The following is a 57,671-nucleotide window of genomic DNA, read 5'->3' as shown; positions in this document are numbered from 1 at the left end:
AAGGAAATCGCTACCAATGAATAGAGGCCAGTCATGCCCGGAAGAAAAATTGCTCCTGCGGTGAATATTATCGCAAGCACGGAAAAGATGGTGAGCAGCTTAGTAGGGGCGATGTAACGAAGCAAAAAGGTGCAAATCCATCTGCCTATCAAAAAGATGACAAGCGCAGCATACCCATAATTGACAGCGTCAGCATTCGAAATGCCAAGTACTTCTGCGTATTGATAGATGTACGTCCACACCATTATTTGAGCTCCTACATAGAACATCTGAGCAAGTGTACCTTCTACAAAGTTTCTGTTTTTCAGCAAGCGGCCCATGGTCGCTCTGAATTCCACCTTTCCAGTTTCTTTGCTTTCTGGCATTTTCATCATGGCGATGACTACCAGAATTGCGATCACGACAAGCCCAAGTATCACATAAGGATTTCGAATGATCAACAGGTCGGCGGTTCGGATTACAGCTTTGGCCGCGTCATCTAAACTGGTGAAAATGATAGTGCCATCCGCATCAGTTGCATTTGATTGAAGTGAGTTTAGGATAAATTGCTTGGCAACAAAAAGTCCAGCCAAAGCTCCCATTGGGTTAAAAGCTTGTGCTAAATTCAGTCGCTGCGTGGCGGTAGCTTCTGGTCCCATGGACAAAATGTAGGGATTTGCAGTGGTCTCCAAAAAAGCCAATCCGAACGTCAAAATATAAAGCGAGGCAAGGAAAAATCCGTAACTCTCCCATGCGGCGGCTGGATAAAATAGCAAGGCACCGAATCCATATAAGCCAAGTCCTAGCAAGATTCCAGTTTTATAAGAATACTTTTTGATGAAAAAAGCGGCAGGCAAAGCCATCGTGAAATAGCCTCCGTAAAAAGCCATTTGTACCCAGGATGCCTGAGTATTATTCAGTTCGAGGACTCGCTTAAACGCCGCCACCATAGGATTGGTGATGTCATTTGCGAAGCCCCAGAGTGCAAAAAGGGAAGTGATAAGGATAAAGGGAACGATTAATTCCTTGGGTACTAATGCAGGTTTTTGGGTCATGGGATTGGTTATAAAGATCGGTCAAGATGGGTGTATCCTCCGTCCACAAATAAGTGTTGTCCGGTGATATGTGAGGCTTTATTTGAAAGTAGGAAAATGGCCATGGAAGCAATTTCTTCAGGCGTGGTCATGCGTTTTCCTAATGGGATTTTGGCTGTGATGGATTCCAGTTTAGCCTTTGGATCGTCAAAGGTGTTGATCCAATTTTCATAAAGTGGGGTATAAACTTCCGCTGGAATGACTGCATTGACAGTGATCTCGTAGGGCAGAAGTTCTACTGCCCACTCACGTGTGAGTGCAAGTTGAGCGCCTTTTGCAGCGGTGTATCCTGAAGTTCCTCCCTGGCCTGTTACGGCTGTTTTACTACTGATATTGACTATGCTTCCTTTTGCTTTTTTCAAATGAGGTAGCGCAAAATGAGCCAAGTGATAATAGTGATTCAGGTTTTTGGCAACGGATTTCTCAAATGCTTCCGGGCTTCCTTTTTCCAATCCTACACTATCATTTGCCCCTGCATTATTCACTAAGCCGTCAATTCTCCCATATTTTTCAAGCGTGAGTTTGACTACTTTTTCAGAGTCAGCAGCTTCAAAAAGTCGGATAGGAATCTGAAATGCTTCGCCCAAAGCGAGGATTTCTGCACCTTCTTTTTCGGAAGGATCAATCATCACAGGAATTGCACCTTCGGCAATCAATCCTCTGGAGATTGCTCCACCGATTCCTTTGGCTCCGCCAGATATCAGGATGACTTTATTGGTTAGGTTTAGGTTCATTTTATAATAATTTCTTGTGTTCTATTCTTGCTTTGGCTTCTATTAATACTTGATGCAATTTTGCTTCTAGTTCACTTTTTGGCGGTAACTCTGTCCAGTATTCGGCTACCATTATTCCGTCTTTTCCCATTTCTAGCAATTCTATTTGCTCATTACTTTTTTCGGCGCATAATATCAATCCTATCGGAGGGTTTTCACCTTCTTGTTTTTCATATTTATTGAGCCATTTTAAATAGAGCTCCATTTGTCCTTTGTAGGCGGGCTTAAATTTGTTCAGTTTTAACTCTACAGCGACAAGACGCTTTAATTTTCTGTGGAAAAACAACAAATCAATATAAAAATCCACACCATCGAGTATGATTCGTTTTTGTCTTTCTACAAAAGCAAAGCCTTTACCCAATTCTAAAATAAAATGTTCTAATTCTTTGAGAATTGCACCCTCTAAATCATTCTCCAAATAGCCTTCTTTTAACCCCAGAAAATCTAAAAAGTAAGGGTCTTTGAAACTAGTTTGTATTTCTAAGTCAGTTTTTGATAATTGGATTTGCGCGATTTCTTTGCGCTCAAAGGCTTTTCTATCTATTTGATTTCTTAATTCTCTTTTGCTCCAACTAGATTCGACTGATAGTAACGCATAGAACATTCGAGCATCATGGTTTTTGATAGGAATAAGGATTGTGAAATGAGACCAACTTAATTGTCGCGCCAGTGGTGCGACAATCTGAAAATCCGGAAAGACTTCCGCGAATTGCATCATTCTGCGCAGGTTTTTTTCCTGAAAAGAATTTCCGTATACATTTGCTAATTGAGCAGATACTTTAGTGATAATTTCTTTTCCATATTCTGCTCGCTGATTTTCAAGAATATTGGTATTGATTTTAAACCCAACTTGCCAGTAAACAAGGGTAAGCGTGCTGTTGACTTGAGCAGTAATTTCCCTTTTACCATTTTCTATGATGCTTGCCAAATCCTGCAACAGCAGATCGGAATCTTTTGCTTTCATAAGGATACTAATTAAGGCTTTTGATCATTGTCTTGGCGTTTCAGTTCTGGCAATCTCTCAACTATCTGTTGATATTCCGTAAAATCCAGCAGCCGTATTTCCCATGATTGCTTCTTTCTCCGTCTTGGAAAGTCTATCTGTAAAGCGCTCGATTACTTCCAAAACCTGCTCGTATTCTCCCGCGATCTTGCACACTGGCCAGTCGCTGCCAAACATCAAGCGCTTTGGCCCAAAGAGTTCTAGTGCTACATCGAGATAGATTTCAAGGTCTTTGGCTTTCCACTTCTTCCAATCCGCTTCGGTGATCATTCCTGATACTTTACAGAAGATGTAATCACGCTCGGCAAGTGGAGCCATTTCCTTTTTCCACTCTCTCCAAATACCCAATTTGATATTTGGCTTGGCAATATGGTCGATCACAAAGGGTTGCTCGGGAGCTTTTTTCACAAAATGCAAAGCTGCTTCTAGTTGCGTATGAAAAATCAGAATGTCATAGGTATAGCCTCGCTTTCCTATTTTCTTGATGCCACGGATAAACTCCTTTCGCAGCATGTAATCCACAGGTTTTGACTGCAGAATTTCCCGATAGCCTTTCAGCTTTTTTTGCGAAGCAAATTGATCCAACTCCTTATCCAGCGCATCAGACCCCAAATCTGCCCAGCCTACCACGGCTTTGATCTGCTCGTATTCTTCGGCTAAATCACAGAGAAAAGCAGTTTCTCGAAAGCTTTCATCAGACTGCACGGCCACACAGCCATCGATCTGATGTTCCTTCAAAATTGGAATCAGGTCATCAGGAAGAAAATCTCCCTGGATCACCTTCATTTCTTCTGTGATCCAGGAGTGTTTTTCAGAGTTGTATTTCCAAAAGTGCTGGTGGGAATCCAGTCTCATGCTTCTGGATCGTTGATTGCTACTTGCTTAGATGCGCCAAGTCCATCGATGCCAAGTTCGACTACATCACCTACTTTCAGGTAAGTAGGAGGAGTCAAGCCGAGGCCAACACCAGCTGGAGTTCCAGTAGAAATCACGTCTCCAGGAAGCAAAGTCATGTACTGACTTAGGTGCTCAATCAGTGTAGGGATATCAAAAACCAAGTCAGAAGTGTTGCTGTCCTGAAGCATTTTGCCATTTAGTTTCAGCCAAAGTCTCAGGTTATGCGGATCTTCAATCTCAGTTTTGGTGACCAACACTGGCCCAAGCGGAGCGAAGTTATCTGCACTCTTTCCTTTCACCCACTGACCGCCATGATGCAATTGGAAGTCACGCTCGGAGACATCATTGTGAACGCAGTATCCAGCCACATAATCCATCGCGTTTTCCTTGCTTACATATTTTGCTCTTTTGCCGATAACGACAGCCAATTCCACTTCCCAGTCAGTTTTCACAGAGTTCTTAGGAATCAAAATATTGTCAAAAGGTCCGCAAAGCGAAGAAGTAGCTTTCATGAAAATGATAGGAACTTCTGGTACAGCCATTCCAGATTCTAGAGCATGTTTACGGTAGTTAAGGCCAATGCACACGATTTTGGAAGGTCTGGCGATAGGAGAACCCAATCTGGATCCGGCAGGGATTTCATTCAAATTTTCCTGATTGGCGCCAAGCCACTCTTCCAGTCTTGCAAGTCCGTTGTTGGTGAAAAAATCTTCGTTCCAATCTTCGTTGAATCCTGAGCAGTCTAGGTATTTACCGCTTGCGTCCTGAATTCCTGGTTGTTCTTTACCGGCTGCGCCGAATCGTATTAATTTCATATTAGTATCAAGTAGTTAGTATTAAGTATTAAGACTTTAGAATCAAGACACAAGATATTAGAGTTAAGCGTCTATTGTCAAGGATTTGGTGGTGTGAATCCTCAAGAATTTAAATAAGAGCGATTACCTCGTAAATCCCAAATCGTAAATCTAAAATCCACTTACATTTTCAATCCCAAGAATCCCCCGTCAATCGGGATATTGGTTCCTGTCATAAAGCTTCCAGTGTCTGCACTCACAAAGTAGGCGAGTTCAGCAACTTCTGAAGGAGAAGCCATTCTGCCAATCGGCTGCGTTGCGGCAAGTTTATCAAACATTTCCTTTTCCTGACCAGGGTAGTTTTTGGCCAAAAATCCATCTACAAAAGGTGTATGGACACGTCCCGGAGACAAGCAATTGCAACGAATGCCGTCTGCAACATAATCTCTAGCTACGCTCAGGGTCATGGAAAGAGCTGCGCCCTTGGTCATGCTGTAAGCGAATCGATCAGGAATGCCTATCGTAGCAGCTACAGAGGCCATATTCAGAATGGATCCCCCGCCATTTTCTTTAAGCTTTGGAAGTGCTGCTTTGATGCAGTTGAACATGCCTTTTACATTCACTTGGAACACTCGGTCAAAGTCTTCAGCGGAAGTAGTTTCCACTTTTCCCACATGCGAGACACCAGCGTTGTTGATTAGGGTATCGATTTTCTCTGGAATAGAATGAATCAATGCTTCAGATTCTGCTGAATCAGCTACACTACCGCAAAGAAATGTGACATCAAAGCCCTTAGCTCGCTCGTCCTGAACAACTTTTTCTCCAACTTCAGGATTGATGTCTATGAAGTAAACTTTGGTTTTTTTAGCTGCGAAAACCTGAACCATTGCGAGTCCGATTCCCGATGCTCCACCTGTAATTAGTACTGTTTTGTTTTCCATAATTAAAGTAAAACGGAAATTAGGGTGTTTGACCTATATTCCCAAAATAATTTCCATAGATTATAATTTAACTGTTTCCCCGGTTTTTACCGATTCATCACAGGCAAAAGCGATTTTCAGACTATTTAGCGCATCAAGCAAATGATCATCCAAATTGGTGTTTTCTTGGATGGCCTTTAGGAAATATTGCTGCTCACGATTGCAGAGCTCCTGATGATCTGGCTCGTCTTTCAGATCTATCCATTCGTCGGCTTTGGTAAACTTATTTTCCGAATCAATAGCGGCATGATGAACTCGGATGGATTCAGTTTTGGTATGTGAATCTACATTATCCGATTTTCCACTGGCTCCGGCATCCTTGGCTGTGATGGAAACAGACCCTTTTGGGCCAAAAACATCTTTCACGAAAAATGCAGTCTCGCTCACCATCGGTCCCCAGCCCGCTTCGTACCAGCCTACAGAACCATCTTCGAAACGAATCTGAAGTTGTCCGTAATTGTAATTGTCTTCAGAAATATCTTCTGTCAGCCGAGCTCCAATTGCAGATACTGAAACGGGTTTTGATCTAGTCATCTGGCACATCACGTCGATGTAATGCACGCCACAATCCACAATCGGGCTAAGGCTTTTCATTAGATTTCTGTGCACATCCCACATATAGCCCTGACTTTGCTGATTGAGATTCATGCGCATCACGAGCGGTTTGCCTAGCTTTTCTGCTTCCTCAATAAATCTTATCCAAGAAGGATGATGCCTCAAAATATAGCCTACCACCACCTTTTTATCCACCTCTTTCGCTTTCGCTATAATGCGCTCGCAGCCTACAATCGTATCTGCAAGAGGCTTTTCTATGAAAATATGGCAACCTGCTTCAAGCGCTTTCAGAACAAAGTCTTCATGAGTGTCTGGGTAAGTTGAGATACAGACTGCATCTGGCTTCGACTCCGCCAAGGCTTCGTTGAAATCTGAAAATAGCGGGTAATTGCCTTGAAGTTGCTTGTTGAGTTTGCTATTGGAATCACCGCGTGAAACTAGCCCGCAGATTTCGAATTCAGGGAAATTGTGGTAGGCAGTAGCATGTGCTATTCCCATATTTCCACAGCCAACGACTAAGATTTTGATTGAATTTATTGTACTCATTTCGTAATGTGTTTTTTCGGATTTGTCAGGAGCTTAATTTTTTTGACCAGTCAACTCACTTAAATCTGATTCACTAACTTGTATTACTTGCACCTTCAATGTAATAGGCTTTATTGGTTCATCTGTGCTGTTGCGTTTGACTCTCACGATTTGCTCTATGACACTCATACCTTTGATCACATGACCAAAAACCGTATAATCCCCATCTAGCCTATGAAGTCCCGCGGGGTTTTGAACAATATAGAATTGACATCTCGCAGATAATTTTCCTGGATTATCATCCCGGCCAGCACCCACCGCTCCATAAACATGAGTCAATTCAGGGTGAAATTCAGGTTCGAGTAAATATTCTGGGTCAGTGAATCCTTCCTCTGTATCCGGACATCCGCCTTGTGCGACAAAGTTTGGAATGACTCGGTTGAAAGTCAGGGAATCCCAATAGCCTGAATTGGCTAATTGGATAAAGCTTTCCTTATGATTTGGAGTTTTATCATCGAGCGCGATGAGGATGTCTCCGTAAGGCGTAATTATTTGACCTACAGGCACGGTGATGTTTTGCGCCCAGGTTTTAAATGTATGAAATAGTGATAAATTGATGACTAGTAAGCTTACTGTCAGCATACGCTCAAATGAGCTACGATTTGCTATTTGGATATTAGACGGAATAGAAATTTTCATTTTATTTGGGTAGTGGCTAGAAATAGGTATTGTTAGCAACAGTAGAATTAAAAGTAGTAAAATGAATCAAATATCCTCTTCTCAAGAGAATGAATTAGACAGGCTCTTGGCGCTCAGTAACCTAGGGATAGACTACTATGAGCCAAAGCAAGGTCTGAATTACCTTACAGAGCTAGCCGCTAAGATTTGTGGCACCGAAATCTCCCTAGTCAATCTCATCGATTCTTTTACCCAGTGGAGTGTTTCCTCCTATGGTATCGATATCAATCAAATGCCCAGAGAAGATTCCGTTTGTCAATATACCATTCATACCTCTTCTAAGACAGGACTGGAAGTAAAAGACCTCCGTGATGATGTTCGTTTTAAAGACATGTTTTACGTCAAAGACACGCCAAATCTTCGGTATTACATGGGAGTTCCATTGACCTCGCCAGAAGGGTATAATCTAGGTGCATTGTGTGTGATGGACAGTAAATTGATGCATCTTTCCGAGGATATCAAGGAAGTTTTGAGGTTGATTGCCCGACAGATTGTAGATAGGTTAAGGCTCAATAACCTAGTGGCTGATCTGAAGAATAAACTTAAAGAGTCTGAATTGAATCAAAAGAAATTGGCTCATGATATTCGCGGACCAATAGGGGGCATACTTGGATTGTCGGATTTAATTCTCGAAGAAGATGAGCTTACAAGTCCTCAGGAAATCCTGGAATACTCAGAAATGATCAAGCAGAGTAGTTTGTCTTTGCTGGATTTGTCAAAAGATATTCTCTCAAAGGGATTTGATGGCAATTCTAATAGAAGTCAAGAATTGAAGGAAGGGGATACAAACTTGGTTAACCTCAAAGAAACGATATTGAGACTTTTGGCTCCTCAGATAAAAGTGAAAAACATCGCTTTCAACGTACAGCTGAATCCAGAGAATCAACTTGAGTCTTTTTCTAAATTATATGTGTTGCAGATTTTGGGGAATTTACTTTCCAACTCAATCAAATTCACTAATTCAGGAGGTGAGATTTCATTATCAATGAATCTGAAACGTAAAGAACTTGATTTAATCTTAGAGCTATCGGTAGAAGATAATGGGATAGGAATGACAAGTTCTAAAATCCATGAAATCTTAGAAGCTGGGACGTCAACTCATGAAGGAACTCGCGGTGAACTAGGGTTCGGTTTAGGCTTGAATTTGGTACGACAACTAGTGAAACAACAGGAAGGAACTATGGATATCATCTCCACCGTAGGAGAGGGTACTAAGTTTACAATTGAGATGCCGGTGAATTAATACTTAAGGCATTTTTTTGATTATTCACAGGATTGGCATACATCGCCAAAAAGCTCTTGATCAAAAATTCGTTTTTGGTATTCACCTTTTCATTCATTCTTTTTTCGAATGATTTTTTCTCATCCTGGGTGTAAAACGATTCATATTCATTGTCTCCATAGAGCAAATCGTGGGCAATGTAATTGCTCGGCCAAAGTTTATAGCCTGTCCAGATTTTTTGGTCTATGCACTCAGCTAGCTTACTGAGTTTGTCAGGTTGGCTAAGTTCCATTTTGGAGATTTCTGCAATTTCCTTATCCAGAACTCCGTTTACCTGTAAATGAATTCTTTTTTTGGTTCCGATGATACCACGTAGAAGATTAAGGAAATCTTCATTTTCACCTTTCACATATTTTTCATCCCTCGACTTAGCTAGCCATTCTGGCATCTTCAATACGTCTGTAGGGTCATATTCGTAGGAAATAGAGATGGGTACTACTTTGATTTTCTCAAAATAACCAAAGCCATTGGCTCCTTCTTCCGATAACGTAAGCATTTTCAGCACTCCACGATGTGTAGCGTCATTTCCATCTTTGGTTCTGCCCTCACGTTGCGCTGTCCATACCGAACGGTTTTCTGAAAGCAGTGACTTTTTGATATAGGCAGATGCCATTTGCGAACTTTCCAGCAAAGCTCTTCCCTGAAGACCACGCTTGATAGCAAAGTTTCGATTGAGCTTGGAAAGGGTGTGGAGGAAGGGTTTTTGGATCAAATTATCCCCAATAGCTGACGTTGTCAGTACTAAGCCATTTTCATACAGGCATGAATTCAACAAGGATGTATCAAGGATAATATCTCGGTGATTAGAGATAAAAAGGTAAGCGGTGTTTGATTTCAGTTGCTCAAAACCACCTGTACTTAATCCTTCGGAACTTTTCTCCAGCACTTTCTGCACGCCTGGATATATAAAGTTGACTTGGAAGTCTCTCAACGAGTGGGTATGAACCATCAGATCTTTCCAATGTTCTCTAGTATCTGTAGGAAATGTGAAACTCATCATTGCCTCCAGCATAGGATCATCTACAATCTTGCGGATTGCAGCATTGGCTTCTGCGTCATAAAAAGGCCTGATCGAATCAAATTGCGACATAATTATCTTGTGGGTGGTCTGCAAAAAGCAAATTTTAGCTTAGAATTCTAAGCTTATTTACATCTATCAAAGGTAATAATTTTTAAAACTATCTAATAAGGTGCTTATTTATAAAGAGTAAGTGAAAAGGTAGAGCGTTTGTCCAGTACTCCCAAGTGTGTGCTCCTGGTCGCTCAGTGTAGTCGTGTGGGGTGCCATTCTCCAAAAGCATTTGATGCATTTGTCTGTTGGTTTCCAGTAAGAAATCGTCTACACCGCAATCCAAAAGCAAGGCAATTCCATTCTCTTTCATTTTATCTACTAAGCCCACTGCAGTATAGGTACTGAAAGGTGCGTCATACTCCAAATCCATACCCAGCATTTCTTGTTGTTGACCTTGACGAAGTTTGCTGAATTCTGCTGGAACTTTCCATAGGCGGGTATCGATGTTCATCACACCACTCATGCTAGTAGCTGCAATAAATAAATCAGGATGCTTGGCGCTGAGCATAATTGCTCCATGACCGCCCATCGATAAGCCTGTAATTGCTCTGGATTCTTTCTTAGCCAAAGTTTTGTAAGCTTGGTCTACACGAGGAATAAGTTCGGCTGTTATATACGTTTCATATTGCACCGAATCCATCACTGGACTATCGAAATAATAGCTAGACGGACCCACACCTGGAGTGACGATAATTAAGTTGTATTGCTCAGCCATGCGCTCGACTAATCCAGGGTCCGTTACTTTTTGGTGCCAATCACTAAAAGCCCCGCTTCCGCCATGAAGGAGATATAGCGTAGCAAATTGCTTGCTTCCATCGTAGGAGGAAGGCGTCGTCACTGCAGCCTTCAGCGTTTTATTCATGGCTTGGCTGAATACTTCTATGGTGTCGACTTTCGCTTGGGCAAAAACTAAAGAGGGAAGAAGTATTAAAAGGATTAATAACTTTTTCATGAGAAAGGGTGATTGGGTGTGTTCAAGCTACAAAATAGGGATTATAGCAAGGAGTTTGCCAAGGGCTAAAAATAAAAAAGACCTCCCGATGATTCGGGAGGTCTTAGTGCGGATAGAGGGACTCGAACCCCCATGCCTCACGGCGCTAGATCCTAAGTCTAGTGCGTCTACCAATTTCGCCACATCCGCAGCTATTTTCTATTGGGATGCAATGTTAGTGATTCTTAGATTAAATAACTGCTTCTTATTTGAGAAAATGGATGGGATTCGTGGAACTGATTCATTTTCAAGTGATTTAATTTTCTGGCTAATGTAGTTATACAGCCATTATTAAAATTTCTAAATAATTTCCTGCGTAGCTGGAACTTTTGGGATAGCATTGTGATTGAACGTTCATTCAGTCGATAAATCCATGGATAATTTAGTAGATAAAAAGAAGTGTATTATCAAAAGCGCGCTCTGTTTGATTCAGGAGCACGGGTTTCATGGTTGCCCAGTAAGTATGGTTGCCAAGAATGCAGGAGTAGCTGCAGGTACGATCTATACTTATTTTGAGAATAAGGACGATTTGATCTTAGGCATCTATGAATATGTGGTAGAGGAAATTAAAAATTATGTGACCGAGCGGGACGATATCTCTCTGTCATTTAAGGATAGATTTTATAATTATTGGAAAAATTTAACCGATTTTTATGAGCTAAACCCTTCTATTCATGGATTTTATGATCAGTTTTTGAATTCTCCTTTCAACTCAGAAGAGACACAGAATAAACCCAACGCCTGGCATGAGTACGCTTACTCTTTTTTCAATGAAGGGATTAAGAGGGGAGAGATTAAGGAGTTAAACCCAATAGTACTTTCCATCCTTGTGAACACGAACGTGAATTCTATTGTGCGGATCAAGAAGAATTTCAAAAATAAACTTGCCAAAAATAACATGGTGCTGGATGAGATATCCCACTTGATATGGGATGGCATCAAAGCTAAATAACCCAAAGACCTTTTTTCAAACTCAAACCAATTAATTATTACACACATGTTCAAAAAACGTTTACTGTTGGTGGGACTGAGTATTATGTTCTTGTCAAAAGCCGCCTACAGTCAGGAAGAAAGTGCTGTGCCCCAAGGTGTTTTGACCTTGGATCAGGTGGTTGAATTTGCACTTGTGCAAAGTCCGATCATCAGGCAGGCTCAGATTGACGAGGAGATAGGAGACCGTAACATCAAATCTAATTTGGCAGATTGGTATCCTCAGATCACTGCCTCAGCGGCGGGAGCATATAATATCAAACTTCAGCAGCAGATCATCGGCGATCAGTTGATCACTTTTGGTCAGCCTTATAACTCTAATGTTTTGTTTCAGGCGGATCAGACCTTGTTCAACAGAGATCAGCTGTTTGCGTCGAAGACTTCAAAATATTACCGTCAGCAACTGCAGCAGGTCATTGAGAATGCGAAGATTAAAACCGTCGTGGATGTGAGTAAAGCTTTTTACTCTATCCTCTTATCAGAAGAGCAGCTGAATATCCTCGATCAAAACTTAGGTCGTCTGGAGAAGCAATACAAAGATGCTTATAGCAGATTCGATGCGGGATTGGTAGATAAGACGGATTATCAACGTGCGTCCATTGCTTTGACTAATGTGAAGAGTGATAGAAATAGAGTCGCGAATTCCTTCGAAGCTAAGTATGATTACCTAAAGCAATTGATGGGTTATCCTGAGGATTTTGATTTTACTATAGAATTTGATACTCAGAGGGCAGAAGGTAAAATAGCTGAAGATGCTGCGGATCCACTGATGCTAGAGAATCGTGTGGAGTATAAACTTTTGCAAACTCAGCAAACACTGAATGAAATTCAGACAGGCTATGCAAAATGGAATTACCTCCCTCAGCTCTCTGCTTATTACAGATATAATTTGAATTATTTCAATGCGAATTTCTCAGAGCTGTACCAAACTGCCTACCCAATTTCAGCAGTAGGGCTGAATCTGTCCATTCCTATTTTTCAAGGAGGAAAGCGAATCCACCAGGTGAAAGCTGCCGAACTGCAAGTAGATCGAGGGAACATAGAAATTGAGAATCTAAGCAAGCAGATTAGAACAGAATATTCCACTGCATTGGCAGCATACAATTCCAGTGTTTACGAATGGCAATTGATCAGAGAAAATATGGAGATGGCTGAAGAAGTCTATAACATCATCAAGCTCCAGTATGACGAAGGAATCAAAGCTTACGTGGAGCTTGTCGTAGCAGAGACAGATCTACAAACAGCCCAAATCAACCATATCAATGCATTTTATCAGGTGTTGGAAGACAAGCTTGACTTAGAAAAAGCATTAGGTACTATCAACTAATTAGAATCCCCTTTAAATTTTAATTTATATGAATTTATCATACAAACTTGTAGCTTTTTCGGCCTTGCTAATAGCGGGTTTTTCCTGTGGGCCAAAGCAGCAGGCGGGACAGCAAGCTCCTCCAGCAGTAGCTGTGACCACTTACACGGTAATCAGTAAATCCGTTACGGGTATTGACGAATACCCATCCACCCTTGTGCCACTGAATGAAGTTGAAATCAGGCCTCAGATCGGTGGTTATATCACGAATATTTATGTTCAGGATGGACAGGAAGTAAAAAAGGGGCAGAAGCTCTATGAAATCGACCGAAGCAAATACGCCGCTTCACAGCAGCAAGCACAAGCCTTGGTAGAAAGTGCCAAAGCTAATCTTGCGAAAGTGAGCAAGGATTACGATCGATATAAGAGACTGGATGAGCAAGATGCGATTGCAAAGCAGCAATTGGATTATGCAGAAAGTGCTGTACTGGATGCGAAAGCTCAATTGAGCTCAGCACAAGCACAGCTTGCATCCTCAAGCACAGATTATAGTTATTCTGTACTTACAGCTCCTTTTGATGGCACTGTGGGAATTTCTCAGGTAAGAATGGGCGCGCAGGTTTCACCTGGACAGCCGCTGCTAAACACTCTTTCCTCTAATGATCCTATGGCTTTGAACTTTGTGGTCAATGAGCGTGAGATTCCAAGATTCAATAAGATGCTAAGAGCTGAGGATAACCCTGATTCTCTTTTCAGAATTCGTTTTAGCGATAACAGTATCTATCCTTTCAATGGGACATTTACGACCATTGATCGTGCCGTTGGCAGACAATCCGGTACAATCGCTCTTCGAGTGCAATTCCCTAATCCAAACAGAGAGCTTATTGCCGGAATGACTGTAAATCTTCAAGTCCTAAACCAGGATCTTGGTGAGCAACTGATCATTCCTTACAAGGCCGTAACGGAGCAAATGGGAGAGTACTTTGTCTATGTAGTAGGCGAGGATCAGACTGTTCAGCAGCAAGTGGTGAGACTTGGAACTGAAATAGGGGCTGATATAGTCGTACGTGAAGGCCTCAAGGCAGGACAAGAAATTGTAGTCAGTGGTATTCAAAAGCTTCGTCAAGGAGCCCAAATAACTACCGCGGCTCCAGGCCAACAATAAATTTTTCCATTGCCTAGATAATAAGATAACATGATATCAGATGTATTTATAAAACGGCCCGTCACCGCAATGGTCATATCCATTGTGATCGTGCTCGTGGGTGTGCTGGCGATCCTCAATTTGCCAGTAACCCAGTATCCGGACATTACTCCGCCGGTAGTTTCTGTATCGGCCAATTATACCGGCGCAGATGCCACTACGGTGGAGCAGACTGTAGCCACGCCAATAGAAACTCAGATTAACGGTACACCGGGGATGGCTTACATTTCCTCCAACAATACCAATACGGGTCAGATGCAGATGAACGTCACCTTCGAAGTAGGGACAGACATCAACATGGCAACTTTGGATGTACAAAACAGGGTAAGTATTGCTGAGCCAGGATTACCTGAAGCTGTAAGAAGACTTGGTGTCACGGTAAGAAAGAGAAATCCAAGTATTATGATGGTGATCAGTTTATCATCACCAAATAGAACTCACGATCCAAAATTCCTTTCCAACTATACGAACATCTTTATCAAAGATGCTTTGCTAAGGGTAGAAGGAGTGGGGGATATTACAGCGATTGGTCAGGATTTCAGTATGCGCGTATGGTTGAAGCCGGATAAATTGGCTCAATACAAGATTTCAGCCCGTGATGTGACTGCTGCTATTCAGGAGCAAAACCTTCAGGTAGCAGCCGGAACTGTAGGTGGTATGCCGCAGTTTGATACGCAGACGTTCGAATACCCGATCACCGTAAATGGACGTTTGGAAAGAGCGGAAGACTTTGAGGACATCATTCTTAGAACCAATCCTGAAGATGGTTCCTTGGTTTACCTGAAAGATGTAGCCCGAATCGAACTGGGACAGTTTGACTACGGCAGATATTCCATGCTGAATGGAGAGGATAATGCCATTCTCTTGGTATATCAAGCACCAGGAAGTAATGCCTTGGCGACTGCCGAAGGAGTATATGCTGCCATGGATGACTTGAAGGCTTCTTTCCCTCCAGATATGGAGTACATCGTTTCTTTTGAATCGGTGTCCGTGGTGGAAGTGTCTATCAATGAGGTGCTAAAAACCTTTGCGGAGGCTTTGCTTCTGGTGATCATAGTTGTATTCCTGTTCTTACAGAGTTGGAGAGCTACGTTGGTTCCGGTTTTGGCCATTCCGGTTTCTATTATCGGTACGTTCATTTTCTTCCCGCTTCTAGGGTTTACTATCAATACGCTGACGCTTTTCGGTTTTGTGTTAGCGATAGGTATTGTGGTGGATGATGCGATTGTGGTAGTGGAGGCTGTGCAGCATTACATCGATAGCAAGAAGATTTCTGCGAAAGAAGCTACACGACTTGCGATGAAGGATATCACTGCACCAGTAATTGCAATCGCATTGATTTTGGCCGCGGTATTTATTCCTGTAGGATTTATTCCTGGAATCGTAGGTAGAATGTATCAGCAGTTTGCGATTACCATTGCGATCTCGGTATTGATTTCTGCTTTCGTAGCCTTGAGTTTGACTCCGGCCTTGTGTGTGCTTTTGCTGAAACCATCTGAGGTAAATGAGAATGGAAAAGGCTTAAACAAGTTCTTCTACAAATTCAATATTTGGTTTGCGAAAACCACCAACTCGTACTCACGGGGCGTACAAAACAGTATAAAGAGAGCTCCACTTGTGATGATACTTTTGATCTGTATTTTCGCCGCTACTTTTGGTCTATTCCAGACCAAGCCAACTGGATTCTTGCCTACAGAAGATGAGGGAAGACTTTATATCTCTATGGAGCTACCGGAAGGATCATCCAGCACCAGAACTAGAGCAGTGATGGAGGAGATAAACGAAATCTTGTTGGATACTGATGGGATTAATAATGTGACGGGAATCGGTGGACTGAATGTGATTAACTTCTCTTTCAAGTCTAACTCGGCCACGTTCTTTATTCAGATGACTCCATGGGATCAGAGAAAAGAACCTTCTCAGCAGCTTTATGGTATCATGGCGCAGTTGAATCAGAAGTTTGCCAGTATCACTGATGCCCGGATTGTGGTGGTGCCACCACCGGCGATTCCAGGTTTGGGTTCTACGGGAGGTTTCAGTTTTATGCTTGAGAATCGTGGAGGCAATACAGATATCAAGGAATTTGAGGGAGTACTTGGGCAGTTTCTCGCTGCCGCAAATCAGCGTCCCGAAATCGCCATGGCTTATAGCTTCTTTACTGCCAAAACACCAGGATATCATGTGACTGTTGATCGTGAGAAAGCCAAGAAACTTGGTGTCCCATTGACTGAAATATTCTCAACCATGTCTGGTTTTATGGGTAGTTCCTATGTCAATGATTTCACTAGATACGGCCGTAATTTCCGGGTAGTTGCTCAGGCAGATACATCTTATCGTACTGAGATAGAAGATTTGAGACAGTATTATGTGATGGGAAGCAGTGGTCAATCCGTTCCGCTTAGCGCTGTGGTAAGTTATGAAGTGGTAGAAAATGCTCCGGTTATTTCTCACTACAACTTGTTCAGATCAGCAGAAGTGAACGGAAATGCAGCTCCGGGTTATAGTTCTGGACAAGCGCTGGCAGCTTTGGAAGAAGTGGCGGCAGAAGTGCTTCCAGGAGGTTATGGATATGATTTCTCTGGTTTGAGTAGGGAGGAATTGTCTTCCGGAAATGCCACCATCCTGATATTTGCACTGGCGATAGTGCTGGTTTCCTTGCTTCTGGCATCGCTTTACGAAAGCTGGTCAGTTCCGTTCTCGGTATTGCTTGCCTTGCCATTGGGAGCTTTTGGGGCGATAGTAGCCTTGCACTTCCTACCAAAATTGGATAATAACATCTACGCTCAGATCGGTCTGATTACGCTGATCGGTCTAGCTGCGAAAAATGCGATTTTGATTGTGGAATTTGCCAAAGAGCGAGTGGATAGAGGAGTGCCACTAGTCGATGCGACTATCGATGCGGTGCAACTTCGACTAAGACCGATTATTATGACTTCCCTGGCATTTATACTAGGCGTATTGCCACTGGCAATCTCCAACGGTGCAGGAGCAGTAGCACGTCAAACCATCGGTTGGACAGTGATCGGAGGGATGCTTGCAGCAACCTTCTTAGCGATCTTCTTTGTGCCAGTCTTATACGTGGTGATTACAAGAATCGCTTATGGTAAAAAAGGCTTGGCAGAGTTGGAAGCCAACTATGATCCCACACAGCACGAGAATCATTAAGTAGTTTATCTAATTATAATTCAAATGCCCCCAGAAAGCGATGTGCTTGATGGGGGCATTTTTTTGATTAACCGCAGAGACCACGGAGGTTTCGCAGAGGTCGCAATGGTTCGGCGGGCTCACCAACCTGAGTTATCCTGCTTCTCCAGAAGCTGGATAGAGAAAATTTAGAATAAAAAGTAAAAGGGTGTGATTAAAGGCTACTCACTCTTGAATGGTTAGATTAATAGGGATTTTTCAAAGGTTCCATATAGAAAAAAAGTGTATCATTTCTCTATTTTGTGATCACATCCAAATAATTTTCTCTATTAACAACTCGAAACTCAGTTTCGGGATATGCCTCTTCAAAGCCCAGAGGCAATTTGGCCCTTCGCTCTGGATTCCATTTCGCCTCAAAAGCAAATAACTTGCCTTCACGCTCTTCCAGCCAGTCCAGTTCTTTCCCTGTCGTTGTCCTCCAAAAATAAACGTTAGAATGAATGCGATTGTAGCTCAGGTATTTCATTCGCTCACTGATTATGAAATTCTCCCAAAGCGCTCCTTTGTCATTTCGTAAATCCAAGGAGTTGAAATTATTGATAATGGCATTTCGCACGCCGTTGTCCCAAAAGTAGATCTTTCTGCTTTTTTTGAGCTCTCGACGCATATTCCTGCTAAACGAGTTCAGACGAAAAATCACAAATGCCTTTTCTAGCAAGTCTAGATATTTTTCTGCTGTTTCCTTATCTATCCCAATTGTATTTCCCAGGTCATTGAATGTAACCTCTGAACCGACCTGAAGTGCCAAAGCCAGTAATAACTTCTGTAAAACTGTAGGCATACGAACATCCGCCAAACTCAAAATATCTTTGTAGAGATAGCTGCTGGTAATTTCCTGAAGTGCTTCTTGTGCTTCGCTTGGATGATTGATTACTTCTGGATAAAAGCCAAAGATCATCCGCCGCTCCAAAAGTCGTTTCTCTTCCCTAGGAGAAGTATGCAAGCAAAGTTCTTGTGTAGAAATTGGGTAAAGTTGAAACTCTCGTTTGCGACCTGTCAACGGCTCTTTAATTGAGTTGGCTAAGTCTAATGCTGATGAACCTGAAGCTATGACTTGAACTTCGGGAAATTCGTCTGCCAATATTTTCAACGTAAGACCAATATTTGGTACACGTTGAGCTTCGTCAATTACTACCAATTTATAACCTCCGATAAGGGACTTTAGGGCTGAAGTTGTAACTTCAAAAAGGCTCTGGCGATCATCTGGGTTATCGCAATTCAGCCATAAAACTTTCTCATTAGGAAAATCCAAGACCTGCTTCATGAGCGTAGTTTTCCCTACCTGTCTAGGCCCGATGATTACCAAAAGCTTTCCTTGATGAATCCTTTTTCGCAGCTCAGATTCTATTTGACGAGATATCACGAGTTAAAAATATGTAAATTCTCGATCGTAACCGAAAATTTACATGTTAATTTTCGGTTACGATCGAAATATTTCATGTTTTCGATAGTTTCTTAGATTGGAGATTGCAAATCCAGAAGAGCTAATTATACTTTCGCTAGTCTCTAATCCAAAAATTGCTCTTGCTAAAAGGCAGGGGCTGGTGCGTTTAAATAGTTGGATGTATTCACTTTTCTGATTTCTATTATGTTATGGTTATTCTAGAATTCTTGTCTTCCTATTATTCGAATTATTTCTGGTAATTCATCAGTAGTTAGTTTGAAATAGATTGTATCGGATCCACAAACACAATAATGATAAGATTGTCGAATATTTGATGCTTGCGGGAATTGGTAAGGGTTTTCACCAATTCTTTCAAAACAGTTGAAAAGTGCCTCGAAATATTTATCAGCCTGCACTTCCCCAAAGTTCATAAAGCCGAATCTGTATATTCGAACAATATCGTCTTCTGCTTCTTGACTGAGCAGGTAAGTCATTTTAGGCCGTTTTTTGCTAAGGCTAAAATCTCATCCTTAGTTTTCTTGGAGTAGCCACTTTCTTCACCTTTTATCAATTCTAGTCGAAGCAAGGCTATACTTTCCTGCCGTTTTCGTTCTTGTCGAATCAGGTCATTTACCAACTCACTTTTACTAGCATATTCCTTAGCAGCAACCCTTTCTTGTAGCCAATTGTCATTTGGATCGGTTAATGAAATGCTCTGTCTTCCCATAATTGATTAGTTTGGTGTAAATATACACCAATTATGCAAATGTTTACTAGAGAGGTTTTACTGAGTTAGGATTAGTATTCCAACGGATAAGCTTCGAGATTACAAATCTCTGAAGAGCTGGAGGGGTAAGCAGTGGACTTATGATTAAAAGCCGTTTTTTTGATTAGCCGCTTTGTTCCTAGATATTATAAATCACACCCAGCGTAGAGTTAATCCGGTCAGTCAGCATTTCTATTAATTCTTCATCCAGATATTCGTACTCGTCCTCAATTTGGAGAACTTCAATTTCAGGAATTTCTAAGTGTCGAAATGCTCCGGAAATCCGGTTGCCTTGTCCATCTTCCATCACAAATATCAAATCCGACCATTCGATATCACGTTCTTTGATTTGACGTTCACTTTTAGGGCTTAGTCCAACAGATCGAATATTGAACCGTTGATCGTTCTTAAAGATATATTCAGCGGTTCTGCTTCTTCGTTTGTTCCTTCCACAAACTACCAGAATGTTTGGTCTATCGTTCATCTAATGAATATTGTAAATAATTGTAAACTAACTAAAATTCAAAATGCCCCCAAAAAGCGATGAGCTTGATGGAGGCATTTTTTATTTAACCGCAGAGTCCGATGAGGGTGACGCGAAGGACACGAAACAGAGTTTGGACTATTACTCTAAATCAAAACCTCAGATTCAATGAACCGCCGTATACGAGACCCGTACGTACGGTGGTGTGAGAGGCGCACCTCGTCAGTTACAACTGGCGAGGCCGTCTACTCGATTGGCGGTATGTGCTTTTTTAATTTGTCCAATTCTCAATTTTCCCGTTGTCCTCAATCCAAATTTCAATATAGATGTCCTCGGATATGGGCTTTCCCTTATCCAAGATAATGTCGAATTTCAAATCTTTTAAAGCTGTCGTCATTTTGTCAATGCAAAAGTTGAATTCGTCTGGGTCGTAATATTCATCAATCTGTTCGTCAGATAGGGCCATTCTGACCTTTGAAACAATTCCATTTTCGTCAATTGTCACAAAATATGTTTCAGAACAGTCGAATTCATTAGGATTTTTCCATTTTGCCTTTTTCAGCTTCTTAAATAGCAAGTCGGATATTTGACTCTTATCACGTCTATCGATTCTTTTCGGGTCATCGATATAATTGTCAAAATCTTCTTCTCTTTCAACAAGTCCATTTTTAATAGTTAAAACTTTTTCTCTTTCAAATATTGTGTAGAAAATTCCGTCCCACCTTATGACTTCATCGTTCAATGGGAAATTGATGTATCCGTTAAACCAATCAATAAACACTTTTCCATTTTTCAACTTTTCACCAAAAATGGATTTCATTTTTTCATTGGATTGGCTTTTGTCTATTTTTCCATTTCTTAGTTCGCCACAATTGATTATGTCAATCAAGAACAAACTGTTATTCTCAATCTGGTATATTGCCTGATAACCCCGCCAGCAATTAAAAGATGCCCCTTCTCGAAACATGAGTCCAAAAAGTTGTTCTGTTTCTGCTGAGTCTTGTCGTTGCAAATATTGTTCAAGAATCAGGTTGTAAGTGGCTATTGTGTCTTTTCCAAAAACCACATAGTCTGGCATCTGTGGACTCGCCAAAATTTCTGTTGTCCAAAATGTGAGAAGACAAATTAATATATGTTTAATTGTTTTGGTCATTGCATTACCGCCAACACCTGTATATACAACCCTATTGCGTCTATATCTCGATTGTTCACAGGTCTTTGCCGATCCTAAATTAAGAATTTCGTCAAGAGCATCTATAGGGTAGTAGAATAAATTTGCTGCCAACCCAAAAGTAAAGAACTACTCCAATCCCTTCTTTTCCGGGTTCCAGAAAGGTTTTGTTTTGATTTGCTTGGTTTCCCATTTCAGCTCTTTTCTGAAAAAATGATTTACAGCAACACATACTCTACTGTCCCCAGCAATATAGGCCATCTTTTTTCCTTTTAGCGTAGGAGCGATTTCTCTTAGCTTGGCAATGATCTCCTGGCTTGGGTTTTCCGGCAGTTCATAGAAATCAAGAGGAGTGCTTCCGTCAATATCTGGGAATTGCTCAGATTTCACAGGGCTGTAAACGATACTGGCTACCTGTTTGTCTTTTCCGATAGTTCGGTTGATCATATACAGATGCGAGAGTGCTGACAGGTCTCCCAGCAGCAAATAGCTATCCGCAGTTTCATCTGCGAGGAAATTGCCTTTTTTCCACTTGAAGTAAATGGCATCGCCTACTTGACAATCTTTCACCCATTGCGTGCCGATCCCGGAACTGTGCGTGGCTATGGCTACATCTAGAAAGCCTTCAGCTTTGTTGATGTCCCACACACTGTAGCTTCTGATCTTGTCTTTCATAGACACCTGCTCATTGCCTATACCAATTCCCATTCGTAAGAAGGAGCCGGGAATAAAATTGGCTTTGCGGATGCTGTCACTTTTCAGGCGAATTCTAAAAGCTGTTGTAGAAAGTGCCGCTTTCTCTGTGATGATCGCCTCATCCAAGACTACTGCTTTAAGGATGTTTTCTATGAAACTCATTAAAGATTAGCTTAGGAGGTAGGGTGATTTTGATGATACGCTTCTATCATCGCTAAGGGCGATTTATGCAGTCTTCCTGCTGCTTTTTGAAAATCAGAAGGCACATCGTTCACTCCATTGTTAATACCTTCATAAATGCCGGCAATGATCGTCCCCATAAAATCCCCTAAAGCTGCTTGACGTTCTTTTTTGTATTCTTCCGTAGAAACGGCGGTGTATTTCAAATTCGTCTTATAAACCTGGTTGATGTAGGCTGCCAATTCTTTTTGTGCGATGGCTTCTCCTACCAGGTTGTAGGTATTTCCGTTGTGCGTATCGTCCAAAAGCATCTGTGCATAGGCGAAACCTAACTCTTCTCTGCTGGTATAGCTGCACTTTCCTTCTCCTGCACAATTCCTTATTTCTCCCTCTTTCACATAGCTGTCGATGTACTCCAAATCTGGTTCTATGTATATGCCGTTTCTGCCAATGACCCATTGCAATCCCGATGCACGCACATCTTCTTCTGTTTGTCGATTGCTCTGCACTATGGGACTAAATGCCGTATTGATTTCGTCTCCTACGATGCTGGTATATACTATTTTAGCAACGCCATTTTGTTTCGCTGCTTCGATCACATTTCTGTGTTGTTGGATTCTCTTTTGAGGTTCGTCCATTCCCGATACAAGCAAGACTTTGTCCACACCATTTAGGGCGATTTCAAGATCCTCAGGGCTATTGTAATCGCCTTTTCTAACTTCCACGCCCAGGTGTTTTGCTTTCTCAGGAGTCCGTGCGATGGCTATTACCTTGTCTTCCCCAATTTCCTGGATTAGAGCTTTTACGATAGCAGCGCCTAACTGACCGCTTGCCGATGTTACTGCAATTTTCATAATAGTAATGAGTTATGATTTTTTTGTTCTCAGCGCAATGATTTTCTCTTTCACGGATGGTATTCGAATGATAAAGCCAATGCCAACTATCAGGGCGTAAATAGCCCAGGTTTTGTCTAAAATAGCAACGTGCAGAAGACTCAATAAGATGGCAACATAGGCCAAACTCTGTAGTTTTTTCCACTTATCCTTCAACTTCTTCATTGATTTTCTATTGGAAGTAAAAAGTAGTGGAATCAGAAGTAGTACCGCTACGAATCCAGCGATGTAGTTGAATTGTGAAAAGGTCTCTACAAATCCTTCTGCCCAAATGAAAATAACAAAGTGAAGTATGCTCCACATAGCGGAGGCGATACCCAAGGCTTGTCTTACAAATAGACTGTGCACACCAAAGAGGATAAACACGGGAGTGCAGGTGAGTACTGCAGTCATCCATCTGATTGCGAACTCGCCAGAAACGTGATATAACATTTCCAAACTTGTCCTACCTTCCTCTTCGCCATCAGCCAATGTGATTGAGAGCCCATGATTCAGGTCAACTGTGATCAAGATAGCCAAAACAATCATGGGTAAAAGAGCCAGAAGAGCGACGATCATCCAGCCGTAATTTCTTTTGATGAAACTCATTTAGACTGCTCGGTTTTTTATTTCTTCCAGCTCTTCCTCCAGTTGCTCAGCTTTGGCTTTAAATTTTTCCATGGCCTTTTTCAACTGAGAGATTTTTTTGAAAGTTTCCTCGTCTTGAACTGCCTGGTACCTGACTTTTCCTTCAACTTCTTTAATTCTGGAATGGCTCCCGCAGGTGGGGCATATAGCTACTGTGCTCATGATTTATTTTTGAGCAAAGTTCACTTTAATGATTCCTAAAGTAAAGGTGAATCACTTGTTAAGAATGGTAAATATGAAACCATGTTCTCAAAGAGAGGCCTTATATTCCTTGGGTGAAAGCCCGGTCTGTCTTTTGAAAAACTTGGTGAAATTAGTCACTTCATCGAAGCCAGTTTGGAAGGCAACTTCCTTCAGACTAATCCCGCTGTTAAATATGTTTCGTTTGATTTCGAGTATCACATACTGATCAATAAAGTGCTTGGCGGTATTTACAGTGATTTCCCGCAGGATCAGGTTGAGATGCTTAGATGAGATACTGAGCATTTTTGCATAGTCAAGCACATTTCGAGTTTGAGTGTAGTTTCTCTCTACCAGGTCTTTGAATTGGGTGAAAAGTGCTTGGTGTTTTTTGTTCCCTTTTTCTGGAAGATCTTGCTGTGCGTGACGCTCTAGTTTCAATAAATAGATCTCCAGTATTTTGGCAATTATTTCTTTTTGAGCATAGCTATTTTTGCTTTGGAGTTCTTCTGATGCCTTCTCAAGGAAAAAGTCATTGAATGGGCTGTGTTCTACCAGTGGCTCCGAAATATGATAATTGTACAAATGGGAAATGAAATTGATCGAAGAGGTTGAGAAATACCTTAAAACAAAATCTTCTGTAAATACCACCAGATAGCCATCGTATTGAAAATTATTCTGGAAAGCATGCACCTGACCTTTAGCGATTTTGAGTACAGAGCCCTTTTGGACAGCATAGTTTTTCAAATCTACCTGATGTACTCCCTTGCCTTCCGTCACAATCAGCAAAGCAAAAAAGGAAATTCTATGGGGTAGGTGAGGGTTGTGACTGGGATTTTCCTCTATGCGTGAGAACAACTCTGCTAAGCTTAGGAATTCAATGTCCGTGCTTCCTTCGGTACTTTTAAAAGATATGTTGGGGATGCTGTTCAAGGGTGAATCTTTTAATGCAAGAAGCTATTTATAAATCAACAATATAGCAACTCATCATTGCCTGTCATTTCTCAAAATCATCCTTCGTGATTCCCGTGTCAAACTTGATGTCTGTCCAGTTAACCGTGATCCATCCTTCATCAGATAGGTCAGCGTTCCAGGTAGAGGCTTTGTACTTTCGCTTGGTAGGGATCAAAAGACCATCTATTTTCTCATAGTCAAGAAGCATCAAATAGGGAGTTTCTTCTACTCCAAAGTCAACTACAGTAAATAGGAATTGGTCAACAATTGAGGTTTCCTTATTAATATACAACTGGTAGGTATCTGTCGGCTTGTCATCAGGGGAATCAAAGCTGATTTTTACAATGTGGTATTCTTTGTCGTTTATTGGCCGCTCTCCAATGTATTCGTAATTTATTCCTGGATCCAACAGCTTTTGCATCATAGTAAACCAGTAGTAATTCGTTGGTCGGTTAAACTTCACTCTAGTTAGCGCCTCTTCATCAGTTATCACTTCGCCATTATGCTTTAGCCAATATTCCGTACCGTTATATCCCTGCTCTATGTCCCCCTCGAATTGAGGCAGTGTTCGCTCATGTGTTGTATATCGTCCATAAGAGTACTCGCCATCAAAGAGATACTTCTCTTGAGAAATATCGGTGCCACCATCAGCTGTCACGTAGGTATAAGTGTATTCGACGCTTTTTTTATCCGCCAGACTGCTGAAATCTCCCACTTTCTGCACCATCTCGTAAACTAACTCATGCCCCTTATTCTGAAATTCTGGTTGATTCTGATTTTCAGTATTCTTCTGATTTTTATCCTGGCAGGATGCTAGCAGAAAGCTTAAAAAAACAAGAGTTAATACATTGAGTTTCGTAATAGAATTCATTCGCATAGTTTGGTTCAATTAAAATCCAGTGAGTTTCAAATTATATAATCAAGGAATTTGGGTTTGTAATGCTCCGAAACGCTGATTCGTTCCTTTTTGATAAGGATCTACGCATTTAGTCTATTAAATAGGTATTGCTGCTGCGAGACCTGAGAATGTAAAGATAGACTTCTATGCTTCTTCCTGCATATTCGAACTTCAATGTTTATCTTCTCTGATACTTGGCTGTTTCTCTGGAATCTTCTGGGTTGATGAATTCATAGCTGTAATTCTTAGACGCATCCCAACCGTAATGATTCTTTTGATAATTTTCTAATGGACATGCAAGTGACTGAAAGTAAAGAAAATTATAAAGTCACGGTTTCAGAGGAATTCTCCTTCCTGTTTTTTTTAAATTTTCACTTGTACAATCTTTTACAAAAAAAAAGAAATATAGTTTTTACATGAATTTTAAGTAGTACTCAATCAAAAATCAAAGAGAACAATGACTGACTTATAATCGGTAGATGCCTAGCTCGATTCCAAATGAATCCACATTTAAAGTCAAACACTTAGTGCGCGAAATAATCAAACTAAGCTCGTGTCAAGATATAAGCACAGAGCTACCTTTCACAATAATGGCAAAACACCGAGAGAAAGCCTTTGAATAAGTACAAAAACCAATAATTTTAGCACCTAAGAAAAACTTAAATTCTTGTCTCAGAAAATCACTGCCCTTTTTAGTATCAATTGACCTTATTAAAAGAAATCGATTTGATGGCTTTATACGAATGATTGTACAAACAAACAGGGGCGTGATCGAAAATATAATTTCATTTATAAAGGCTAAGAAGTCCTCATTTCGTCGCTATTCAAGTAACATTAACTCATGACAAAACACCTTTCTTGCATCATTTTTATTGTCAGCTTTCTCTCTCTGCAAACGGTAACTTTTGCTCAATCAGCTTACACACTTTTCATTGCTACAGATGGTAACGATCAATCCTCTGGAGACCAGGATAATCCTATCAAAACAATAGAAGAAGCCTTAATTAGGATTAAAAAAAAGCCTAATTCTATCAAACAAGTATTTTTACGAGGTGGAGATTACCCCATTCACTCCTCCATACAATTTGGAGCTGCTCATTCAGGAGAAGTGGCAAACCCAATTATATTCAGTTCATATAATAGAGAAAAAGTCATCCTTTCTGGAGGCATCACTATCGACCCTGAAAACATAAAAAAAGTAAAAGATCCGACTATTCTTGAACGCATTCCTGCATCTGCACAAGACCATCTGTTAGAAATTGATCTTTCAGCATATTCGATTTCCTACGCACCATATGGACCTAGAGGTTTTAACAGACCTTATATCTCTGCACCAAATGAACTTTTCATCAATGAGGTGGCTCAACAGATTGCCAGATGGCCTAATCTAGGAGAGCCTTCTATTAAAATCGGAGATGTTATTAACCCAGGTTCTGTACCCAGAGATGGGGACTTTTCCAATAGTGGGGCAGTATTCAAGTGGAATACAGATCGGCCAAAGCGATGGACAAAAGCTAACAACGTTTATTTGTCAGGTTTTTTCAAATGGGGTTATGCTGACGATGCCATACCGGTAAGGACTATAGACCAAACTTCAGAATTATTCGATTTAAAAGTACCACATCTTTATGGGGTAGGAAATGAACGGCAATTCAACACCTGGTTTGCAATCAATCTCTTGGAAGAAATTGATGTTCCGGGAGAGTACTACATTGACTCCGACCGCAAAAAAATATACTTCTATCCAAGCACGAGACCTGAAGCGATAAAAAGCATTCAAATCTCAACCTTTGAGGACCCTATGCTTTCTTTCAAAAATGCCAGCTTCATCACTTTTGAAGGGATCATTTTTGAAAATAGCCGAGGCATGGGTGTTTACATTGAAGAAGGAGAGAGTATCACTATAAAGAATAGTGTCTTTAGAAATCTAGGCACGGTGGCTATAACTATTGGAAAAGGGATCGAAAAAGACACACTTGGGCAGCATAGCATCACTGGAACTCCAGCTTCTGATCTTATTGGGAGCCTTTATACTCACCTCTATAAAAACCCACTTTTCAATAGACAAGGTGGTAAAAATCATCTGATCGAAAGCTGTGATATTTATAATATGGGTGCCGGTGGCATTATTCTCGGTGGTGGTGACCGAAAGACTCTAACTCCTGCCAACAATACGGTTAGTAATTGCCACATCTATCAATACAATAGACTCGATAGAACTTATAAATCTGCGGTAAACATAGATGGTGTCGGCAATGTCATCCGCCACTCTCTGATACATGATGCCCCAGGGAATGCAATTTATTTGCTTGGCAATAACCATGTCATTGAATACAACGAAATCCATCACGTGATGATGGATGGAGATGATCAAAGCGCCTTTTATCTAGGTCGAGATCCCTCTGCATTTAACAACATCGTACGGTACAACTACTTCCACCAAATAGGCATCAGTCCTACCACTCATTCTACGTGGACTATCTATTATGATGATGGCGCTTCAGGAAGCATTGCTTATGGCAATGTTTTTAATCAGGCAGGAAAGGCAGGAGTTTTTCTAATAGGTGGGGGTAAATACAATAAAGTATTTAATAACGTCTTTGTCAACAACAACCTAGTTTTCCATATTGACGACAGAAATAATGGCTGGGCTAAAGCTGTACTCGATTCAGGAGGGATATTTGAAGAAAGGTTATCCTTAGTCAATATTTCTCAACCGCCCTATTCTGCGTTCTATCCAGAACTGAAAAACTATTGGAATGATCATCCTGAACTGCCATCCAACGAGATAAAACGAAACATCTTCTTTAATAACAAGAAACTAGTTGACAGAGAATTTGAAACTACTACGTGGCAGGACAATTGGGAAGCAACACAAAATCCAGGGTTTTTGGATTACGATAATGGCAATTTTAATTTCAGCGAAAACGCAGAAGTTTTCAATGCAATTCCAAATTTTGAAGACGTTCCTTTTAATCGAATGGGCCTGCAGGAAAATTCTTTTAGAAATACCAGCGTGGGAAAAGACGGTAGAATTGTACCACTCCCACCTGCTAAAAACAACTGATATAAATCAACTTCTAATCCCCACTCCTATGAAATTATGCAATTGGAAAGCGGAGTTCAGTGAAAAGTTAGATTTCTATTCTACAGCCGATTAAGGATAAAATTAAAGCAAAGGTGCTCTATAAGAATTGAAATAGAAGTATAGGGGGATTTCCTAGATAGAAAGGGTGATTTTGTCGAAGAGATTTTCGGATCCTTAAGCTTGGATAAGGATAGTTGACCCCTTTTTAATTAACTCTTGACAAGAATCATCAGCAATCCTTTGTTTCTTCAATCGTTATATCGTAATATTGCAATGAAACAATTATCAACATGGGGTTAACCAAAACTGAAATATTCTCGGAGCAACAAAATCAGATCGCTGTTTTTGCGAAAGCATTTGCGCATCCCGCCAGAGTGGCCATTCTGCAGCATTTGTTCAAGATGGACACTTGTGTATGCGGCGACTTGGTCATTGAGATAGGTTTGGCACAGCCTACCATTTCCCAGCATTTGAAAGAACTGAAGCAACTCGGATTGATCAAGGGGAATATCGAGGGAACGAGCGTTTGCTATTGCATTGATCAGGAAAATTGGAACAAAATGAAGAAGATCTTGAATGAGTTCTTTGACCTGGATATATCCGCAGCTGGAAATTGCTGTTAAAAAACAACTAGGCTGGAAGACCGGAGACGGAAGACAGAAGTATCATCAATTGATAGGTTTAACAAATTTGATGCTTTTGACTTGTGACTGGTAGAAAAGCTGATAAGGACAAAATTAAATTTATGAACCACATTAACTTTCAAATATTATGAAACTATCTGAAGTAAAATCAGCACTGGGTAAACTGGAAACTATAGCTTTTCAACTACCGACTGGAGAATTGGTTCCGACTCACTTTCATGTCACTGAGGTGGGAAAAATCACCAAGCATTTTATTGATTGTGGAGGAACTGTGAGAAACGAGAATGTCGCCAATTTCCAACTTTGGAATGCGGATGATTACAACCACAGACTTCATCCAGAGAAGCTTCTTAGCATTATTGAGCTTTCGGAGAAAGTGCTTGAATTAGGAGACTTCGAAGTGGAAGTTGAGTATCAAGCCGAGACTATCGGGAAATTTGGATTGGATTTCGACGGGGTAAATTTCCTCCTGACTTCTAAACAAACTGATTGTTTGGCAAAGGAAAAATGCGGTATCCCAGAGCAAAAGCCAAAGATCAGACTATCTACTTTGCAAGCTTCTGAGGAATCTTGTGCTCCAGGATCTGGCTGCTGTTAAAAGGAACTCATTCTGAAAAATATGCAGACATCTAAAATCATGCTTTTGCCTGAACTCAACCTCACCGTAGAGCAGGCAAAAGCCCTTTCTATTCCAGTTGTAAGAAGGGAAGTTCTTCAGGTTTTGATTGACTACGTGCAGTCAAAAGTCGATGCAGGAGAGGACCTGGTACTTAATTTCATCTGTACCCATAATTCCAGAAGAAGCCAGTTTTCCCAGATCTGGGCTCAGACTGCCTCCGATTATTTTGGGATTCCTGCGGCCTGTTATTCGGGTGGGGTAGAGGTAACCGCTTTCAATGAACGAGCAGTGGGGTCTATCAAGCGAGCTGGCTTTAGAGTGACCAAAAAAGGAGAAGTAAATCCGAAATATTTCGTGTTTCACTCAGATGACGCTGAGCCGATTGTAGCATTTTCCAAACTTTTTGATGATCCTATCAATCGAGCTAATCGATTTGCGGCGGTAATGACTTGTGCTCATGCAGATGAGAATTGTCCTTTCATTCCTGGCGCTGAGAGTCGTATTCCCGTGAGGTATGAGGATCCAAAAGCCTTTGATGATACGGCTGAGGAAGCAAGCAAGTATGATGAACGCTCCCTGCAAATCGCTGCTGAAATGTTCTATGTGTTTTCTCAAATAAGAAGTACCAAATAACAAAGGCAAGCAAAAAACTAAGTTTCCTAGACCAGTACCTCACAGGTTGGATTTTCCTTGCGATGGCCATAGGGGTTGGGATAGGCTATTTCCTTCCCTCCAGCTCTAATTTTATAAATGCTTTTAGCGTAGGCACAACCAATATCCCGATTGCCATAGGTTTAATTCTGATGATGTATCCGCCTCTTGCCAAAGTGGATTACAAGCAACTTCCGAAGGTTTTTAAGAATGTAAAAATCTTGTCAGTTTCACTGATTTTGAACTGGATTATTGGTCCGGTATTAATGTTTGCCTTGGCCTTGATTTTCCTTCATGATTATCCTGAATACATGGTGGGATTGATTTTGATTGGCTTGGCTAGATGTATTGCGATGGTTTTGGTGTGGAATGATCTGGCAGAGGGAAGCAGCGAATATGGGGCAGGTTTGGTTGCTCTGAACAGTATTTTCCAAGTGTTTGCTTATAGTTTTTATGCCTGGATTTTTATCACGGTGCTTCCTCCATATTTCGGTTTTGACGGTGCCATTGTCGACATATCAATTTGGACTATTGCTGAAAGTGTGGCGATCTATCTGGGAATACCATTTCTAATGGGTATTCTGAGCAGGTATTTTTTGGTAAAAACAAAGGGTGAGGATTGGTATCAGAACAAATTCATTCCAGCCATTTCGCCAATGACTCTAGTCGCATTGCTCTTCACTATTTTGGTGATGTTCTCCCTGAAAGGCGAAATGATCGTGCAGATTCCTATGGATGTGGTGAGAATAGCCATTCCCTTGTTGATTTATTTTGCCCTGATGTTTGTCATTGGTTTCTTCCTCACAAAGGCCATGGGTGCAGCATACGACAAGTCTGCTGCTGTCGCATTCACAGCTGCCGGAAACAACTTTGAATTAGCTATTGCTGTAGCCATAGCAGTGTTTGGATTGAATTCCGGCCAGGCATTTACGGGAGTGATTGGGCCGTTAGTGGAAGTGCCAGCATTGATTATTCTCGTTCGTGTTTCTTTTTGGCTGCGACAAAAGTATTTTACTAAGGCCTAAAGCAGATTTTAGGTTGCTTTAATTAAGCGATGAGATTCTGATCAGTAGGAGAGTTTCAAGAGTAATTAAATCTTGTTCATTTTATCCATCAAAGAAATTGACTTGATGGCATAATTGCGGATAAGGAGATTTTATTTTTCAAGTAAGGATATGTGTTTTCATACTAACTATCTCTACTTCTAAAACGGATAAATGGGATAGTTTATAAGGTATATTCAGAGATCTTTAGTAGGTTATATACTGATTAGCTACGATGCTGAAAAATCTCATATTCCAACTATCAATTTTTCAACTTTGCCCAACATCCTATGTATTATAAAATATCAAAGCTTGTAGTTGCTGCGGCTATATTTCCATTTTTAATTTCCTATGAGGAAAAAGAAACACAGGAGCCTCAACAAAAGCCGAACATCATCTATATCATGGCAGATGATCATACGACGCAGGCTTTTGGGATTTATGGTAGCCGATTGGCTTCGTTAAATCCCACGCCAAATCTTGATAAACTAGCTGGTGAAGGGATAATTTTTGACAATTGTTTTGTCAATAACTCCATATGTGTGCCTAGTCGTGCGGCGATATTGACTGGACAGAATTCCCAAGCGAATGGAGTCATAGATCTCGAAGGGGAGCTTACTGCGGATAAACAATATTTGCCAAAGGAATTGAAAAAACTAGGCTATCAAACAGCCATAGTGGGCAAATGGCATCTTCATGCAGAGCCTTCCGAGTTTGATTACTATAAAGTATTGCCAGGTCAGGGTAATTATTTCGATCCTGATTTTTTGGTTCGGGGAGAAAAACCCTGGCCAGAAAACGTGGTGCAAACAACAGGACATTCCTCTGATGTCATTACCGATATTACACTCGACTGGCTGAAGAATGAGCGAGATCCCAATAAACCATTTTTCCTGATGCATCATTTCAAGGCGCCTCATGATGACTTTGAAAATGCCCCTCGCTACGATGAGTATTTGGCAGATACTTTTATTCCAGAACCTGAAAGCATGTATGATAATGCTAATAACGGGTCAATGGGCACTCGTGGCAAAAATGATTCTCTGACCCGTATTATAGGTTCTTCTGTGTCGAGTCGCAATCTGGTTCGCAACCAAGCTATGAATCTTTATATGGATAGCACGGTGTATAAGCAGTACCGAAATCCCGCAGACATTCGCCCCGGTGAGTACGTGAAATGGGGGATGAGTTCGGATGAGAAGAAGCACACCAGTATGGTGTACCAAGAATATTTAAAGCGCTATCTACGCTGTGTGAAAGGAGTGGATGATAACGTAAAACGCTTGCTGGATTATTTGGAGGAAGAAGGCCTAATGGAAAATACCATCATCGTGTACACTGGTGATCAGGGGTTTATGCTGGGAGAGCATGATTATATCGATAAGCGCTGGATGTACGAAGAAGCGATGCGTATGCCTTTCTTTGTGCGCTATCCCGAAAAGATAAAAGCTGGGACTCGTACAGATGCTATCATCAACAACACTGATTTTGCACCCACATTGATAGAAATGGCTGGAGGGTCAGCTCCCGAGTATATGCAGGGTCATAGTTTCAAAGCCATTTTGGAAACAGGTCAGGAGCCGGAAGATTGGCAAAAATCCACCTATTACCGATACTGGATGCATATGGCACATAAACACGGCAATCCGGCACATTTTGGGATACGCACCAAGCAGTATAAACTCATCTTTTTCTATGGCAGGTATTGGGTAGATACTGATGACCCCAATGCCAAATGGAATAAGGAAAGTTGGGGCAACGATTTTCCCCGACATACCCCAGCTGCTTGGGAGCTATACGATCTGAGTAAAGATCCCAATGAAATGAACAACGTCTATTCAGATCCTGCTTACAAAGGTGTTGTTGCAGATCTGAAGCAGCAATTGATCGAACTGCGGGAAAATTTGAATGAGACGGATAAAAACTACCCGCATATTCAGAAAGTAATAGACGAGCACTGGAATGATAAATAAAATTAACATGAGTATCCGCAATGATGCCAGTTGTCATATCCATCCTTGCTTATCAGGCTGGAAGAAGTTTGCCCGGCTATATTCTAAAAATTTTAGGTGAAATTATAATTAACAGTACGACATATTGAGGAATATCCTAGAGTAATCCAATTTCTTAGAGGCAATAAAAACCTACTGTAATTGATTGATTTATAGTGATTTGTTCTCTCTTAAATTAGTTTTTGGACAAAAAAAACACTCCCAAAAAGACTAAGCTTATTGGGAGTGTAAGGATGGTGTTAAGTTTAGTTGATTCTGCTTATACTTTCCCTTTGTGTTTTGGGTCAAAATCCACCATCCATTCAATCCCGTATTTGTCTCTGAACATCCCGAAATAGGAACCCCATGGACTCTCATCCATTGGCACTTCAATACTTCCTCCAGCAGAAAGTCCGTTAAATATACGTTCAGCTTCTTCTTTGCTTTCTGCAGCTATAGATATTTTAGACCTGTTCTCATTTTCATTTACCCGACCCATTCTTTCTGGGACATCGTTGCCCATTAAGACATTCTTTTCGATAGGCAAAGCAATGTGCATGATCTTTTCTTTTTCATGGTCTGCAAATTGATTTTCAGGAATGTCCATGTCTTTGAAGCGCGTGATATTTGCGAATTCTCCACCAAACACAGATTTGTAAAAGTTGAATGCTTCTTCTGCATTCCCATTGAAGTTGATGTAAGGGTTGATCAGAGCCATAGTTATTTTGGTGTTGTAGTGCCTGTGATTTATATCTATCCAAATCTACCGATAAGTCACAAAATAGGTAAGGTCTAAAAACGTCAAAGAGTGGGAGGTATGCGACAGGGGTAGAATGTTGGTTAAACTCATCCGAGTTATCAGTATTATGCTACTTTTTTATGAAGAATAAAACGAGGGTCAAGCTCTTGGTAGATCTATTCCGAGGGAGATGAGAATTGATTCATTTTGTTTCCAAGGATTGTTGATTTCTTATTTCCTTATATTTACTGTGTATATGGGTAAATTGATGTCGTAGTTATTTTTTTTCCACAATGTTGTTTTGATCTAGATAAAGTTCAATTCGTTTTCTCTGTTCCAAGTGATGTCTCATGTGCATCTCCGAATATTGTAACCATTCAAAACAATTTAAATATCCAATTCCCGGATGTTCAGATTTTCCGTATGAGGAGGTGTTATTCATTCTGTCCCAAAGTTTATTAGTATAGGTTTTTAGAAATTCAAGATCAAATTTTATTTCAGCAATGCTGGACGGCTGTTCAATATTCTCGTGGATTAGTGGATCGCCTTGGAAACTTTTGTTTTCAAAAGAACCTCTCTCTAGAAGAATTCGGGCATCTTCGGTAGTTGGGATAGTTGAATTGGTATCATCTGTCAATGAAATTTCAATTTGACTGTTATACCAATTTGATTCTTCAATGATATGCCGATATAATTGACCTATTGACCAACCTGTTCCATATGGCTTTTCCGATAGTCGATTTATGGAGACGGAATCTAATTCGTTCAGCCAATTGTCTATTGTGTCATTGAATTTTTTGATTCCCATATTCATAATTTTATTTGACTTGTTCTTTTGCAATCCGTTTCGCTCAAGTCCGAAATTTACTATAAACACAAACACCATTATTTGCATCTATCTTTTCTTATTGCGTCTATTTCGCAATTGCACCAAAGTCATAGGGTTTCGCTACTACCAAATTAAGAATTTCGGTTAGATAAGTTCAGAAAAATGTGGAGACCATTAGAAATCCAAGGGTAGGGGTTCGAGATTACATATCTCGAAGAATGGATTCAAAGAATGGGAGGTATGCGTCAGGGAGACTGGGTAACGGAGAAGGCTAAGAGCAGGTGGGTATTAAAACAGAGTCACTTTGCGTCACAACCAAAGTTTATCAAAGTTTATCAAAGTTAATGACTTTTAAATTTAGCACTTTCCGCCCACTTGCTCTTAGCCAATATTGACAGCTGTACATTTTTATTTAAATTAAATCTGCTCTATTGATTTTCGGTACATTCGAAAAAACAGGAAAGGCAGAAATCCGAATGCAATTATTAATGTTCCTATAACAACTAATAAAGAACCGTATTGCATTCCGCTTGTCCTTAATATGATACCTAAACCAGTTACAATTGCTCCACTGAAGCCTAAAATGATTTTAAGTTTTTCAGATAAAGCTTTACCCAAGGTCATTTTATATCTATTAATAGCTAGCATTGGCAAAAAGAGCAGTAAAAAGCAAATCATTCCAAAAGTTAACATGTCTCCTCCACCTTTCCAGTTTAAATACTTAAATAACCACCCAAGGGTCATGCTCATAGAGGCTAGAAGACCAATTAAATACATAATCTTTTTCATACCAATTATCTTTTTAGAGTTTAACAAATAAATAGTTTCCTTTTGAATTTCATCAAATCCATTGGGGCAAATGTGATTCAAGGCTTTTACATAAGCAGATTCAAATGAACCCCCTTTATTTAGTTCGTTTTCTATAAAGCAGCAAAAATGATCAAGCAAGTCATCTTTAAGTTCTGAAATAGAAATTTCACTTTTTTCAATTTCCCCTTTTATAAAAGAAACCTCTTGGTCCTCTAAAGTCATAGAAAAGAAGCTTTTTGATGAGGAAATACAATATGCTGAATTGTCTTAATAAACTCACTGAGCTCATTATATAATGCGATCTTTCTTTCCTGCCCCTGTTTTGTTATAGAATAATATTTTCGAATCCGTTTTCCTACATTCACTGTCTCAACTTCCACAAGACCATCACTCAACAGCTTGTGCAAGGCAGGATACAGGGAACCCTCTTTAATTAATATTTTATTGTCTGATAGTTCCTTTACTTTTTGAGTTAGCTCATAGCCATACATTTTCCCATTTTCATCAAGTAATTTAAGTAGGATGGTTGTAAGAGTTCCTTTTAGTAGTTCTGTAGAATTCATAAAGCGAATATACATAGAATTATGATACATCAAAATTCTATGTATATAGAATTTAAAAATAGTTCTCAGGGTATTGCAGCCAACACATGTATATACTCAACTCCCATTTCCTTTTGCGTCTATATCGCAATAGTCCACAGGTCATCTGGGTTTCACTATGACCAAATTAAGAATTTCGGTGAGATTTTAATCTGAATGTTGTAAGGCTCGGTCCACTGTTAAGAATTTAAGATTAAGTAATACATCTTTGTAGGGACTCGAAGTTCAGGTTTTTAATAAATCAAAGCATGTAAATTCTCGATCAGGCTGATTTTAGCTTGTTAATCCCAAAATCCATTCGCTTTCGTCAAAATCACTGGCGCATCGTCTGTGATGAGAATTGTCTGTTCATGCTGAGTGACAAATCCACCTTTGTTTCCTACCAGAGTCCAGCCATCATTCTGCTCTACAGCGATGGTAGAATGGGTTGAGATAAAAGTCTCAATTGCGACGGTGGTATTTTTCTTAAATCGCTCTCGATTGCTTCTGACTCTATAGTTTAAGATGTCTTCTGGCTTTTCATGTAAACTCCTTCCAACTCCATGTCCGGCTAAGTTTTTAATGACCTTAAAACCTGATTTTCTAGCTTCAGTCTCTATCAAATAACCAATGTCAGCGATTTTTACTCCGCCCTTAATCGCGCTTATAGCTTTGTGAAGTATGTCTTTAGAAGCATCCACAAGAGGTTGGTGATTATAAATATCCTTACCAAGTACAAAAGAACCACCGTTGTCTGACCAAAAACCATTCAGCTCCGCGGACACATCTATATTAATTAGATCTCCTTCTTTCAGAATCTTCTTCTTGGAAGGTATTCCGTGAGCAGCTTCTTCATTGATGCTAATGCAAGAATAGCCGGGAAATTTATAGGTTTCGTAAGGAGCTGATTTGGCTCCGTAACTTTTCAAAATTCCGCCTCCAAATTCGTCAATTTCCTTAGTGGACATTCCAACTTTAGCGTATTCTCTCATCAGTTTTAGTGTAGTTCCCACCACTTCTGAGATGCGTTTCATTCCAATTAGTTCTGATTCTTTTGTGATTGACATAGTGTTGTTTTTTTAGTCCTTCTTCAAATTATAATCTGGCACCGAAATACTATCTATGAAAATTATTCCATCAAACATTTCAGAAAATTTTTTAGTAATGAGGTATTTCTTTTTAGGGTTATAACCTGGTCCTCCAAGACCTAATTGTCTATTTTCTGTACTGAAAAAGTTTGTTGAGTCGCCTGTAACAGCTTCTTTCATATCAACAAAGTAAATATCAAAATCTGCCTTCATGAGCGTTTCTGCATATGTTTTTCGAAATGGGCTGTTAAGGGTGTGGCTTTCCCAATAAATAGGCTTGTTGTTCTTAATTACCGCACCCGGAAGAGTCCCAACTCCAAAATCAAAACCAACGGAATAGTAATCACTTTTATAATGCTCTTTCAAGTGTCTTCCTAAATTTATCCACGGCATACCGTAGTAATTGAAAGTTAGGTTATTGACGTGATCATTATGCGCCCAAATAAAAGCCTTCCCATTTTTGGTTTTATTTTCTACTATCCATTTCACATTCTCAAACATTTTCAAATCCCTTACTTCACTCTTTCGGTTTTGTAGATAAGTTGTGTGTTTGATTAAGTAATTCAGAGATCTTAGTATTGATGTATATTCTTGGCTAGTATTCTGCTCAGTTTTAGTTTGAAAATCTACAATGATTTGTTCTATTTCTTTAAGCTTCGGGATTTGATTTCCTGCCCAATCTGATGTTTCACTATAGCCAATTGTAGAGCAACTGTCTGCTGCTGCAAGAAGTTCTTCACCAACAGGGATTTTATGAGTTTTCACAAAATCACGAACTTCTAGATTAATGTCATTCCCACTTTGAATATCCATTCCATAGAAGCGAATTTGTTCTTCATTGGACTTGCTTAAATTGTAATCCCTCATCCATTTCAAAAGATTAACTACTTCCAAACAATGCCAAGGAGCCAAGGTGAATTTATTCATTGTTTTATAAACATCCCCATCTCCTCCACTTATCCATTCATTTACAGACGCCTCAGTTTGGTAAGCCTCCTCCATTATAAAGGCTTTTACATTCTGAGTTTCTACTAAATACTTGAAGAATTTAGCCTTTATATTAAAAAATTCTTTTCCATGATGGGAACCTTCTCCGAATCCAAAAATATGAGCTTCGGCAAATTTATCTGGAACATTGTCAGCGAAAATAACAAGTTCAGTATCAGGATTTGCATCTTCGATTTGTATTGAATTAGCATTGATCCAGGCTATAGTCTCTTCGTCTTGGGCATGAAGATGAAGGGAAATAGAAAATAAAATAGCGAGTAAAATGATTCTCATTGGCATCCCTTGTTGTGGGATTGCCAAATTAGAGATCAAATTTTAAGTTGCTATTCATTAAAGATGAATTTGAGTTCTTTTAACAATCATCAAACTAAAAATGAAAAAGCCGACAAGTAACTGTCGGCTTTTAAACATGTGTGGTGAAATCCTAGTTGGCAGCGATCAGCTTTTTTGCAGTTACATTCCCAGCATACACTGCACCATCCATATATCCGGGAGATTGAGCCGCAGATTCTGCGCTGGAAATGATCATTCGATCATCGTAAAAGGTGTTTTTGAAAATTGGGTTTCCATTATTTTGATGAGGGAAAAGCTCAGGTTCCGAGGATTCATACGTGTGCTTCTCTTCGCTCCAGACGCATTCTGTGTAATCCAAGAAACTTGTAGCTTCCACTCCAAAAGCATTTTGCAACTGCATGATGACACTAGCCTTTCGCTGCTCATAAGTCATCCTCTTGAAGTAGGAGTTGACGAATCCACACAGGGCAAAAGTGGATCTTTCATGATTGCTGTGATCGTAAAACTCCGTAACTGGCCCTGTGTTGCAGAATAGCATTCCGGAGAGTTTTTGTTTTTCCCAAAATGGCTCTTTATAACTCAATGCAACCTTAATGGAATCTTCCATCCAAGTATGGGTGAGTACGGCCGTGTCCATCAACTTGCTAGGAAGTGTTGGGGAAAAAGAGAGTTTCTGAGCCCATAGTTTAGGAGGAAGAGCCAATACAATTTTGCTGGCTTCAAAGCTTTCCTTTGCTATCACCTCTACACCCGTTTGGTGAAAGTGGATCTCTTTCACCTCTTGACTTAGTAAAATATCATCTTTATCCAGCGCAGCATATAGAGTATTGATCAGATGAGATGTACCTCCAGAGATTCTGTAGCTAGGAGCCTGAGGTGGAATTTGTATAGCTTCTGCGGGTGAGTTTGGAGAGTTTTGAAAGAGTACGCTACCAGCCATGCTTTGCTCGAAATATCCAATTCCCAACTCATTCAAGAGTGCATGCAAATGCTGGTGCTGGTCTGTAAACCAAGTTGCTCCCATTTCTACAGGTGTATTGTCTGATCCTACTACCGTGTTTATCCTTCCTCCAATTCTTGCTCTAGCCTCTAGAATTTTGAATGGAATTCCTTCCTTTTTTAGGCGGTAAGCCGTCAATAGACCCGATAAGCCTGCTCCAATTAGTATGATCATTTTATTAAAAAATTCTAATTATGTCAATTATGCCAAGTATCTTATTTTCTTTGGGTAGGTGGCGGGAGGACCTTCCGATAGCTATCGGAAGACCGATGACTGAAGTGCCGAATTTGCTAATTTTAACCATTTGCTAAGTCGCTTTTGTCTTTTATTGATGCAAGAACGGATATAAATAAATAATAGACGAAAACCTAGATGACTATACTATAGTGATTGATAGTGTAAGTGCTACTAAAGAAAGCCTGAATTCTATGTGTGAAACATTGCTCTTTGAAATCTTATTTCTTTCGACCGACGAAGTGTTCCATTGTTTTATAAATGCCCATCACAGAACCAGCAAACCAATCAAAAGCATTGACTGACAAGAAACCTTGGCCTATCCGAGTCAATCGATAAATGTATCCTGGTATAGTCAGCATTCTTGTGTTATTCTCGATGGCTTTTACAATCGTAAGTGCTGCCGCCTCAGGTTCGAGAATCGGGATTTTTGATTTTACTCCGTCAAACATGCCAGTATTGATGTAATAGGGCATGATAGTCGTAATATTCACGTCTTTATTCAATTGCTTCATTTCCAATCGAAGGCTATCCGACCAACCAATTAGCGCCCATTTGCTTGCTGCATAGACTGACATTTTTGGATTAGAAATAAGTCCTCCAGAGGAAGCGATGTTGCAGATATGCCCAGAATTCTGATTAATCATATCTCCCAAAAAAGCACTAGTGACCAACATCGGTGCGTTGGCGTTGACTTCCATCGTTTTAGTAATATCAGTTGTAGAATTCTCATGGAAGAATTTGCCTACTACTATCCCGGCATTATTTATCAGCACGTCAACGACTCCTATTTCCTGCTTTACTTTTAAGGCAGTATCCTGTATTTGCTCAAGATTTGAGACATCGATTTGGTATCCGAAAATTGCTTCTCCGTTTCTGAAATCCGAGATAGTAGCATCAATGCTGGCTTGGTTGATATCCCAAATGATCACCTTGGCTTTTCGCTCCAGCATCAGTCGAACCATGATTTTGCCAATACCAGATGCTCCTCCGGTGATCAGTACTGTTTTTCCTGCTAAATCTTTCATGCTTAATTCTAAATCACAACTATCCTTCTGTCTTGAAACTGCTGCTAATCCGAAAGTAATGGTTTCTAAGTCAGGTTTAAACAAAGATGTGATTTCAAATCTCAAGGAGCAGCGCCAGATTTGGAGAATTGCTTCTCTATAAGAAGGCTAAAAACGAAAAAGCCGACGAATTATCGTCGGCTTTCGATGCTATTTCCCGGCTATAATTATCCTTCGATAACTGGTCAAATTCGGTGAACCATTATCAGTGACTTCGCAGATCAAATGAATTGTCTTTCCTGAGAAGTCTTTTGGGAGATCAAATTTGACAATCTTGGACTCGCTGTTTGGTATGGTTACTTCGCCTTTATAGCTGCCCGCTTCAGGTATAATCCACCATTTGAAACTGAGCTCGTCATTTTCCAGGTCATATGATTTGGAAGCATCAAGCATGACAATTCCACGTTTCTTTGACTGCACGCGGAGAAGTTCTATTCCCTCATTTTTATTGATGACAACTATTGGATTTCGGTTTCCTTTTCCTTCGTTTGCCCAGTCCATTCTGGCTGCGAAATTGTTGAAAGTGGCAGGGTAGAAGTACGCTGAGTATTCTCTTGATTTATCGTAGACAGGAGATTGGAAGTTGGTGAAAGAATCCGTTGCCTTGTCTTCACTGATTCCCTTCACGAAATAACCACCCCAACCCACTTGAGTTGGAACCATCGGATCATTCAGTCCATTGGGCATCAGGTGTAAAAAAGCTGGCGTGTCTCCTTCCACACCGTATTTATATTTAGGATATACTTTGCCCAAATTTCCATTCGATTGGATATGTTCGGCATATTCTTCCCATTTGTTTTTTCCGGTTCCGTTCTGATATTTCCAGGCGGCTTCATCCCAGATAAAAAGTAGGTCATCCTTAAACTCCCCTCTCATCCATTGGTGTGAGCTAATGGCAAAATCAGTTTTCTGATCTCTATCCTGATCGGTGATCGTATAGGTTGGGATTTTGTGAAGAAAAGTCTTCAAATCCGCTTCACTTCTTTCCTGTTGAACCTTCCAGATAGCTTGAGCCAAAGTATTTCCTCCGCCCCAAACGGTAATCCATAGCGCACGTTCATCCGCCTCATCCGCAAGTTTGATGATCAGCTCACTTCCGGGAGAATTATTATCTGCACCAATGAATTTGAAGCCTCTGTTTTTACTTCCAAAGACAGTAATGCTTCGCAAATACTCCGGACTTGGCCAGTAGCCTATTTGTTGATGTGATTCATCGGCCAGAAAATCTTGTTGATTAGAGCGCTTCATCAAGTTGGGCAAGTCCTTTTCATAGGCATCTATGGCATCATGAATCAAGTCCATGAAATCATCCCGTGTTTTATCCAGACTCCAGCCTGTAGTAAATATCAGTCCTTCGATTTCATATAAATCCGCATGTACGAGCAACCTGACTAGAGATTCACTATCATCAGTTTCCCAAGTGGATACGTCTGTTAAGACAACCATTCGAGGTTTTGGAGGAGCTTTCTTTGTGTCTTGCTGCGCAAAAAGGCTGTATGAAAGAATTAAAATTAGTAAAAGAGAGAGGCTTGCTTTTTTCATGAATTGAAAATTATGTGTTTCCTGATGGGTCAGATTATAAATTGTTTTTGGATGTGGTTAGCTGATTCCGGACTCCTATTTGATTGAATTCAAATACTTTTCTAACATGGTATAGCCATCTTTCACCAGATTTCGGTCAGCCGAATCTTGGGGATTTAGGTTGTTTGCTTTTTCCCATTTATCTGGCATTCCATCATGATCGGTGTCTTTTGGAGCAGGTAAACTTTTCAGTTCAGGCCAGCCACCTACATCGTTTTGGGTATCTATTATCCCTGATTTTTTTGAGGGATCAGCTAAAGATTGGGTTTTTCTATAGGTTGTTCCTTCGTAAGTTGTAAAACCACCTTTTGTCTCATGGACTATCCTCGTATCCACTTCGTCTCGCTTAGGTAAAGTTGCTCCGGCGTGTGCAAGCACTAAGTCATATGCCTCTTCTGCTGACTGTTGGTTTATGGGCATAGCTTCCCATGGTTTTTCAAGCTTCACATATTTCAAATTTGCTTCTCCACCTTGAGGCTGTATCCCACCGTCCCAATTGTTGGCAGTCACTTTTTCATTACCTACCATTACATTTTTAGCGATATACCATTTTCCAAAATCACTTGTTGTATCCCGCATATTTGGGTTGGCTAATCTATACCGAAGCTCACCGGGTTCTGTAGCAGGTCCTGGCTTGTAATAGTTAGCGACCATATTAATGGTAGAAAATGCAAATTTTGGATTATTGACTTGCTGGTTTTCTCCACCATAAGTGCTGTTGTACCCCCAATTATAGACTACATTATTTCGGTAATCAGTGTAGCCAGATCCTGAAGCCATTCTTGGATTTCGGCTACCATGATGCGCTAGAAGATTGTGGTGATAGCTACTATAGTTTGATCCCCAAATACCTCCAAAGCCATGAGCTCCTTTTATATGATTTGAGTCGTGCATACTCTCCGATATAATACTCCATTGTACCGTTATACTATCATTATGATAAATTGACATGGTTTCATCGACACTCCAACTGGCAGAAATATGATCTAAAATAAGATGCTTGTTATATCTACTAGAGACAGCATCAGTATCATCCCCGGATTCATTCCCAAGTCTTACTCTCAAATATCGGATAATCACATGATCCGCATCGATCACTAAGGGATTCTTTTTGATGCAAATACCATCGCCTGGAGCTGTTTGACCAGCTATGGTGATATAGGGGTTTTTGATACGTAGTGCACTTTCCAGTTCTATTGTTCCAGAAACTTTGAAGACAACAGTCCTGGGTTCCGAAGCATCGACAGCAGCTCTCAAACTTCCTTCACCACTATCATTCAAATTGGTGACTTCATAAACCGCTCCTCCACGACCTCCTTTAGAAAATTTACCATAACCTTCAGCAGTGGGAAATGCCAGTTGCTGAGAAAATGCCAAAGTAAAGGCGAACATGCTCAAAGCGGTAATTAAAATGATTTTTTTCATACTAATGGGTGTATTATTAATTCTTTGAATTTGAAGTAGTCAAAATTACTTTTCCAGCCATTTCCATCTCTCAGCCCAGTTCATTAAAAACTCCTTTCTGTATTTTGAGACGGTTTTCGCCCCTTGCTGATCATCGATAAAAAGCGCTGGATCTAATCGGTCACTGTACCAATTGGAACCTAGTTGATAATCATCTGGACTGGCTTTTCCAGGCCAGGGAATCGTGCTGAAATAAGCTCCTTCCAGTCCATTCAATTCAGGTATAGTACTAGAAGTTTTATATGATCCTTTTTCAGGTTTTTTAGAAGAATACTTTACTCCATAAATTCCATTTCCAATATAATATCCAGGCCATGTTTGATTTTGAACTTCCATTTCAAATACTGCAGAATCCGCTGAGATAGCTATTTCTGGTCCTTCAAATCTCCATTCAATAGTTGCATATGCCGCCACAGTATCTTCCGCAGTACTTCCACCCAAGAATACATTTCTTGAACTGTTGCTGATCTTTTCAAAGCTTCCGCCCCAGCTTCCTCCAGTAGGGTTGTTGGGATCTCCGTTCATTAGGTAAACAAGCGAAGGTGTGTCGCCCATTTTAATGTTGCCTTCATAATAGTTGATGAAATCCTTACCCAAAGCACCTCGATCCTGAATGTAATTTTCATAAAAAGCTTCTCCTTTGAGGTCTTCCGGGGAATCATTGTCCATAAACCAGCCTCTATAGGTCGCATTTGCCTCGATCATCCATAGGTCTGGATGATGTTCTGCTATATAAGAATAAGCATTGATACTCCACTTTTTATTGGGGCCACCTATCCAGTATACTCTGATATTTTCTTTGATTTCCGGAGCGTCATGAAGGGCTTGTGCAAGATCTTCGATTCCTCCCCACACAAGTACCCAAAGCGGTTGTTCACTTTCTTTTTTCGCACATTTAATTATCCACTCTGATCCTTCAGTAGGGGATGTGTATCCTTTGAAAGGAGCAGCATCTTTTTGGCCTTGCTTGGTAATTTTTCTCAGAGACTGTGGAGTAGGAAGTTCTGGAGCATGGGGAAGGAGTTGATTGTAATCTTTTTCATACAAATCAATCATATGCTGAAAATTCTGGGTATTACCTTCTCCATAAGGCGATGAAACCAAGCCTTCGATCTGGAACTTATCTGCATACATCAATAGGTGAATCATCGATTGGAAATCATCAGGATCTGTCCCGCCTATATCTGAACTGATCAATACCCTCGGCTTATGAGGCTTGTCTTGGGCTTGGCTACAACTTAATAAGGAAGCAAAAAACAGTAATGCCAATAAACCCGATATACTTCGCCTTTTCGATTTCATTCTTTATGTTTTCTTATTTATGACCTGATAAAAAATCAATCTTACCTATTCGAATGTAAATTTATTCTCGTATTAGCAGAAAAACTACCTACATTTCTGTATAAACCTATTGGAATCCCAGATGGAAATTACTTTTGATGAAAGTAGAAACGAGTTTAAGCCTTATGGTTTGTCCTGTGAAATATGGTCTCCGAGCCTGATGAGAAAGCCAGATCGACATAATGAGATCGAAATAAACTATTTCCCAAAAGGTGGGATTACCTATCTTTTTCAAGGAAACAAAGTAACTGTTCCTTCTAAAAAACTAACCATTTTCTGGGGGCTTATCCCTCATCAGATAATTGATTTCAAGAGCGATAATCCTTATTACGTTTGTACTGTGCCATTCTCAGTATTTTTAGAATGGAAGCTTTCAGCTCCTTTTGTAGACAGCCTGCTAAAAGGAGAAGTGCTATTTGATGCTTCGGAAGTTCATTCTAGCTACGATGAATTTCTTTTTAACAATTGGCTGAAAGATATTAATGAAGGTGGTTCTCCTGAAGTTGCGCTATTAGAAATCCATGCACGATTGAGAAGAATGTCTATTGGTAATTTGTCCTCTGAAAAAAAGGAACATACTTCACTTCAATCCAATGAAATCAGTCAGGTAGAGCGGATTGCGATTTTCATCGCTCAGAATTATTTCGACCCCATTAAAGTATCGGATATAGGCCATGCGGTTGGTTTGCATCCTGATCATGCGAATTCAATATTCAAAAAGACGTTTGGAAGTACACTTAGCGAATACATCACCGAGGAAAGAATCTCTCACGCACAGCGGCAGTTGGTATCAACAGACAAAAGCATCACAGACATCGTTTTTGACTGCGGCTTCAATTCCATCAGCCGCTTTAATGCAGCTTTCCTCAAAATCAATGGCTGTACTCCCAGAGAATATAGGAAGAGGTATCAGTAGATGGAGAGCCTGAAATTTTCGTCTAGCGTTTGATTTTTAAGAGGGTAGATGGCCAGTGATTGTTAATGAAATCAGGAGAATTAATGCCAGCGATATTCAGTGTTCGACAGTGGATCAATCTCTTTGAACTTATCAAAGTCTTTGTTCTTGTTATTTTCCCACCAGTCAAAGTAGGATTGAGCTACAGTTGCGCGAACACCATTGTTTTGCTCTATCCACTCGAAGTCTTCTTTGTTTTCAACCACTGGATTTTGCGATGGGTAGGTATGAAACAGGTATTTGGAGTTTATCGCACGTGCTCGAATAGATTCAATTGTCCATAGGACATACATTCCTAAAGTGCATTCGGGAGTCAAAGAGGATGAAAGAGTATTGACAGGAAAATCTTTAATGAGCTGACTTTCATTTCTATAAGCTAGAAGCGCTGGAATGTCCCCAGAAGAAAACTCCGGCAACTGGTCAGCATCGTATTTACCTTGCTTTAATAACTCCACGTACCTTTCCACAGTGATAGAAGAGGGATCAGAATCATCCTCACATCCCAAAAAAGTGAGTAGAAGGAGGCAGGTGATGAGGGTTTTTAGAGTTTTCATTTTTGTAAGATTTGATGGCCAATATTTTTGGCGTTTGACTTTATCACTACCAAATTAAAAAAAAAGCCGACAATCAAATGCCGGCTTATAAATGTTCTCTGGTGAATCTGATTGCGCCCTCCGCGTTCCTATGCGAACACTGCGGTTAAATTCACTAATCTCTTTTAACCCAGAAATCAGCATTATCAATCCCAGCATCCTTAGCAATAAAGACTGGATCTTTGCCTTCTTTCTTCTGACGCTGATAATCTTTCAATGCTTTGAAAGCGGGCTTACGTAGAAGGATGATTGCAATGATATTGAGCCAAGCCATCAGGCCTACACCGATATCGCCCATAGTCCAGGCCATTTCGGCAGTTTTGATCGTTCCATAGAATGTAGCTCCTAAAATACCGATTCTTAGTACCCAGATTCCCCATTTATTGTGGGTCTTTCTGATCAAATAACTCAAGTTGGTCTCTGCGATATAGTAATAGGCCATGATCGTAGTAAAGGCAAAGAATAGCAAAGAAATCGCTACAAAGCCTGCTCCAAGAGTAGGGAATTGAGACGCCACGGCATACTGGGTGAATTCTGGCCCATAAGCAACCCCTGGAAGATTCTCAACCAGAAATCCACCATCTGGGTTTTCGACATTATATTGACCCGTAAATAGGATCATCAAGGCAGTTGCGGTACATACAAACAGCGTATCTACATACACTGAAAATGACTGAACCAAGCCTTGTTTCACAGGATGGCTAACCTCGGCTGCAGCCGCTGCATGTGGTGCAGTTCCCTGTCCAGCTTCGTTGGAATAAATTCCTCTTTTAACTCCCCAAGCGATCGCCATACCAAATACTCCACTGAAAGCAGCTTCCATGTTGAATGCTGATTTGAAGATCAAAGCAAAGATTGAAGGCACTTCTGTAATGTTGATTGAGATAATCACGACAGCCATCAGGATATAAGCACCAGCCATAAATGGAATCACCACTTCGGCTACTTTACTGATCCTTTTAACACCACCCAAAATGATCAAGCCCATCAGTATGGTGATCAAAATACCAGTGTACATCACCGGAATATCAAAGGCATTGGCCATACTCAAGGCAATACTATTACTTTGTACGCCCGGCATAAATATGGCTGTCGCTAGAATAGTCGCAAAGGCGAAAAGCATTGCGTACCATTTCTTGCCGATCCCTTTTTCTATGTAGTAAGCCGGCCCTCCTCTGTATTGTCCGTCATTGACTTCCTTATAGATTTGGCCTAGGGTGGATTCTACAAATGCTGAGGACGCACCTAGGAATGCGATGACCCACATCCAGAAAATGGCTCCAGGTCCTCCCATGGCTATGGCAGTAGCTACTCCTGCGATATTTCCTGTCCCTACTCTTCCAGAGATGGCAATTGCGAAAGCTTGAAATGAGGATACTCCTCGTTTAGATGATTCACCCTTGAATAAGAGCTGAATCATTTCTTTTAGATAGGTAACTTGAAGGAATTTGGTGGCAAAGGAGAAATATACTCCGGCTGCCAAGCAAAGAAAAATCAGGGCATTGCTCCAAACAACTGCATTAATAGCTTCTACTATTTCTTTCATATGATTATAATTGATTTTCAAAGGTTGTCCCGATACTCCTGAAAGGAATTGGGATTAATCTCGCGTACTTGATACTCATGTTTTTGAGTGTAGTTTGCTTTACGCTCGATTTCATACTTTGAATTTAAAACTTAGAATTTCTGTAATTAAGTGTGATTCGGGTTTATTTAGAACCCGAATAAAGTAAAAAATAAGCGATTAAAGCAGAAGAATCATTTTAAATGGTGCTAATATTTGATTGATTGCCTTTGAAAATTAGGTCTTGTCGGAAAAAGCTTACTTTTTAATCAGCCTTTCAAACTTGGAAGTGTAAGGTGTAAAACTCAGTTTGTCCAGAGCTATAAGGAGCGGGCATTATACTTCTTTATTGTATTCTATCAGCTCAAATCTATTCCCCCAAGGATCTCTGAAAAAACATCGTTCACGACCTTCGATTACCGAAGAATAACTGATCTCTACATTTTCTTTTTGCAAGAAAGCTTTTGCTCCGGCTAGGTCTTTTACCACCATGGCTGCATGCCTCGCAGAATTGTGTTGATGAATAGCCTCTTCTCGTATGTGCAGTTCGATGTCACCAAATGCTACCCAAATGGCTCCATTAGGATGATTTCCAGGGATTTCTTTAAGAGAAAGTGTTTCGGTGTAAAAGCGCAGTGCTTCTTCTCGTGTATTTGTTGGAATTGTGATCAGCACATGGTCTAAGCGCTCAATATCAATCATATTCAATCTGGGTTACCTAAAAACTTGTATGAGAATTCAGGTATTAAAAGTGCAAAAAAAAGCGTGGAAAAATCAAGTTGTTTACAAGTTACTTTGGGTGATCTCTGGATCTTTTTGATCTACCTATACAGCGTCATAAGCAGGAGATGGATTTGATAGAACTGATGAGCTGACTTTGCTCTGCTCCTATCTCAAAAACAGGCTCGTGAAGGGGTAGGAGTTAATTTAAATGAGCTGTGATTTGAAATTAGGATATGATTCCGCTCCGCAGATTGAGTAAATTTTGTCTCTCATTTTGTTTTGGGGAAATTTGGAAATGCTATTTAAGAGCCTGTAGAGTGGTTTTTAATTTCGGAGGAATTTTTGAAATGATTGTATAGTAAGCTTACGTTGTTAGGTAGGCTTGAGAAATTATTCAATTCAAAATTCATGTCTTATGAAATTAAATTCACTTCCAGTAAATGACCCCTCTTACTTGGAATCCATGACGGAGGGAGTGATGTGGTTCACGGTAAGAAGTAAGAACGAATTAAAGCGTACTGTCGACCGACTTAAATCTGAAGGCATAACCTCCCTACGATTAGGGATAGATTGCGCAGAATTCAATACCAAAAGAGGACTGAAATGGTATGATTGGCTTGTGCCTAGTTTGGCCGAGAGTTTCGAACTGGAACTGTGCTTTGATAATTTTTCGAAGGCATCCCGTCGTTCAGCTTGCAAAAAACATTCTTTACTGGAAATAGTGGAGTACTTCATTCACAAACATGGGCAGCACTTTACACTACTTGAACTATGGAGAAATCCGGAAAATAGATCAAATCAAGATTATGCTGAGAATATTTTTGCAGAAGACATTGTGTTTGTTACTACTTGGGCTAAGCATCTGGGTAAAAAAGTAAGCCTAGGGAGAATACAGACTATTGATTTTGAGTGGATTACTAAATTGATTTCTTCTCAGTTTCTTCAAAATATTGAATGCGTAGAAATTGACAAGGAAGAAGAGGATCTGTGGAGTTCGAGTACTAAGTTTTACGAGCGCACCCTTCGTAGTCTTTTCGCAGCAAAAGGATTGAAAATAGAAATCCGTCCTAGTGTAAAATCTCCTGTCAACTTTCAAATATCAACAGGGGATATCGCTTGTTGAGAAAATATAAATAGAACTATTTGTGATCAGTTTTAAAATTAAAACACAGCACTATGAAACACGAAAAAAATAATGTCATGTATGGTTTGAAGAAAGCCACACATTTTTCAGAAGGCTTGACTTCTTTAGTATCAGGAGCTTATGTTTTGTCGCTAGCAGTGAGTAAGCGAAATGTAGCGCTTAAAATAGCGCTTGGCATAGCGGGAGGTTATCTGATTCTAAGAAGTGGTAGCAGATTGCACTCTGGTAGCTTCAATGATGATATAGTTTAATTGGTATATGAGTTTTATTCGTAGCTGAGCTTATATATTTTATCATCAAATCCACAGATATATAACTCCTGATTTTGGTCTACACCAAAAGAGGAGATGGGGAAATCTGCATTCAATAATTCGGTGTTTATAGGTTTTTGAGGGTTGCTGGTATCCAAACTCCAGATTCTACCTGACACATAATCTGCATAGATATACAATCCTTCCAATTCTTGGTGAGCAGTGCCGTGATAAACAAAACCTCCTGTGATGGAAATATCTCCCTGAGAACGATCGTATTCCCAAACAGGTAATTCTAGTCCATTTTTATCACAATCCGGGGAATTATAACAGTGGAAACCTTCCATGGTATTCCATCCATAATTCCCGCCTTTCTTGACGATATCTATCTCTTCGTACTTATTTTGTCCTACATCTCCAACCCATAGTTGTCCATTGGCTGAGTCAAAGCTAAATCTCCAAGGATTGCGCAAGCCGTAGGCATAAATCTCCTCTCTGTAGCCATCGTTATTGTTTGCAAATGGATTGTCAGCAGGGATTGAATAGTTGATAGATCCATTTTTTTGATTTACATCTATTCTGAGAATGCTTCCCAATAAGGTACTTCTGTTTTGTCCATTTCCTTTTGGGTCTCCGCCATTTCCTCCATCACCTACCGCTATATAAAGATACCCATCCGGACCAAATGAAATTTGGCCTCCATTATGATTGCCATATGGCTGACCATACTCTAATAGAACAAGTTCACTTGCTGCATCTGCCTGATTTGGGTTTGAAGTGGAGACAGAAAATCGGGAAATGACCGTCCGATCAGGATTGGCCGCGGTATAGTTTACATAGAAAAAACCATTGCTTTTATAGTCAGGATGAAACGCCAAACCTAATAACCCTTCCTCATTTCCAGAATCATCTACCTTACTTTCAATAGCCAGGAAATCAGTTTTCGTAGAAGCTCCAGTCTCATTTTGTAAAACTGAAATAACACCCCGTTGCTCCACCACAAACACTCGATTTGAGTTGTCAGCTGCATGTTGAAAATCCACTGGTCTGGTGAAAGAAAGCTTTGGAAAAGCTTCCTCAACGGTAAACTTTCGACTAGGTGAGTTAGGAGATTTGTCTTGTGAACAAGCGGAATTATAAAACAAAACAAGGAGTAGGAGTGAGGAAAGATAGATCTTCATGCTAATAGGTTTTTAATTTGCTTTAGTAAGCTAGTTATTTCTGTGGAGTCAATAGGGTAATCATCTCTTTAAATTTGGTGAGATTTGGTACCAGTTACGTGTAATTTGTGCTTTCAGATTGACTCAGTTAAGCAATACTTACTTCCTTTTCTCGGGTGTAAACATGCTCAGATTCCATTCATTGTACCAGTGAATTTCCATTTCACCTTTTTCTGTGATGGTGATAGGAAGAAATACATATTCTGACTCAGGCTTACCACTTCCATTCCATCGATCACCCATGTAGAGATAGGCGTCTTTGTAACCTGGGATTTTAAATATAAAACAGGGTTGGGAATTGAAAGAGTTGTTGCCTGCATCGCCAATAAATGGGTTGCCATGCTTAGTATAAGGACCCATGATTTTTTCGGAGGTGTAATATAAAGCAGGATTAGGTGTCCATCCTGAACATCCGCTCGTCAGCAGATAGAATTTTCATTAAACACCCTTGGCTTTACAATGTGCCTCTATATATAATCAATAATAGTGGTATATAGGTACAATAAGTAATGGTCTTTTCTTTAGGAGGATTTAAGACAAATACTGTTTCTTATAAGCAAAAGGAGTCATTCCCGTGACTTTTTTAAAATGCCTGTAAAAATTAGAAACATTGTTAAAACCGCATTCAAAGCAGATAACCTCAATGGGCAATTTATCTTCTAGTAAAGCTCGGCACACATTGGATATTCGGATCTCAATTAGAAATTCAAAAAAGGTCTTATTTGTCATTTTTTTAAAATATCGAGAAAAACTCGACAAGCTAAGATTGGCGATGGAAGAAATCTTCTCTAAACTAATTTCTTCACGATAATGAGCTAATACGTAAGAGTAAATTTTTTCTAGTCGATGCATCTCTGAAATATTGACCAGATGACTATTGGCATATCCGGGAGAAATGGATTTATAGTCTGTAGACGTGCTCAATATTTCTAAAATCTCAAGCAGTAGAATAATGCGTTTTAAATTAGACGAGTTTTTTAATTCATGCAATGCTTCTATTATTCTGGCTTTAGTCTGTCCCTGTATTATCATGCCTTTTTTTGCAGTTTCAAATAGCGACTTGATTGATAAAGCTTCTGGTAAGTCTAGGAAATTTCTTCCAAAACAGGTAGGTAAAAATTGAAGTACAAAGGCTTCCACTTCTATAGCAGGATTTGCTTGAAAATACCTGTCCGTACATCGCCAGGTATGGGGTAGGTTTTCACCTAGTAAGATTAAATCCCCATCGGAAAAACTACTGACCGTATCACCTATGTATTGGGTGCCTTCACCTTTGATAATGTAATGCAGTTCTAATTCTGGGTGGAAGTGCCACAGTGTGCCAAAATTTGGTTTTTTGTCATATCTAAAGCTATAAGAACTGTCTGAACTACTGGGTACTTTGTGAAAATGAGGTTTCATATGCTTTTCTTAATTCATTTTACTGTTTGATTTAATTTTAAATGTGTGATACTGACTTTTTGTATGATTTATCGAATGAATATCAGTGCAATCGATGTAAAAACCATATTTAATTAAGGAGATTGACAGGATAGTATAATTTTTTGCCTGAATTTAATAATTTGACCGTATAGATTTCTCTCATATTTGTACATGTTCATTCAATAAACCCACGAGTTAGCAGATGTACGTTAGAAATAAAATTTTATTAGTTACCAGTGGTGATCTACGTTTAGATGCCAATCAGGTTGGCTGGAAATTCCAAGAAAAAATGGAAAAGCAGCTTGAAACCACACTTAATGAATTCGGTTATCAAGTTCTCCGTGGACACAGCTATGACTCTTCAAAGAAGCATGGTTTTATTGATTCTCAAAAGATGGGGATGGAAGTTTTTAAATCTCTTGATCCGACATTACCTATCATAGTTGCAGAAAGTGTTTGGCAGTACACACATCACGTATTGCCTGGATTAATGACGCATAAGGGTCCGATTTTGACTTTGGCAAACTGGGAAGGAATGTCTTCAGGATTAGTAGGGATGTTGAATCTGAATGGATCATTAACAAAAGCAGAGGCTACTTATAGTACGCTATGGAGTAATGATTTTCAAGATGATTTTTTTAAGGAAAAATTAGCCGAATGGCTTAAGACAGGAGTTATCCAACATGATGACTCACATGTTCAGAATTTTGATTCAATAGAGATATCGGACTCAATTAGAGTTTCTGCTAAGGATTTCACCCGAGACTTTTTGAAAAATAAAGCCATAATGGGTGTCTTCGATGAAGGGTGTATGGGCATGTTCAATGCCATAGTACCAGATAAACTATTGAATAAACTCGGGATCTTTAAAGAAAGACTAAGTCAGTCTGCACTTTATGCAGAAATGTTGAGCGTTGGTCAATCAGAAGCTCAATCGGTTTTGAACTGGCTTCTTGAGAAAGGAATGACATTCAACTGGGGCACTAATCCAGCTATAGAGCTTACCAAAGAACAGACACTTGAGCAGTGTAGAATGTATATCGCTGCAATGAGAATTTCGGCTCAATATGGGTGCGATACCATAGGGATTCAGTACCAACAAGGCTTGAAAGATTTAGTAGCAGCAAGTGATTTAGCAGAAGGTCTATTGAATAACATGGATCGTCCGCCTGTTTTTGATGCAGATGGTATTGAGCTTTATCCTAAATCGGTATTACCACACTTCAATGAAGTGGACGAGTGTGCTGGTATTGATGCGCTTATTACCACTAAGCTCTGGTTGACTCTTGGATTAGATCCAGAAACTACCCTCCATGATATCAGATGGGGTGAGGAATACCTCATCAATGGAGAGCCTGAATTTGTTTGGGTGTTTTTAATATCGGGAGCAGCACCTCCTGCCCATTTTATTGGAGGATATACCGGAGCAAGTAGTGAGCGTCAACCTCCAATGTATTTCAAGAAAGGTGGAGGAAGCTTAAAAGGTATTAGTAAGCCAGGTCATATAGTTTGGAGTAGAATATATGTTGAAAATGATTCTCTTTCCTGTGATATAGGCGTTGGTGAAGTGGTTGCTTTGTCGGAGGAAGAAACTCAAAGAAGATGGGATAACACAACGCCGGTTTGGCCTATCATGCATGCAGTCCTACCAGGGATTTCCAAGAATCAGATGATGGCTAGACATAAGGCCAACCATATTCAAGTGGCCTATGCCGACTCTTTAGAATCAGCAAATAGTGCCGCTAAGCATAAAGCCACAGTTTTTAATACCCTAGGCATAAAAACCTTTATATGTGGCGATTTTAAATAATTAACCTAACCCAAAACCCTAAATAAAATGAATGTAAGACTACCTTATTTTAGGAAGTGTTCATTTGTATTACTACTGCTCATTGGAGTAATGGTATTATCGAATGTTTCCTATGCACAACAGAGCACCGTCAAAGGAACGGTGATTACAGCGGATGATCCTATGGGGCTTCCAGGAGTGAATGTTTTGCTAAAAGGCACAACAGTAGGTACAGTTACCGATATTGATGGTAACTATTCAATTAATGTTCCTAATGGTAATGGGATATTGGTTTTTTCAATGATTGGATTTGAAAAGCAGGAAGCTGAAGTCGGAAGCAGAACTATTATTGATATTACCTTATCGGAGGACATCAGCGCACTCGATGAAGTTGTTGTTGTGGGATATGGTACTGTAAAGAAAAGTGACTTAACAGGATCTGTTTCAGCTTTGAAAAAAGAAGATTTTAACCAAGGAGCAATTTCAAGCCCTGAGCAACTTTTAGCTGGAAAAATGGCTGGTGTTCAAGTTGTCCAGAACAGTGCAGAACCAGGGGGAGGGATGTCTATAAACATACGTGGTGTTGGTTCCATAAATTCAGGAACTTCTCCACTTTATGTAATTGATGGGCTTCCTTTTAGTAACAGTTCAGCAGTTTCTGGAGCTGGTGAGAGATTTCCAGCACCTAGAACGGAACGATCTCCATTGAGTTCCATAAATCCAGCAGATATTGAATCAATAGAAGTTTTGAAAGATGCTTCTGCAACGGCAATTTATGGAGCCAGAGGCGCTAATGGAGTAATATTAATTACTACCAGAAATGGCAAAAAAGGGAAAATGAAAGTTTCCTATGATGGTTATGCAGGTGTACAAAACGTTGCAAATAAAATTAATCTTTTAGATGCTGACGAATACAAAACAATCATTAACAGTATTATAGAATCTGGTGGTGGGTCTAGTACTGATAAGGTTTCTGATTTTCAGGGAGATGGTACAGATTGGTTGGACGAAGTATATAATCCGAATGCTGGCATTCAAAGCCACAATCTTTCCATGTCGGGGGGAAATGAAAATACCAGTTATTTGATCTCACTAAATTACTTTAACCAAGATGGTTTAGTGATGAATTCATCATTTGAGCGATATGGATTGAGGTTTAATCTTGATCATAAGGTCGATGAAAAATTCCACACAGGAATTAATTTTAGTTCAAATTATTCTAAAGATCAGTTCACCCCTGGTGGGTTTCAACTTAATGAACATGCAGGTGTGGTCTTTGCAGCGATGCAGATGGATCCTACCTTAAATGTCAGAAACGCAGATGGTGATTATGTGATTTCACAACACATCAATGTGGATAATCCAGTTGCCCTTGCAAATGGGAAAAGAGGGATAGGTAATACTTATAGAACCTTTGGTTCTATCTATGGTGAATATTTTTTCACACCTGAGTTTTCATTCAGATTGAATCTTGGTGGAGATGTCAGTAATCAGCAACGTGATTATTATATAGATAGAACAACTATTGATGGATTAGCAGCAGGTGGTATAGCAACTATTTTGCATGGAACAGCATCTAATTACCTAGTAGAAGGTCTGTTTAATTATAAGAAAACCTTTGATAAACACTCTTTTAATGCAGTAGCAGGTGTGACTACTCAGAAGTTTATTTCAAATAGATTTTCCTCTGAGGGTAGAGGCTTTCCTTCGGATGCAACAGAGACTTATAATCTCGACCTAGGAAATCCAAACCTTAATGTTATAGGAAGTTCTAAAGTAGATAATACCATACTTTCTTACTTGGCTAGATTAAACTATACATTCAATAGCAAGTATCTTTTAACTGGTTCAATTAGAGCAGATGGATCTTCAAGATTTGGAGAGAATAACAAATTCGGCTATTTCCCTTCCGTTGCTGCTGGCTGGAAAATTAATGAAGAGGATTTCTTCTCAAGCCTAGAAAAGACTGTCAGTACGCTAAAATTAAGAGCTAGCTGGGGTAGAACTGGTAACCAAGAAATAGGTAATTATCAGTCAATAAGTACTTTTAGCGGCGGGCCAACTGTAGTTTATGACGACCAGCAACGTTCATCCACTCAGCCTGCTAGAATTGCCAATCCAGATCTTAAGTGGGAAACTACAGAGCAGTTAGATTTTGGTATTGATTATGGTTTGTGGGGAGATAGGCTTTATGGAAGTATGGATTGGTACGTGAAAAATACGTCAGACATGCTATTGTCATTACCTATTCCAAGATCTACAGGATTTACTTCACAACTGACTAATGTTGGTGGGATTAAAAATTCAGGATTTGAATT

56 protein-coding genes and 1 tRNA gene (2 of these 57 running past the window's edge) are annotated in these 57,671 nt (G+C 40.1%); 18 read left to right on the top strand and 39 right to left on the bottom strand.

The features are described from left to right. The 8 genes from fucP to BM291_RS11335 all read right to left on the bottom strand — a co-directional run. Positions 1-1,034, bottom strand: partial view of an L-fucose:H+ symporter permease gene (fucP, locus tag BM291_RS11370; protein WP_092897438.1) — the 5' portion only. The gene continues 274 nt to the left of window position 1, outside the view; 1,034 of the gene's 1,308 nt are visible here — the first part of the coding sequence; its start codon is at positions 1,032-1,034; its stop codon lies off the left edge, out of view. A gap of 8 nt (positions 1,035-1,042) precedes the next feature. After that, positions 1,043-1,807, bottom strand: a complete 765-nt coding sequence (locus BM291_RS11365; protein ID WP_092897436.1) for an L-fucose dehydrogenase — start codon at positions 1,805-1,807, stop codon at positions 1,043-1,045. A 1-nt stretch (position 1,808) separates the two neighbouring features. After that, complete coding sequence (locus tag BM291_RS11360) at positions 1,809-2,810, bottom strand: PDDEXK nuclease domain-containing protein (protein WP_092897434.1); 1,002 nt, start codon at positions 2,808-2,810, stop codon at positions 1,809-1,811. A 57-nt stretch (positions 2,811-2,867) separates the two neighbouring features. Further along, positions 2,868-3,704 (bottom strand): amidohydrolase family protein, encoded by an 837-nt coding sequence (locus BM291_RS11355; protein WP_092897432.1) that lies wholly within the window; start codon positions 3,702-3,704, stop codon positions 2,868-2,870. Beyond that, positions 3,701-4,561: a fumarylacetoacetate hydrolase family protein gene (locus BM291_RS11350; protein WP_092897430.1), complete on the bottom strand. Its 861-nt coding sequence runs from the start codon at positions 4,559-4,561 to the stop codon at positions 3,701-3,703. Before BM291_RS11350 ends, BM291_RS11355 begins: the two co-directional genes overlap by 4 nt. A gap of 161 nt (positions 4,562-4,722) precedes the next feature. After that, entirely contained in the window at positions 4,723-5,481 is a 759-nt protein-coding gene (locus BM291_RS11345) for an SDR family NAD(P)-dependent oxidoreductase (RefSeq protein WP_092897428.1), read from the bottom strand. 60 nt (positions 5,482-5,541) lie between these two features. Continuing rightward, complete coding sequence (locus BM291_RS11340) at positions 5,542-6,621, bottom strand: Gfo/Idh/MocA family protein (protein WP_092897426.1); 1,080 nt, start codon at positions 6,619-6,621, stop codon at positions 5,542-5,544. A 33-nt stretch (positions 6,622-6,654) separates the two neighbouring features. After that, positions 6,655-7,242, bottom strand: a complete 588-nt coding sequence (locus BM291_RS11335; RefSeq protein WP_092897538.1) for a peptidylprolyl isomerase — start codon at positions 7,240-7,242, stop codon at positions 6,655-6,657. A gap of 118 nt (positions 7,243-7,360) precedes the next feature. Between BM291_RS11335 and BM291_RS11330 the strand changes: the two genes are divergently transcribed. After that, positions 7,361-8,581, top strand: a complete 1,221-nt coding sequence (locus BM291_RS11330; RefSeq protein ID WP_092897424.1) for a GAF domain-containing sensor histidine kinase — start codon at positions 7,361-7,363, stop codon at positions 8,579-8,581. On the opposite strand, the gene BM291_RS11325 is transcribed toward BM291_RS11330, so the two are convergent. From BM291_RS11325 to BM291_RS11315, 3 genes are all read right to left on the bottom strand, one after another. Next, the gene (locus tag BM291_RS11325; protein ID WP_092897422.1) at positions 8,556-9,710 is read right to left on the bottom strand and encodes a 1-acyl-sn-glycerol-3-phosphate acyltransferase; all 1,155 of its coding nucleotides are present in this window, start codon (positions 9,708-9,710) and stop codon (positions 8,556-8,558) included. The two genes, BM291_RS11330 and BM291_RS11325, sit on opposite strands and share 26 nt — an antisense overlap. 88 nt (positions 9,711-9,798) lie before the next feature. Beyond that, positions 9,799-10,644, bottom strand: coding sequence for an alpha/beta hydrolase (locus BM291_RS11320; RefSeq protein ID WP_092897420.1), 846 nt, complete (start codon positions 10,642-10,644; stop codon positions 9,799-9,801). A gap of 107 nt (positions 10,645-10,751) precedes the next feature. Then, positions 10,752-10,833: transfer RNA gene (locus BM291_RS11315), tRNA-Leu, on the bottom strand. 223 nt (positions 10,834-11,056) lie between these two features. Between BM291_RS11315 and BM291_RS11310 the strand changes: the two genes are divergently transcribed. Genes BM291_RS11310 through BM291_RS11295 form a run of 4 tightly spaced genes read left to right on the top strand, consistent with a single transcriptional unit; the run spans position 11,057 to position 17,348 of the window. Then, positions 11,057-11,635: a TetR/AcrR family transcriptional regulator gene (locus tag BM291_RS11310; RefSeq protein ID WP_092897417.1), complete on the top strand. Its 579-nt coding sequence runs from the start codon at positions 11,057-11,059 to the stop codon at positions 11,633-11,635. 45 nt (positions 11,636-11,680) lie between these two features. After that, the gene (locus tag BM291_RS11305; protein WP_092897415.1) at positions 11,681-13,000 is read left to right on the top strand and encodes a TolC family protein; all 1,320 of its coding nucleotides are present in this window, start codon (positions 11,681-11,683) and stop codon (positions 12,998-13,000) included. Positions 13,001-13,028: 28 nt separating this feature from the next. Further along, positions 13,029-14,144 carry an efflux RND transporter periplasmic adaptor subunit gene (locus BM291_RS11300; RefSeq protein WP_092897413.1) on the top strand — a complete coding sequence of 372 codons (1,116 nt, stop codon included), beginning with the start codon at positions 13,029-13,031 and terminating at the stop codon, positions 14,142-14,144. Between the two features lie 30 nt (positions 14,145-14,174). After that, positions 14,175-17,348 carry an efflux RND transporter permease subunit gene (locus BM291_RS11295; protein ID WP_092897411.1) on the top strand — a complete coding sequence of 1,058 codons (3,174 nt, stop codon included), beginning with the start codon at positions 14,175-14,177 and terminating at the stop codon, positions 17,346-17,348. A gap of 274 nt (positions 17,349-17,622) precedes the next feature. Here the strand turns inward: BM291_RS11295 and BM291_RS11290 are convergent, their stop codons facing one another. The 4 genes from BM291_RS11290 to BM291_RS11275 all read right to left on the bottom strand — a co-directional run bounded on the left by BM291_RS11290 (position 17,623) and on the right by BM291_RS11275 (position 20,021). Continuing rightward, positions 17,623-18,750: an ATP-binding protein gene (locus BM291_RS11290; protein ID WP_092897409.1), complete on the bottom strand. Its 1,128-nt coding sequence runs from the start codon at positions 18,748-18,750 to the stop codon at positions 17,623-17,625. A 239-nt stretch (positions 18,751-18,989) separates the two neighbouring features. Then, on the bottom strand, positions 18,990-19,265 hold the full coding sequence (locus tag BM291_RS11285) for a type II toxin-antitoxin system RelE/ParE family toxin (protein WP_092897407.1): 276 nt from the start codon (positions 19,263-19,265) through the stop codon (positions 18,990-18,992). Then, the gene (locus BM291_RS11280) at positions 19,262-19,498 is read right to left on the bottom strand and encodes a ribbon-helix-helix domain-containing protein (protein WP_086502559.1); all 237 of its coding nucleotides are present in this window, start codon (positions 19,496-19,498) and stop codon (positions 19,262-19,264) included. The genes BM291_RS11285 and BM291_RS11280 overlap by 4 nt, the downstream gene beginning before the upstream one ends. Before the next feature lie 178 nt (positions 19,499-19,676). Next, positions 19,677-20,021 (bottom strand): protein-tyrosine-phosphatase, encoded by a 345-nt coding sequence (locus BM291_RS11275; protein WP_092897405.1) that lies wholly within the window; start codon positions 20,019-20,021, stop codon positions 19,677-19,679. 43 nt (positions 20,022-20,064) lie between these two features. On the opposite strand from BM291_RS11275, the gene BM291_RS22405 reads away from it, so the two are divergent. After that, on the top strand, positions 20,065-20,193 hold the full coding sequence (locus BM291_RS22405; RefSeq protein WP_262481217.1) for a hypothetical protein: 129 nt from the start codon (positions 20,065-20,067) through the stop codon (positions 20,191-20,193). A gap of 99 nt (positions 20,194-20,292) precedes the next feature. Here BM291_RS22405 and BM291_RS11270 read toward each other — a convergent pair whose 3' ends face one another. From BM291_RS11270 to BM291_RS11240, 7 genes are all read right to left on the bottom strand, one after another. Continuing rightward, positions 20,293-21,306, bottom strand: coding sequence for a hypothetical protein (locus BM291_RS11270; protein ID WP_175499688.1), 1,014 nt, complete (start codon positions 21,304-21,306; stop codon positions 20,293-20,295). Between the two features lie 15 nt (positions 21,307-21,321). Beyond that, entirely contained in the window at positions 21,322-22,050 is a 729-nt protein-coding gene (locus BM291_RS11265; RefSeq protein ID WP_092897403.1) for an SIP domain-containing protein, read from the bottom strand. An 11-nt stretch (positions 22,051-22,061) separates the two neighbouring features. Then, positions 22,062-22,922, bottom strand: a complete 861-nt coding sequence (locus tag BM291_RS11260; protein WP_175499687.1) for an SDR family oxidoreductase — start codon at positions 22,920-22,922, stop codon at positions 22,062-22,064. Positions 22,923-22,934: 12 nt separating this feature from the next. After that, positions 22,935-23,549: a cytochrome b family protein gene (locus tag BM291_RS11255; protein WP_092897399.1), complete on the bottom strand. Its 615-nt coding sequence runs from the start codon at positions 23,547-23,549 to the stop codon at positions 22,935-22,937. Beyond that, positions 23,550-23,750, bottom strand: coding sequence for a hypothetical protein (locus BM291_RS11250; RefSeq protein WP_092897397.1), 201 nt, complete (start codon positions 23,748-23,750; stop codon positions 23,550-23,552). A gap of 87 nt (positions 23,751-23,837) precedes the next feature. Then, on the bottom strand, positions 23,838-24,701 hold the full coding sequence (locus BM291_RS11245; protein ID WP_092897395.1) for an AraC family transcriptional regulator: 864 nt from the start codon (positions 24,699-24,701) through the stop codon (positions 23,838-23,840). Between the two features lie 64 nt (positions 24,702-24,765). Next, complete coding sequence (locus BM291_RS11240; protein ID WP_092897536.1) at positions 24,766-25,593, bottom strand: DUF6503 family protein; 828 nt, start codon at positions 25,591-25,593, stop codon at positions 24,766-24,768. An 868-nt stretch (positions 25,594-26,461) separates the two neighbouring features. On the opposite strand from BM291_RS11240, the gene BM291_RS11235 reads away from it, so the two are divergent. From BM291_RS11235 to BM291_RS11210, 6 genes are all read left to right on the top strand, one after another. Next, positions 26,462-28,687, top strand: a complete 2,226-nt coding sequence (locus BM291_RS11235) for a right-handed parallel beta-helix repeat-containing protein (protein ID WP_092897393.1) — start codon at positions 26,462-26,464, stop codon at positions 28,685-28,687. A 311-nt stretch (positions 28,688-28,998) separates the two neighbouring features. Further along, positions 28,999-29,331, top strand: coding sequence for an ArsR/SmtB family transcription factor (locus BM291_RS11230; protein WP_092897391.1), 333 nt, complete (start codon positions 28,999-29,001; stop codon positions 29,329-29,331). Positions 29,332-29,479: 148 nt separating this feature from the next. Continuing rightward, the gene (locus tag BM291_RS11225; protein WP_092897389.1) at positions 29,480-29,950 is read left to right on the top strand and encodes a DUF6428 family protein; all 471 of its coding nucleotides are present in this window, start codon (positions 29,480-29,482) and stop codon (positions 29,948-29,950) included. 21 nt (positions 29,951-29,971) lie between these two features. Further along, positions 29,972-30,604, top strand: coding sequence for a low molecular weight phosphatase family protein (locus BM291_RS11220; RefSeq protein ID WP_245786842.1), 633 nt, complete (start codon positions 29,972-29,974; stop codon positions 30,602-30,604). Continuing rightward, complete coding sequence (arsB, locus tag BM291_RS11215) at positions 30,601-31,647, top strand: ACR3 family arsenite efflux transporter (RefSeq protein WP_217647311.1); 1,047 nt, start codon at positions 30,601-30,603, stop codon at positions 31,645-31,647. The genes BM291_RS11220 and arsB overlap by 4 nt, the downstream gene beginning before the upstream one ends. A 308-nt stretch (positions 31,648-31,955) precedes the next feature. Further along, a complete protein-coding gene (locus tag BM291_RS11210) occupies positions 31,956-33,638 on the top strand; it encodes a sulfatase family protein (protein WP_092897385.1) in 1,683 nt (560 codons plus the stop codon). 298 nt (positions 33,639-33,936) lie between these two features. On the opposite strand, the gene BM291_RS11205 is transcribed toward BM291_RS11210, so the two are convergent. The 8 genes from BM291_RS11205 to BM291_RS11170 all read right to left on the bottom strand — a co-directional run bounded on the left by BM291_RS11205 (position 33,937) and on the right by BM291_RS11170 (position 41,267). Next, positions 33,937-34,374: a VOC family protein gene (locus BM291_RS11205; protein ID WP_092897383.1), complete on the bottom strand. Its 438-nt coding sequence runs from the start codon at positions 34,372-34,374 to the stop codon at positions 33,937-33,939. 298 nt (positions 34,375-34,672) lie between these two features. Further along, positions 34,673-35,203 (bottom strand): DinB family protein, encoded by a 531-nt coding sequence (locus tag BM291_RS11200; RefSeq protein WP_175499686.1) that lies wholly within the window; start codon positions 35,201-35,203, stop codon positions 34,673-34,675. 438 nt (positions 35,204-35,641) lie between these two features. Beyond that, positions 35,642-36,256 (bottom strand): hypothetical protein, encoded by a 615-nt coding sequence (locus BM291_RS11195; protein ID WP_092897379.1) that lies wholly within the window; start codon positions 36,254-36,256, stop codon positions 35,642-35,644. Then, the gene (locus BM291_RS11190; protein ID WP_092897377.1) at positions 36,253-36,597 is read right to left on the bottom strand and encodes a PadR family transcriptional regulator; all 345 of its coding nucleotides are present in this window, start codon (positions 36,595-36,597) and stop codon (positions 36,253-36,255) included. The genes BM291_RS11195 and BM291_RS11190 overlap by 4 nt, the downstream gene beginning before the upstream one ends. A gap of 320 nt (positions 36,598-36,917) precedes the next feature. Then, the gene (map, locus tag BM291_RS11185) at positions 36,918-37,682 is read right to left on the bottom strand and encodes a type I methionyl aminopeptidase (RefSeq protein WP_092897375.1); all 765 of its coding nucleotides are present in this window, start codon (positions 37,680-37,682) and stop codon (positions 36,918-36,920) included. 12 nt (positions 37,683-37,694) lie between these two features. Next, positions 37,695-38,984: an erythromycin esterase family protein gene (locus BM291_RS11180; RefSeq protein ID WP_217647304.1), complete on the bottom strand. Its 1,290-nt coding sequence runs from the start codon at positions 38,982-38,984 to the stop codon at positions 37,695-37,697. A 151-nt stretch (positions 38,985-39,135) separates the two neighbouring features. Continuing rightward, positions 39,136-40,179, bottom strand: a complete 1,044-nt coding sequence (locus BM291_RS11175; protein WP_092897371.1) for a flavin monoamine oxidase family protein — start codon at positions 40,177-40,179, stop codon at positions 39,136-39,138. 281 nt (positions 40,180-40,460) lie between these two features. After that, a complete protein-coding gene (locus BM291_RS11170; protein ID WP_092897369.1) occupies positions 40,461-41,267 on the bottom strand; it encodes an SDR family oxidoreductase in 807 nt (268 codons plus the stop codon). On the opposite strand from BM291_RS11170, the gene BM291_RS22045 reads away from it, so the two are divergent. Further along, positions 41,266-41,409, top strand: a complete 144-nt coding sequence (locus tag BM291_RS22045) for a hypothetical protein (RefSeq protein WP_175499685.1) — start codon at positions 41,266-41,268, stop codon at positions 41,407-41,409. The two genes, BM291_RS11170 and BM291_RS22045, sit on opposite strands and share 2 nt — an antisense overlap. 47 nt (positions 41,410-41,456) lie before the next feature. Here the strand turns inward: BM291_RS22045 and BM291_RS11165 are convergent, their stop codons facing one another. From BM291_RS11165 to BM291_RS11155, 3 genes are all read right to left on the bottom strand, one after another. Then, entirely contained in the window at positions 41,457-42,848 is a 1,392-nt protein-coding gene (locus BM291_RS11165; protein ID WP_092897367.1) for a DUF1593 domain-containing protein, read from the bottom strand. Positions 42,849-42,923: 75 nt separating this feature from the next. Beyond that, the gene (locus BM291_RS11160) at positions 42,924-44,312 is read right to left on the bottom strand and encodes a pectate lyase family protein (protein ID WP_092897365.1); all 1,389 of its coding nucleotides are present in this window, start codon (positions 44,310-44,312) and stop codon (positions 42,924-42,926) included. Between the two features lie 45 nt (positions 44,313-44,357). Next, complete coding sequence (locus BM291_RS11155) at positions 44,358-45,653, bottom strand: nucleoside hydrolase-like domain-containing protein (RefSeq protein ID WP_092897363.1); 1,296 nt, start codon at positions 45,651-45,653, stop codon at positions 44,358-44,360. 121 nt (positions 45,654-45,774) lie between these two features. Here BM291_RS11155 and BM291_RS11150 point away from each other — a divergent pair, with 121 nt between their 5' ends. Beyond that, the gene (locus BM291_RS11150; RefSeq protein ID WP_092897361.1) at positions 45,775-46,608 is read left to right on the top strand and encodes a helix-turn-helix domain-containing protein; all 834 of its coding nucleotides are present in this window, start codon (positions 45,775-45,777) and stop codon (positions 46,606-46,608) included. A gap of 80 nt (positions 46,609-46,688) precedes the next feature. Here BM291_RS11150 and BM291_RS11145 read toward each other — a convergent pair whose 3' ends face one another. From BM291_RS11145 to BM291_RS11135, 3 genes are all read right to left on the bottom strand, one after another. Continuing rightward, the gene (locus BM291_RS11145; RefSeq protein WP_092897359.1) at positions 46,689-47,201 is read right to left on the bottom strand and encodes a DUF4943 family protein; all 513 of its coding nucleotides are present in this window, start codon (positions 47,199-47,201) and stop codon (positions 46,689-46,691) included. A 154-nt stretch (positions 47,202-47,355) separates the two neighbouring features. Beyond that, a complete protein-coding gene (locus tag BM291_RS11140; RefSeq protein WP_092897357.1) occupies positions 47,356-48,786 on the bottom strand; it encodes an alanine/glycine:cation symporter family protein in 1,431 nt (476 codons plus the stop codon). Positions 48,787-49,140: 354 nt separating this feature from the next. Then, entirely contained in the window at positions 49,141-49,506 is a 366-nt protein-coding gene (locus tag BM291_RS11135; protein ID WP_092897355.1) for a VOC family protein, read from the bottom strand. 436 nt (positions 49,507-49,942) lie between these two features. Between BM291_RS11135 and BM291_RS11130 the strand changes: the two genes are divergently transcribed. Both BM291_RS11130 and BM291_RS11125 read left to right on the top strand, forming a co-directional pair. Then, positions 49,943-50,650, top strand: coding sequence for a hypothetical protein (locus BM291_RS11130; RefSeq protein ID WP_092897353.1), 708 nt, complete (start codon positions 49,943-49,945; stop codon positions 50,648-50,650). Between the two features lie 53 nt (positions 50,651-50,703). Then, positions 50,704-50,922 (top strand): hypothetical protein, encoded by a 219-nt coding sequence (locus BM291_RS11125; protein WP_092897351.1) that lies wholly within the window; start codon positions 50,704-50,706, stop codon positions 50,920-50,922. Positions 50,923-50,936: 14 nt separating this feature from the next. Here the strand turns inward: BM291_RS11125 and BM291_RS11120 are convergent, their stop codons facing one another. The 3 genes from BM291_RS11120 to BM291_RS11110 form a co-directional block, all read right to left on the bottom strand. Continuing rightward, positions 50,937-52,103, bottom strand: a complete 1,167-nt coding sequence (locus BM291_RS11120; protein ID WP_092897349.1) for a PQQ-dependent sugar dehydrogenase — start codon at positions 52,101-52,103, stop codon at positions 50,937-50,939. Positions 52,104-52,241: 138 nt separating this feature from the next. Beyond that, on the bottom strand, positions 52,242-52,502 hold the full coding sequence (locus BM291_RS11115) for a glycoside hydrolase family protein (RefSeq protein WP_245786841.1): 261 nt from the start codon (positions 52,500-52,502) through the stop codon (positions 52,242-52,244). A 171-nt stretch (positions 52,503-52,673) separates the two neighbouring features. Further along, a complete protein-coding gene (locus tag BM291_RS11110) occupies positions 52,674-53,543 on the bottom strand; it encodes an AraC family transcriptional regulator (protein ID WP_092897347.1) in 870 nt (289 codons plus the stop codon). A gap of 310 nt (positions 53,544-53,853) precedes the next feature. Here BM291_RS11110 and BM291_RS11105 point away from each other — a divergent pair, with 310 nt between their 5' ends. Together BM291_RS11105 and BM291_RS11100 are read left to right on the top strand one after the other, a co-directional pair. Continuing rightward, positions 53,854-55,374 carry a fucose isomerase gene (locus BM291_RS11105; RefSeq protein ID WP_245786840.1) on the top strand — a complete coding sequence of 507 codons (1,521 nt, stop codon included), beginning with the start codon at positions 53,854-53,856 and terminating at the stop codon, positions 55,372-55,374. A gap of 27 nt (positions 55,375-55,401) precedes the next feature. Then, a protein-coding gene (locus tag BM291_RS11100) for a SusC/RagA family TonB-linked outer membrane protein (RefSeq protein ID WP_092897343.1) crosses the window boundary here: on the top strand, positions 55,402-57,671 show its 5' portion. It continues 820 nt past the right edge of the window; only the first 2,270 of its 3,090 coding nucleotides appear in the window; it begins with the start codon at positions 55,402-55,404; its stop codon lies beyond the right edge, outside the window.

It is taken from the genome of Algoriphagus aquimarinus (assembly GCF_900112005.1).
GTDB lineage: Bacteria > Bacteroidota > Bacteroidia > Cytophagales > Cyclobacteriaceae > Algoriphagus > Algoriphagus aquimarinus.
This window is presented reverse-complemented; position numbering and strand designations above follow the sequence as displayed.

Coding starts and splice junctions, on each gene's coding strand:
- BM291_RS11275 (WP_092897405.1), bottom strand. CDS start 20,021: ATGAACGATAGACCAAACATTCTGGTAGTTTGTGGAAGGAACAAACGA.
- BM291_RS11365 (WP_092897436.1), bottom strand. CDS start 1,807: ATGAACCTAAACCTAACCAATAAAGTCATCCTGATATCTGGCGGAGCC.
- BM291_RS11150 (WP_092897361.1), top strand. CDS start 45,775: ATGGAAATTACTTTTGATGAAAGTAGAAACGAGTTTAAGCCTTATGGT.
- BM291_RS11285 (WP_092897407.1), bottom strand. CDS start 19,265: ATGACTTACCTGCTCAGTCAAGAAGCAGAAGACGATATTGTTCGAATA.
- BM291_RS11280 (WP_086502559.1), bottom strand. CDS start 19,498: ATGGGAAGACAGAGCATTTCATTAACCGATCCAAATGACAATTGGCTA.
- BM291_RS11145 (WP_092897359.1), bottom strand. CDS start 47,201: ATGAAAACTCTAAAAACCCTCATCACCTGCCTCCTTCTACTCACTTTT.
- BM291_RS11340 (WP_092897426.1), bottom strand. CDS start 6,621: ATGAGTACAATAAATTCAATCAAAATCTTAGTCGTTGGCTGTGGAAAT.
- BM291_RS11175 (WP_092897371.1), bottom strand. CDS start 40,179: ATGATCATACTAATTGGAGCAGGCTTATCGGGTCTATTGACGGCTTAC.
- BM291_RS11195 (WP_092897379.1), bottom strand. CDS start 36,256: ATGACTTTAGAGGACCAAGAGGTTTCTTTTATAAAAGGGGAAATTGAA.
- BM291_RS11325 (WP_092897422.1), bottom strand. CDS start 9,710: ATGTCGCAATTTGATTCGATCAGGCCTTTTTATGACGCAGAAGCCAAT.
- BM291_RS11255 (WP_092897399.1), bottom strand. CDS start 23,549: ATGAGTTTCATCAAAAGAAATTACGGCTGGATGATCGTCGCTCTTCTG.
- map (WP_092897375.1), bottom strand. CDS start 37,682: ATGTCAATCACAAAAGAATCAGAACTAATTGGAATGAAACGCATCTCA.
- BM291_RS22405 (WP_262481217.1), top strand. CDS start 20,065: ATGCCCCCAAAAAGCGATGAGCTTGATGGAGGCATTTTTTATTTAACC.
- BM291_RS11110 (WP_092897347.1), bottom strand. CDS start 53,543: ATGAAACCTCATTTTCACAAAGTACCCAGTAGTTCAGACAGTTCTTAT.
- BM291_RS11120 (WP_092897349.1), bottom strand. CDS start 52,103: ATGAAGATCTATCTTTCCTCACTCCTACTCCTTGTTTTGTTTTATAAT.
- BM291_RS11125 (WP_092897351.1), top strand. CDS start 50,704: ATGAAACACGAAAAAAATAATGTCATGTATGGTTTGAAGAAAGCCACA.
- BM291_RS11170 (WP_092897369.1), bottom strand. CDS start 41,267: ATGAAAGATTTAGCAGGAAAAACAGTACTGATCACCGGAGGAGCATCT.
- BM291_RS11200 (WP_175499686.1), bottom strand. CDS start 35,203: ATGGGAATCAAAAAATTCAATGACACAATAGACAATTGGCTGAACGAA.
- BM291_RS11115 (WP_245786841.1), bottom strand. CDS start 52,502: ATGGGTCCTTATACTAAGCATGGCAACCCATTTATTGGCGATGCAGGC.
- BM291_RS11235 (WP_092897393.1), top strand. CDS start 26,462: ATGACAAAACACCTTTCTTGCATCATTTTTATTGTCAGCTTTCTCTCT.
- BM291_RS11335 (WP_092897538.1), bottom strand. CDS start 7,242: ATGCTGACAGTAAGCTTACTAGTCATCAATTTATCACTATTTCATACA.
- BM291_RS11250 (WP_092897397.1), bottom strand. CDS start 23,750: ATGAGCACAGTAGCTATATGCCCCACCTGCGGGAGCCATTCCAGAATT.
- BM291_RS11160 (WP_092897365.1), bottom strand. CDS start 44,312: ATGAAAAAAATCATTTTAATTACCGCTTTGAGCATGTTCGCCTTTACT.
- BM291_RS11300 (WP_092897413.1), top strand. CDS start 13,029: ATGAATTTATCATACAAACTTGTAGCTTTTTCGGCCTTGCTAATAGCG.
- BM291_RS11210 (WP_092897385.1), top strand. CDS start 31,956: ATGTATTATAAAATATCAAAGCTTGTAGTTGCTGCGGCTATATTTCCA.
- BM291_RS11345 (WP_092897428.1), bottom strand. CDS start 5,481: ATGGAAAACAAAACAGTACTAATTACAGGTGGAGCATCGGGAATCGGA.
- BM291_RS11140 (WP_092897357.1), bottom strand. CDS start 48,786: ATGAAAGAAATAGTAGAAGCTATTAATGCAGTTGTTTGGAGCAATGCC.
- BM291_RS11135 (WP_092897355.1), bottom strand. CDS start 49,506: ATGATTGATATTGAGCGCTTAGACCATGTGCTGATCACAATTCCAACA.
- BM291_RS11220 (WP_245786842.1), top strand. CDS start 29,972: ATGCAGACATCTAAAATCATGCTTTTGCCTGAACTCAACCTCACCGTA.
- BM291_RS11305 (WP_092897415.1), top strand. CDS start 11,681: ATGTTCAAAAAACGTTTACTGTTGGTGGGACTGAGTATTATGTTCTTG.
- BM291_RS11355 (WP_092897432.1), bottom strand. CDS start 3,704: ATGAGACTGGATTCCCACCAGCACTTTTGGAAATACAACTCTGAAAAA.
- BM291_RS22045 (WP_175499685.1), top strand. CDS start 41,266: ATGCTTAATTCTAAATCACAACTATCCTTCTGTCTTGAAACTGCTGCT.
- BM291_RS11230 (WP_092897391.1), top strand. CDS start 28,999: ATGGGGTTAACCAAAACTGAAATATTCTCGGAGCAACAAAATCAGATC.
- BM291_RS11310 (WP_092897417.1), top strand. CDS start 11,057: ATGGATAATTTAGTAGATAAAAAGAAGTGTATTATCAAAAGCGCGCTC.
- BM291_RS11360 (WP_092897434.1), bottom strand. CDS start 2,810: ATGAAAGCAAAAGATTCCGATCTGCTGTTGCAGGATTTGGCAAGCATC.
- BM291_RS11225 (WP_092897389.1), top strand. CDS start 29,480: ATGAAACTATCTGAAGTAAAATCAGCACTGGGTAAACTGGAAACTATA.
- BM291_RS11205 (WP_092897383.1), bottom strand. CDS start 34,374: ATGGCTCTGATCAACCCTTACATCAACTTCAATGGGAATGCAGAAGAA.
- BM291_RS11265 (WP_092897403.1), bottom strand. CDS start 22,050: ATGAGTTTCATAGAAAACATCCTTAAAGCAGTAGTCTTGGATGAGGCG.
- BM291_RS11155 (WP_092897363.1), bottom strand. CDS start 45,653: ATGAAATCGAAAAGGCGAAGTATATCGGGTTTATTGGCATTACTGTTT.
- BM291_RS11320 (WP_092897420.1), bottom strand. CDS start 10,644: ATGAAAAAGTTATTAATCCTTTTAATACTTCTTCCCTCTTTAGTTTTT.
- BM291_RS11240 (WP_092897536.1), bottom strand. CDS start 25,593: ATGAATTCTATTACGAAACTCAATGTATTAACTCTTGTTTTTTTAAGC.
- BM291_RS11165 (WP_092897367.1), bottom strand. CDS start 42,848: ATGAAAAAAGCAAGCCTCTCTCTTTTACTAATTTTAATTCTTTCATAC.
- BM291_RS11260 (WP_175499687.1), bottom strand. CDS start 22,922: ATGAAAATTGCAGTAACATCGGCAAGCGGTCAGTTAGGCGCTGCTATC.
- BM291_RS11105 (WP_245786840.1), top strand. CDS start 53,854: ATGGAAAAGCAGCTTGAAACCACACTTAATGAATTCGGTTATCAAGTT.
- BM291_RS11180 (WP_217647304.1), bottom strand. CDS start 38,984: ATGAGAATCATTTTACTCGCTATTTTATTTTCTATTTCCCTTCATCTT.
- BM291_RS11190 (WP_092897377.1), bottom strand. CDS start 36,597: ATGAATTCTACAGAACTACTAAAAGGAACTCTTACAACCATCCTACTT.
- BM291_RS11130 (WP_092897353.1), top strand. CDS start 49,943: ATGAAATTAAATTCACTTCCAGTAAATGACCCCTCTTACTTGGAATCC.
- BM291_RS11350 (WP_092897430.1), bottom strand. CDS start 4,561: ATGAAATTAATACGATTCGGCGCAGCCGGTAAAGAACAACCAGGAATT.
- BM291_RS11295 (WP_092897411.1), top strand. CDS start 14,175: ATGATATCAGATGTATTTATAAAACGGCCCGTCACCGCAATGGTCATA.
- BM291_RS11330 (WP_092897424.1), top strand. CDS start 7,361: ATGAATCAAATATCCTCTTCTCAAGAGAATGAATTAGACAGGCTCTTG.